The 55,818-nt window shown below is 67.3% G+C and carries 54 protein-coding genes and 1 tRNA gene (1 of these 55 only partly in view); 23 read left to right on the top strand and 32 right to left on the bottom strand.

Going from position 1 to position 55,818, the window contains the following annotated elements; all coding sequences use genetic code 11:
* Together dusB and CKJ85_RS09820 are read left to right on the top strand one after the other, a co-directional pair.
* Positions 1–598, top strand: partial view of a tRNA dihydrouridine synthase DusB gene (dusB, locus tag CKJ85_RS09825; protein WP_095554213.1) — the 3' portion only. It extends 575 nt beyond the left edge of the window; the window shows 598 of its 1,173 coding nt (coding positions 576–1,173); its start codon lies beyond the left edge, outside the window; the stop codon is at positions 596–598.
* Between the two features lie 121 nt (positions 599–719).
* Positions 720–1,442 (top strand): PhoU domain-containing protein, encoded by a 723-nt coding sequence (locus CKJ85_RS09820; RefSeq protein ID WP_095278734.1) that lies wholly within the window; start codon positions 720–722, stop codon positions 1,440–1,442.
* Positions 1,443–1,510: 68 nt separating this feature from the next.
* Here CKJ85_RS09820 and pstB read toward each other — a convergent pair whose 3' ends face one another.
* The 5 genes from pstB to mshD all read right to left on the bottom strand — a co-directional run bounded on the left by pstB (position 1,511) and on the right by mshD (position 6,809).
* Positions 1,511–2,284: a phosphate ABC transporter ATP-binding protein PstB gene (gene pstB, locus CKJ85_RS09815; protein ID WP_095278685.1), complete on the bottom strand. Its 774-nt coding sequence runs from the start codon at positions 2,282–2,284 to the stop codon at positions 1,511–1,513.
* A 36-nt stretch (positions 2,285–2,320) separates the two neighbouring features.
* Positions 2,321–3,160: a phosphate ABC transporter permease PstA gene (gene pstA / locus CKJ85_RS09810; RefSeq protein WP_233127033.1), complete on the bottom strand. Its 840-nt coding sequence runs from the start codon at positions 3,158–3,160 to the stop codon at positions 2,321–2,323.
* Positions 3,161–3,302: 142 nt separating this feature from the next.
* Entirely contained in the window at positions 3,303–4,376 is a 1,074-nt protein-coding gene (pstC, locus tag CKJ85_RS09805; protein WP_095554212.1) for a phosphate ABC transporter permease subunit PstC, read from the bottom strand.
* A gap of 160 nt (positions 4,377–4,536) precedes the next feature.
* Positions 4,537–5,667, bottom strand: coding sequence for a phosphate ABC transporter substrate-binding protein PstS (gene pstS / locus CKJ85_RS09800; protein ID WP_095554211.1), 1,131 nt, complete (start codon positions 5,665–5,667; stop codon positions 4,537–4,539).
* A gap of 272 nt (positions 5,668–5,939) precedes the next feature.
* Complete coding sequence (gene mshD / locus CKJ85_RS09795) at positions 5,940–6,809, bottom strand: mycothiol synthase (RefSeq protein ID WP_095554210.1); 870 nt, start codon at positions 6,807–6,809, stop codon at positions 5,940–5,942.
* 22 nt (positions 6,810–6,831) lie between these two features.
* On the opposite strand from mshD, the gene CKJ85_RS09790 reads away from it, so the two are divergent.
* Positions 6,832–7,635, top strand: a complete 804-nt coding sequence (locus CKJ85_RS09790; protein WP_158221638.1) for an LmeA family phospholipid-binding protein — start codon at positions 6,832–6,834, stop codon at positions 7,633–7,635.
* A 69-nt stretch (positions 7,636–7,704) separates the two neighbouring features.
* Positions 7,705–8,358, top strand: a complete 654-nt coding sequence (locus tag CKJ85_RS09785) for an FABP family protein (protein ID WP_095554208.1) — start codon at positions 7,705–7,707, stop codon at positions 8,356–8,358.
* Here the strand turns inward: CKJ85_RS09785 and CKJ85_RS09780 are convergent.
* Positions 8,355–9,266, bottom strand: a complete 912-nt coding sequence (locus CKJ85_RS09780; protein ID WP_369825039.1) for an aminodeoxychorismate lyase — start codon at positions 9,264–9,266, stop codon at positions 8,355–8,357. The two genes, CKJ85_RS09785 and CKJ85_RS09780, sit on opposite strands and share 4 nt — an antisense overlap.
* 41 nt (positions 9,267–9,307) lie before the next feature.
* On the opposite strand from CKJ85_RS09780, the gene CKJ85_RS09775 reads away from it, so the two are divergent.
* Both CKJ85_RS09775 and CKJ85_RS09770 read left to right on the top strand, forming a co-directional pair.
* Positions 9,308–10,354, top strand: coding sequence for a folate-binding protein YgfZ (locus CKJ85_RS09775; protein ID WP_095554206.1), 1,047 nt, complete (start codon positions 9,308–9,310; stop codon positions 10,352–10,354).
* A 128-nt stretch (positions 10,355–10,482) separates the two neighbouring features.
* Positions 10,483–10,686, top strand: a complete 204-nt coding sequence (locus CKJ85_RS09770; protein ID WP_095546739.1) for a DUF3073 domain-containing protein — start codon at positions 10,483–10,485, stop codon at positions 10,684–10,686.
* Between the two features lie 110 nt (positions 10,687–10,796).
* Here CKJ85_RS09770 and purM read toward each other — a convergent pair whose 3' ends face one another.
* Genes purM through CKJ85_RS09755 form a run of 3 tightly spaced genes read right to left on the bottom strand, consistent with a single transcriptional unit; the run spans position 10,797 to position 13,809 of the window.
* Complete coding sequence (gene purM / locus CKJ85_RS09765) at positions 10,797–11,870, bottom strand: phosphoribosylformylglycinamidine cyclo-ligase (protein ID WP_095554205.1); 1,074 nt, start codon at positions 11,868–11,870, stop codon at positions 10,797–10,799.
* A complete protein-coding gene (gene purF / locus CKJ85_RS09760) occupies positions 11,863–13,368 on the bottom strand; it encodes an amidophosphoribosyltransferase (protein WP_095278695.1) in 1,506 nt (501 codons plus the stop codon). Before purF ends, purM begins: the two co-directional genes overlap by 8 nt.
* A gap of 39 nt (positions 13,369–13,407) precedes the next feature.
* Entirely contained in the window at positions 13,408–13,809 is a 402-nt protein-coding gene (locus CKJ85_RS09755) for a sterol carrier family protein (protein ID WP_095554226.1), read from the bottom strand.
* A gap of 16 nt (positions 13,810–13,825) precedes the next feature.
* On the opposite strand from CKJ85_RS09755, the gene CKJ85_RS09750 reads away from it, so the two are divergent.
* Positions 13,826–14,833, top strand: coding sequence for an acyl-CoA thioesterase (locus CKJ85_RS09750; RefSeq protein ID WP_095554204.1), 1,008 nt, complete (start codon positions 13,826–13,828; stop codon positions 14,831–14,833).
* A 164-nt stretch (positions 14,834–14,997) separates the two neighbouring features.
* On the opposite strand, the gene CKJ85_RS09745 is transcribed toward CKJ85_RS09750, so the two are convergent.
* From CKJ85_RS09745 to purS, 4 genes are read right to left on the bottom strand one after another with little or no spacing between them, the layout of a single operon-like run.
* Positions 14,998–15,534 carry a hypothetical protein gene (locus CKJ85_RS09745; protein WP_095554203.1) on the bottom strand — a complete coding sequence of 179 codons (537 nt, stop codon included), beginning with the start codon at positions 15,532–15,534 and terminating at the stop codon, positions 14,998–15,000.
* Positions 15,535–15,552: 18 nt separating this feature from the next.
* Positions 15,553–17,835, bottom strand: coding sequence for a phosphoribosylformylglycinamidine synthase subunit PurL (purL, locus tag CKJ85_RS09740; protein WP_095554202.1), 2,283 nt, complete (start codon positions 17,833–17,835; stop codon positions 15,553–15,555).
* 6 nt (positions 17,836–17,841) lie between these two features.
* Entirely contained in the window at positions 17,842–18,522 is a 681-nt protein-coding gene (gene purQ, locus CKJ85_RS09735) for a phosphoribosylformylglycinamidine synthase subunit PurQ (protein WP_095278702.1), read from the bottom strand.
* Positions 18,519–18,749: a phosphoribosylformylglycinamidine synthase subunit PurS gene (gene purS, locus CKJ85_RS09730; RefSeq protein WP_095278703.1), complete on the bottom strand. Its 231-nt coding sequence runs from the start codon at positions 18,747–18,749 to the stop codon at positions 18,519–18,521. The genes purQ and purS overlap by 4 nt, the downstream gene beginning before the upstream one ends.
* Before the next feature lie 192 nt (positions 18,750–18,941).
* Here purS and CKJ85_RS09725 point away from each other — a divergent pair, with 192 nt between their 5' ends.
* Positions 18,942–22,913, top strand: a complete 3,972-nt coding sequence (locus CKJ85_RS09725; protein ID WP_095554201.1) for an ExeM/NucH family extracellular endonuclease — start codon at positions 18,942–18,944, stop codon at positions 22,911–22,913.
* Between the two features lie 36 nt (positions 22,914–22,949).
* Here the strand turns inward: CKJ85_RS09725 and CKJ85_RS09720 are convergent, their stop codons facing one another.
* The 3 genes from CKJ85_RS09720 to CKJ85_RS09710 are packed head-to-tail and all read right to left on the bottom strand — an operon-like array spanning position 22,950 to position 26,666.
* The gene (locus tag CKJ85_RS09720; RefSeq protein ID WP_095546731.1) at positions 22,950–23,633 is read right to left on the bottom strand and encodes a DUF2334 domain-containing protein; all 684 of its coding nucleotides are present in this window, start codon (positions 23,631–23,633) and stop codon (positions 22,950–22,952) included.
* Positions 23,634–23,638: 5 nt separating this feature from the next.
* Positions 23,639–25,744, bottom strand: a complete 2,106-nt coding sequence (locus CKJ85_RS09715) for a S9 family peptidase (RefSeq protein WP_095554200.1) — start codon at positions 25,742–25,744, stop codon at positions 23,639–23,641.
* 25 nt (positions 25,745–25,769) lie between these two features.
* Positions 25,770–26,666 (bottom strand): phosphoribosylaminoimidazolesuccinocarboxamide synthase, encoded by an 897-nt coding sequence (locus tag CKJ85_RS09710; protein ID WP_095278736.1) that lies wholly within the window; start codon positions 26,664–26,666, stop codon positions 25,770–25,772.
* 37 nt (positions 26,667–26,703) lie between these two features.
* On the opposite strand from CKJ85_RS09710, the gene CKJ85_RS09705 reads away from it, so the two are divergent.
* Positions 26,704–27,408 carry a hypothetical protein gene (locus tag CKJ85_RS09705; RefSeq protein ID WP_158221637.1) on the top strand — a complete coding sequence of 235 codons (705 nt, stop codon included), beginning with the start codon at positions 26,704–26,706 and terminating at the stop codon, positions 27,406–27,408.
* A gap of 173 nt (positions 27,409–27,581) precedes the next feature.
* Here the strand turns inward: CKJ85_RS09705 and purB are convergent, their stop codons facing one another.
* Both purB and purD read right to left on the bottom strand, forming a co-directional pair.
* Entirely contained in the window at positions 27,582–29,012 is a 1,431-nt protein-coding gene (gene purB, locus CKJ85_RS09700) for an adenylosuccinate lyase (RefSeq protein WP_095554198.1), read from the bottom strand.
* Between the two features lie 22 nt (positions 29,013–29,034).
* Positions 29,035–30,300 (bottom strand): phosphoribosylamine--glycine ligase, encoded by a 1,266-nt coding sequence (gene purD, locus CKJ85_RS09695; RefSeq protein ID WP_095554197.1) that lies wholly within the window; start codon positions 30,298–30,300, stop codon positions 29,035–29,037.
* A gap of 31 nt (positions 30,301–30,331) precedes the next feature.
* Here purD and CKJ85_RS09690 point away from each other — a divergent pair, with 31 nt between their 5' ends.
* A complete protein-coding gene (locus tag CKJ85_RS09690; RefSeq protein WP_095554196.1) occupies positions 30,332–30,733 on the top strand; it encodes an HIT family protein in 402 nt (133 codons plus the stop codon).
* Here CKJ85_RS09690 and CKJ85_RS09685 read toward each other — a convergent pair.
* From CKJ85_RS09685 to CKJ85_RS09675, 3 genes are all read right to left on the bottom strand, one after another.
* Entirely contained in the window at positions 30,730–32,217 is a 1,488-nt protein-coding gene (locus CKJ85_RS09685) for a cell wall metabolism sensor histidine kinase WalK (RefSeq protein ID WP_095554195.1), read from the bottom strand. The genes CKJ85_RS09690 and CKJ85_RS09685 overlap by 4 nt on opposite strands.
* 18 nt (positions 32,218–32,235) lie before the next feature.
* Positions 32,236–32,943: a response regulator transcription factor gene (locus tag CKJ85_RS09680; RefSeq protein ID WP_095278712.1), complete on the bottom strand. Its 708-nt coding sequence runs from the start codon at positions 32,941–32,943 to the stop codon at positions 32,236–32,238.
* Positions 32,944–33,146: 203 nt separating this feature from the next.
* Positions 33,147–33,222, bottom strand: a tRNA-Thr gene (locus tag CKJ85_RS09675).
* Between the two features lie 209 nt (positions 33,223–33,431).
* Between CKJ85_RS09675 and CKJ85_RS09670 the strand changes: the two genes are divergently transcribed.
* Genes CKJ85_RS09670 through CKJ85_RS09650 form a run of 5 tightly spaced genes read left to right on the top strand, consistent with a single transcriptional unit; the run spans position 33,432 to position 37,678 of the window.
* On the top strand, positions 33,432–34,769 hold the full coding sequence (locus CKJ85_RS09670; protein ID WP_095536344.1) for a threonine/serine exporter ThrE family protein: 1,338 nt from the start codon (positions 33,432–33,434) through the stop codon (positions 34,767–34,769).
* A 55-nt stretch (positions 34,770–34,824) separates the two neighbouring features.
* Positions 34,825–35,202 (top strand): hypothetical protein, encoded by a 378-nt coding sequence (locus CKJ85_RS12030; RefSeq protein ID WP_095546724.1) that lies wholly within the window; start codon positions 34,825–34,827, stop codon positions 35,200–35,202.
* Positions 35,203–36,474 carry a trehalose-6-phosphate synthase gene (locus tag CKJ85_RS09660; RefSeq protein WP_095554194.1) on the top strand — a complete coding sequence of 424 codons (1,272 nt, stop codon included), beginning with the start codon at positions 35,203–35,205 and terminating at the stop codon, positions 36,472–36,474.
* On the top strand, positions 36,471–36,926 hold the full coding sequence (locus tag CKJ85_RS09655; RefSeq protein WP_095554193.1) for a hypothetical protein: 456 nt from the start codon (positions 36,471–36,473) through the stop codon (positions 36,924–36,926). The genes CKJ85_RS09660 and CKJ85_RS09655 overlap by 4 nt, the downstream gene beginning before the upstream one ends.
* On the top strand, positions 36,926–37,678 hold the full coding sequence (locus CKJ85_RS09650; protein WP_095554192.1) for a trehalose-phosphatase: 753 nt from the start codon (positions 36,926–36,928) through the stop codon (positions 37,676–37,678). Before CKJ85_RS09655 ends, CKJ85_RS09650 begins: the two co-directional genes overlap by 1 nt.
* Here the strand turns inward: CKJ85_RS09650 and CKJ85_RS09645 are convergent.
* Positions 37,623–38,639: a LacI family DNA-binding transcriptional regulator gene (locus tag CKJ85_RS09645; protein WP_095554191.1), complete on the bottom strand. Its 1,017-nt coding sequence runs from the start codon at positions 38,637–38,639 to the stop codon at positions 37,623–37,625. The two genes, CKJ85_RS09650 and CKJ85_RS09645, sit on opposite strands and share 56 nt — an antisense overlap.
* A gap of 86 nt (positions 38,640–38,725) precedes the next feature.
* On the opposite strand from CKJ85_RS09645, the gene CKJ85_RS09640 reads away from it, so the two are divergent.
* Genes CKJ85_RS09640 through CKJ85_RS09630 form a run of 3 tightly spaced genes read left to right on the top strand, consistent with a single transcriptional unit; the run spans position 38,726 to position 41,065 of the window.
* Complete coding sequence (locus tag CKJ85_RS09640) at positions 38,726–39,601, top strand: metal ABC transporter solute-binding protein, Zn/Mn family (RefSeq protein ID WP_233127031.1); 876 nt, start codon at positions 38,726–38,728, stop codon at positions 39,599–39,601.
* Positions 39,585–40,235: a metal ABC transporter ATP-binding protein gene (locus tag CKJ85_RS09635; RefSeq protein ID WP_095554189.1), complete on the top strand. Its 651-nt coding sequence runs from the start codon at positions 39,585–39,587 to the stop codon at positions 40,233–40,235. Before CKJ85_RS09640 ends, CKJ85_RS09635 begins: the two co-directional genes overlap by 17 nt.
* Positions 40,235–41,065, top strand: coding sequence for a metal ABC transporter permease (locus tag CKJ85_RS09630; protein WP_095554188.1), 831 nt, complete (start codon positions 40,235–40,237; stop codon positions 41,063–41,065). Before CKJ85_RS09635 ends, CKJ85_RS09630 begins: the two co-directional genes overlap by 1 nt.
* A 191-nt stretch (positions 41,066–41,256) precedes the next feature.
* Here CKJ85_RS09630 and CKJ85_RS12300 read toward each other — a convergent pair whose 3' ends face one another.
* The 7 genes from CKJ85_RS12300 to CKJ85_RS09600 all read right to left on the bottom strand — a co-directional run bounded on the left by CKJ85_RS12300 (position 41,257) and on the right by CKJ85_RS09600 (position 46,331).
* Positions 41,257–41,538 (bottom strand): Abi family protein, encoded by a 282-nt coding sequence (locus tag CKJ85_RS12300; RefSeq protein WP_255396022.1) that lies wholly within the window; start codon positions 41,536–41,538, stop codon positions 41,257–41,259.
* The gene (locus CKJ85_RS09625; RefSeq protein ID WP_255396020.1) at positions 41,444–42,013 is read right to left on the bottom strand and encodes an Abi family protein; all 570 of its coding nucleotides are present in this window, start codon (positions 42,011–42,013) and stop codon (positions 41,444–41,446) included. The genes CKJ85_RS12300 and CKJ85_RS09625 overlap by 95 nt, the downstream gene beginning before the upstream one ends.
* Positions 42,014–42,173: 160 nt before the next feature.
* Positions 42,174–43,106: a 23S rRNA (guanosine(2251)-2'-O)-methyltransferase RlmB gene (gene rlmB / locus CKJ85_RS09620; protein WP_095536277.1), complete on the bottom strand. Its 933-nt coding sequence runs from the start codon at positions 43,104–43,106 to the stop codon at positions 42,174–42,176.
* A gap of 8 nt (positions 43,107–43,114) precedes the next feature.
* A complete protein-coding gene (gene cysS, locus CKJ85_RS09615) occupies positions 43,115–44,509 on the bottom strand; it encodes a cysteine--tRNA ligase (RefSeq protein ID WP_095554187.1) in 1,395 nt (464 codons plus the stop codon).
* Positions 44,510–44,514: 5 nt separating this feature from the next.
* Positions 44,515–45,000, bottom strand: coding sequence for a 2-C-methyl-D-erythritol 2,4-cyclodiphosphate synthase (ispF, locus tag CKJ85_RS09610; protein ID WP_095554186.1), 486 nt, complete (start codon positions 44,998–45,000; stop codon positions 44,515–44,517).
* 10 nt (positions 45,001–45,010) lie between these two features.
* Complete coding sequence (gene ispD / locus CKJ85_RS09605) at positions 45,011–45,742, bottom strand: 2-C-methyl-D-erythritol 4-phosphate cytidylyltransferase (RefSeq protein WP_198947164.1); 732 nt, start codon at positions 45,740–45,742, stop codon at positions 45,011–45,013.
* Between the two features lie 4 nt (positions 45,743–45,746).
* On the bottom strand, positions 45,747–46,331 hold the full coding sequence (locus tag CKJ85_RS09600; RefSeq protein WP_095278725.1) for a CarD family transcriptional regulator: 585 nt from the start codon (positions 46,329–46,331) through the stop codon (positions 45,747–45,749).
* 218 nt (positions 46,332–46,549) lie between these two features.
* On the opposite strand from CKJ85_RS09600, the gene CKJ85_RS09595 reads away from it, so the two are divergent.
* Positions 46,550–47,092 carry a hypothetical protein gene (locus CKJ85_RS09595; RefSeq protein ID WP_095554184.1) on the top strand — a complete coding sequence of 181 codons (543 nt, stop codon included), beginning with the start codon at positions 46,550–46,552 and terminating at the stop codon, positions 47,090–47,092.
* Positions 47,085–48,434, top strand: a complete 1,350-nt coding sequence (radA, locus tag CKJ85_RS09590; RefSeq protein WP_095554183.1) for a DNA repair protein RadA — start codon at positions 47,085–47,087, stop codon at positions 48,432–48,434. The genes CKJ85_RS09595 and radA overlap by 8 nt, the downstream gene beginning before the upstream one ends.
* Here radA and CKJ85_RS09585 read toward each other — a convergent pair.
* Both CKJ85_RS09585 and CKJ85_RS09580 read right to left on the bottom strand, forming a co-directional pair.
* Positions 48,427–49,170, bottom strand: a complete 744-nt coding sequence (locus CKJ85_RS09585) for a hypothetical protein (protein ID WP_198947163.1) — start codon at positions 49,168–49,170, stop codon at positions 48,427–48,429. The genes radA and CKJ85_RS09585 overlap by 8 nt on opposite strands.
* Positions 49,171–49,179: 9 nt before the next feature.
* On the bottom strand, positions 49,180–49,809 hold the full coding sequence (locus CKJ85_RS09580; RefSeq protein WP_095546712.1) for a carbonic anhydrase: 630 nt from the start codon (positions 49,807–49,809) through the stop codon (positions 49,180–49,182).
* A 21-nt stretch (positions 49,810–49,830) separates the two neighbouring features.
* Here CKJ85_RS09580 and CKJ85_RS09575 point away from each other — a divergent pair, with 21 nt between their 5' ends.
* From CKJ85_RS09575 to CKJ85_RS09565, 3 genes are read left to right on the top strand one after another with little or no spacing between them, the layout of a single operon-like run.
* A complete protein-coding gene (locus tag CKJ85_RS09575) occupies positions 49,831–50,670 on the top strand; it encodes an A/G-specific adenine glycosylase (RefSeq protein ID WP_233127030.1) in 840 nt (279 codons plus the stop codon).
* 15 nt (positions 50,671–50,685) lie between these two features.
* Entirely contained in the window at positions 50,686–51,438 is a 753-nt protein-coding gene (zupT, locus tag CKJ85_RS09570) for a zinc transporter ZupT (RefSeq protein WP_095546711.1), read from the top strand.
* 10 nt (positions 51,439–51,448) lie between these two features.
* Entirely contained in the window at positions 51,449–52,759 is a 1,311-nt protein-coding gene (locus CKJ85_RS09565; protein ID WP_133064817.1) for a lipase family protein, read from the top strand.
* A 6-nt stretch (positions 52,760–52,765) separates the two neighbouring features.
* Here the strand turns inward: CKJ85_RS09565 and CKJ85_RS09560 are convergent, their stop codons facing one another.
* Entirely contained in the window at positions 52,766–55,507 is a 2,742-nt protein-coding gene (locus CKJ85_RS09560; protein ID WP_095554181.1) for an ATP-dependent Clp protease ATP-binding subunit, read from the bottom strand.
* Positions 55,508–55,818: the final 311 nt, after the last annotated feature.

Genomic DNA, 55,818 nt, shown 5'->3' with positions numbered 1-55,818 from the left:
CCGCACCGCGGCGGAGCGCTACTCCGGCACCGCGCACTGGGACGAGATCGCCCGGCTGGTCGAGCACATGGACGGCACCGGGGTGCCCGTCATTGGTAACGGCGACATCTTTGCTGCCGGCGACGCGCAGCGGATGATGCAGGAGACCGGCTGCCACGGCGTCGAGGTCGGCCGCGGGTGCCTCGGAAGACCGTGGCTGTTCGCCCAACTCGGCGCGCAGCTGCGCGGCGAGGAAGTTCCGGAGGAGCCGACGCTGGGCAAGGTCGCCCGGATCCTCTACCGGCACGCCGAACTGCTCGCGGACCACGACGGCGAGGAGCACGCCTGCCGCGACATCCGCAAGCACACCGGCTGGTACCTGCGCGGATTCCCCGTGGGCGGTGAGTTCCGCAAGGAGCTCGCGCAGGTGACGTCACTCGGCCAGCTGTGGGACCGGCTGGCACCGATTGCAGATTCTGATGCGAAGGCGGAGCAAGCTGACAGCGCGCGCGGCCGCCAGGGCGGGTCCTCCAAAGTCGCGCTGCCAGAAGGATGGTTGGATGATCCCGAAGATGACGCGGTCCCACAGGGCGCGGAAATTGAAAACAACGGCGGGTAGCCCGGAGGCACCGAACGCACGCGAGCCCGAGGAGCCCTCGGAGCACGCCGCGCCTGCCCACGCAAGCGAGGCGGGTGACGGGGGTGACGGTGGCGTCGATAAGCATGACGGCCCGACGCAGCTGCGGACCGCGTACCGCGAGCACCTCGAGGCGTTCAACGCGGATTTGCTCGAAATGTGTGACCGGGTGCGGGCGGCGATGGCGCAGGCCTCCGAGGCCTTGCTGCGCCAGTCGCTCGAGGGCGCGGAAGACACGCTGTCGCAGGTCGACGCACTGCGCGAGCTCAAGACCCGGTGCGAGGAGCGCGGCATGAGCCTGCTTGCGCTCGAGAGCCCCGTGGCTTCTGACCTGCGGCAGGTGCTGTCGTCGATCTACATTGTGGAAAACCTGTCGCGCATGAGCTCCCTCGCCATGCACGTGGCCACGCTCACGCGCGCACGCCACCCGGATGCCGTAGTGCCCGGCCCGCTCGCCGGCTTCATGGAGGAGATGGCGCGGCTCTCCGACGCCATGGTGGCCCAGACCCGCGAGCTCCTCCTCCACCCCGACGCGGAGTGCGCGGCGCAGCTGCACACGATCGACGAGGACATGGACGACATGAAGGCGTACCTGCTCAACCTGGTCACCGCCCCGGAGTGGGAGTACAGCAACCGAGAGGCCGTGGATGTGGCCATGGTGGTGCGGTACTACGAGCGCTTCGCCGACCGATGCGTCAACGTGGGCAACCGCATTGTCTTCCTGGTCACGGGGCTGCAGCCGGAGCAGTACCGAGAGCAGCGCGACGGCGACTACGACTTGAAGGAAAAGTTCGCCACGATCGAGCGTCGCTTTACCCGCAAGTAGTACCGAGACATGCGACGGCGCCCCGGATTGCTCCGGGGCGCCGTACTTTGTGCGGGGACTGTCGGCCCTTAGCCGAAGCGGCCGGCGATGTAGTCCTCGGTCTCCTTCTTCTCCGGGTTTTCGAAGATGGTGGTCGTGTCGTTGAACTCGACCAGGTTACCCGGCTTGCCGGTTGCCTCGAGGGAGAAGAACGCGGTCTTGTCGGACACACGGGCTGCCTGCTGCATGTTGTGGGTCACGATGACGATTGTGTAGTCGGCCTTCAGCTCGTGGATGAGGTCCTCCACCGCGAGGGTGGAGATCGGGTCGAGCGCGGAGCAGGGCTCGTCCATGAGCAGGACCTCGGGGCGCACAGCGATCGCGCGGGCGATGCAGAGGCGCTGCTGCTGGCCGCCGGAGAGGCCGCCGCCCGGCTTGTCCAGGCGGTCCTTAACCTCGTCCCACAGGTTCGCGCCGCGGAGGGACTCCTCGGCGACCTCCTTGAGCTTCTTCTTGTTCTTCTCGCCGGAGAGCTTCAGGCCAGCGACAACGTTGTCCTCGATGGACATGGTCGGGAACGGGTTCGCCTTCTGGAACACCATGCCGATGGTGTTGCGGACGGACACCGGGTCCACGTTCTTGCCGTAGATGTTGTGGCCGTCGAGCAGGATCTCGCCCTTGACGCTGGCCTTGGGGATGACCTCGTGCATGCGGTTCAGAGTGCGCAGCACGGTGGACTTGCCGCAGCCGGACGGGCCGATGAAGGCGGTGACGGCCTGTGCGGGGATCTTCATGTTGACGTCGCGGACGGCGTGGAAGTCGTCGTAGTAGATGTTGACGTCGTTGAGTTCGAGCTTAGACATCGGGGATTCTCCTCAGATGATGGTTGTGCGGGGCGGTTACTTCTTCACGGAGTACTTCTTGGCAATCGCGCGTGCGAGCAGGTTGAGCACGACGACGATGACTACCAGGGTGAGGGCTGCGCCCCACAGGCGTTCTGCGGCAAAGCCGGTTGCACCGGACTTCCACATTTCGAGCATGAACAGCGGAAGCGAGGACTGCGGCTCGCCGAACAGGCCGAACCAGTTCAGTGCCGGGGTGGAGCCGACGAGGATCAGCACCGGAGCGGACTCGCCCATGACGCGGGCCACGGCGAGCATGATGCCGGTGACGATGCCGGACAGGGCGGTCGGCAGCACGATGCGCAGGATGGTCTTCCACTTCGGCACGCCGAGCGCGTACGATGCCTCGCGCAGGTCCATCGGGACGACACGGAGCATCTCCTCGGTGTTACGCACCACCAGCGGGACCATCAGCAGGATCAGGGAGAGCGACACGGCGAAGCCGGAGCGCTCCATGCCCAGGATGGTGATCCAGAGTGCGTAGATGAACAGCGCGGCGACGATGGACGGCACACCGGAGAGGATGTCCACCATGAAAGTGGTGAGCTTGCCCAGTTTGTTGCCGTTGGAGTATTCGACCAGGTAGACGGCGGTGAACACGCCGATCGGGATGGAGATCAGCGACGCGATGAGCGTCTGCATCAGGGTACCGGCGATTGCGTGGAGGGCGCCGCCGCCTTCCTTGGACATGCGGACGCCGACCATATCGTCGGTCCACCAGCCAAGGTCGAGCACCGCGGGGGCACCGCGGAGGATCACGGTGATCAGGAGCCAGAGCAGCGGCACGAGCGCGATGATCATGCACAGCCACATCAGGCCGCCCATGACGGAATTCATGGTCTTACGGCCCGAGGAGATGTCGGTGAAGGGGTTGTCTTTCGCGGAGCGAGTGCTTTCCGACGCCACGTTGGCCGTCGCGTTGCCCGCGCCCTGAGCACCGGCGTTGTTGGGAACTGCTGTAGACATTCGCTTGCCTGCCTTACTTCTTGTTGACGATCGCGCGGGCGATCGAGTTGACAACAAAGGTCAGCACGAACAGGACAAGGCCTGCCGCGATGTAGGCACCAGCAGAGATTGGGTTGTTGAACTCTGCGGATGCGTTCGCGATGGCGGTAGCGAAGGTGGTGCCACCGTCAAAGAGCGAACCACGGAAGTCATTGGCCGGCGCGACCACCATGTAGAGCGCCATCGTCTCACCAAGCGCGCGGCCGAGGCCGAGCATGGAGCCGGCGATGAAGCCGGAGAGGCCGAACGGGATGACGGTCATGCGGATGACTTCCCAGCGCGTTGCGCCGAGCGCCAGTGCGGACTCGATCTGCCCCGGAGGGGTCTGGACGAAGATCTCGCGGGCGGTGGCCGCGATGATCGGCAGGATCATGATGGCCAGGACGATGCCACCGGTGAGCATGTTGCGGGCCGTGGAGAACGGCGGGGAATTCTGGTAGGTGGCGAACAGGAAGAAGCCACCGCCCCAGGAGTTGATCCACTCGTAGAACTTGCCCAGGGCCGGGCCGAGCACCTGCGCGCCCCAGAGGCCGTACACGATGGAGGGGACCGCGGCGAGCATGTCCACGAGGGTGCCCAGTGGGCGCACCAGGTTCTTCGGCGCGTAGTTGGAGAGGAAGAGCGCGATGCCGAGTGCGACCGGCATGGCGAGGATCAGCGCGATGAGGGAGATCATCACGGTGGAGAAGAACAGGTTCGGGATACCGAACTGCATTGCGTCCAGGTTGGCAGTCTGCCAGTTGCCGCCGTAGGTGAAGAAGCCACCGACGCCGCCTTCGTTTCGACTCAGCGGCGGGATCGCCTGGATCACCAGGAACAGGCCGATCGCGATAATGATCACAGTGATCAGCGTTGCCGAGGCGGTCGAAAGGAATTCAAATACGCGGTCGCCCGGGCGCTTCACGCCCGCGCCGGAGGTCGTTTCCACCGGGGCCGCCTTGGTGGTTTGTACCGGCGTACCGGTAGCGGACTGGACCTCGGGCTGCGCAGGCGCAGCCGTCGACCCCACTCGGCGGTCGTCCGCCGGAGTCATTTCGTTGTCAGCCATGGTTACTGGTCCTTATACGGTTGAAAAGAGGGGGAGCCAAGCTCCGAATGTTCAATTTTTTGGTAACGGTTTGCACACTTGGTGTTAACCGTGCCCTCACATGGGCGTGCCCCCCGCAACGGCATTCGCCGCGTTGGGGGGCACCACACCGCCAAGTGGCTTACTGGATGGCGTTGACTGCCTCGCGCAGGCGCTCAGCGTGTGCGCCGGCGACCGGGATGAAGCCCTCAGCTGCGAGCTCGTCATCCTGGGAGTCCAGAGCAACGTTCAGGAAGTCCTTCACCATCTTGGAGGTGGACTCGTCGTAACCAGCGGAGCAGACGATCTCGTAGGTGGTCAGCACCAGCGGGTATGCGCCCTCTGCGTCGGTCTTGAACAGCTTGTCAGCGTCGACGACCATGTTGTGACCCTCGGTCTTGAACTCCAGGGTGTCCAGGGTCTTCTCAACGGACTCGTCGGTCAGCTCGACCGGGCCGGAGCCGAAGTCGATGTTGGCCTTCTTGTCAGCGAAGCCAGCCTCGACGTAGGTGATTGCGCCCGGGGTGTTGTTGACCTCGGTAGCAACGCCGGAGGAGCCGTTCGCACCGGTACCGACCTCGCCCGGGAAGGACTTGCCGGAGCCGGTCCACTTGCCGTCCGAAGCAGCAGCCAGGAACTTCTGGAAGTTGTCGGAGGTGCCGGACTCGTCAGAGCGGTAGAACGGCTTGATCTCCTGGTCCGGCAGTTCAGCGTCCGGGTTGGACTCGGCCAGAGCCGGGTCGTTCCAGTTGGTGATGTTGCCCTGGAAGATGTCGACGATGTTGTCGACGGTGAGGTTCAGCTCGTCAACGCCGTCCAGGTTGTACGCGATGGCAACCGGGCCGATGACGAACGGCAGGTGCCATGCCTCGTTGCCACCGCAACGCTCAGCGGCAGCCTCAACCTGGTCGTCCTTCAGCGGGGAGTCGGAGCCAGCGAACGCAGCCTGGTTAGCGATGAAGTTCTTCTGGCCGGAGCCGGAACCGGTGGCGTTGTATGCCAGGGTCGCGCCCGGAACTTCCTCGGCGTAGCGAGCTGCGAAGTAGTCCATTGCGTTCTGCTGAGAGGTAGCACCCTCGCCGACCAGCTGGCCCGTCTGGCCGGAGAGCTCTGCGCCGGCACCCTCGGATTCGGAGCCCTCAGCGGCGGAGGAAGCCTCGGAGGAGGTGTCGGTGGAGTCAGAGTCAGAGGAATCGCCACAAGCGACGAGGGCTGCGGAGGAGACTGCGACGGCGCCGATGATGGCGGCGGTGCGCTTAAAGTTGCGGTTCACGGGATACCTTTCCGGTGCTTAGTTAGTTACCACTCGAGCATCGGTGCCACTCTCGGCCGGTTTTGCCCACAGCGAGGTGGACGAAACTCTTTCCGATTACTCACGGTTACTCAACCTAGAAGTCAGCGGTTAACCCCGAGTGTCCAGTTTGGTAAACAATCGGTGAACTTCTACAACACGCCCGAAAAAGCCTGATAAAACACTGCGGATGCGATGAATGTCACACACTCAGGGGTTGACTCACACCCCCTTAGCCCCACTAGCAACAGCAGTTACGCGCTTTCCGACGCCCCGCCGTACACCACGTGCCGCTCCGCCACAGCAAAGCCGAGGCCCTCGTACCGCGCCACAGCCGGCGCGTTATCCGCCTCCACGTACAGGATGACGCGCTCCCTCCCCTCCCCCACCAAGTGGGAGAGTGCAAGCTGCATCAGCGGGGCGCCGAGCCCGCGGCCACGGTAATCATTGGCCAGGCCGACGACGTACAGCTCGCCCGTACCGTCCGGGTGCACCTTGGTCCAGCTGAAGCCCGCGAGCTCGTCCCCGCAGGAGAGGAACCAGACCCCCTCCGGGTCAAACCACTCCACCCGCATCGCGCGGTGGAGGCGTTCCAGGTCCCACCCGCCCTGCTCGGGGTGCCAGGAAAACGCCTCGTTGTTGACGCGCAGCCACTCGCGCTCGACCGCGTCCTGCTCGCCCGCCGTGTTCGCGCTAGCAAGGGTGCGCGCTTGGTAGCCATCCGGGAGCGTGAGCTGCGCTGCGTCCCGCAGATCGTCCCCCTCGCACGCCATGACCAGGAGCTCGCGCGTGGGCTCCAGCCCCAGCGACTCCGCCAGGGCGCGCGCCCCCGGCAGATTGCCGTGCGCCCACAAGCCAGCGTCGGGACGCTGCTCGAGCACCCGGCGCGCCAGCTCGGCACCGATTCCGCGACGGCGGGCCTCCGGGTGCACCACCAGCTCCGCGGAGCCGTCCGGGGCGATCGACGCCAGGCCCGCGAGCCCACCGGGGACGTCGGTGGAAGGGGTGGTGAGGAGGGAGTGGTTCAGGGTGGCGTCGCTAAGCGCCTGCTCGAACGCCTCGGAGAATGGGGCGACCCCGTCGGCGTCGGTGGCTGCGTGGAGGATGGTGCTGTAATCGTGCATGGACCCAGGCTACGGTACAAGTATGCAATTGAAGCGAAGTGCGGCTGTCGGGGTCGCGGCGATCGCGCTGCTGAGCTACCTCGCGGACACGGCGGCGGGGATGCGCGCCGAGCAGGCACTCTCCGCGCGCGCCGCTGAGCTGGGCGAGCTGTCCACCGCCCCCGCTGCGTATGTCGGCGGCCTGCCTTTCGGCCGCACCGTACCCCGCATCACCGTCGACGCCCTGGATGTGCCCGTTGCCGGCGTCGGCGTGGGCAACGTGGGCATCAAGCTTGTCGACGTCACCCTGCCCCACCCCCGCACCGCGCACCTCGTGGACGACCTGCCCGGCGCGAAGGCGAGCCTCGTGCGCCGCATCGTCCGGCTCGACGGCGTGGCCTTCGGGCAGCTGCTGGGCATGACGAACCTGGACATCGCGAGCCCCTACGACATCTCCCCGTCCGGCGGCGGCGCGAGCGAGGCGCGGCTGACCGGCACCATTCCTGGCACGGAGGACCCCGTGACGGTGGTGGTGACGCTGCGAATCGACGGCACGAAGTTTGTCATGCGCCCGAGTGAGCTCGTGGACGTCCCCCCGGAGCTCACCGACCGCGCCGTGCAGGCGTTCAGCCTGGAGCGCGACACCCGGGACCTGCCGCTCGGTGGCCCCGCCGACTGCGTGCAGCTCACCGGCGGATCGATCGAGTTTTCGCGGGACCGTATTAATACCGTCGTGGAGGAGACGGACCTTACCCCGCTCCTGCGGGACCCGTCGACGGACGAGGGCGCCCGGCAGGCGGAGGATTCGCCGCTGGCGTCGGACGCGGAGGAGGCGTCGGCAAGCTAGGCAGGCTAGGCAAGCTCGGCAAGCGAGGCAGAGTGCGGTCGCGGCACGCCAGCGACTACCCTGGCTGGCATGGCTGATACAGAGAACACCACTCCCGAGAACACCGGCTCGCTCAACGGCAACGACGCCGTCAACCTGGCCGCGGAGCAGTCGAAGAACACGGCGCACCGAAACATCCCGGCGCTGGGCTTTGAGGACTTCCCGCTGGAGGAGGACACGGCGAACCTGCGCCAGGGTCCGAGCCTGCACGACGGGCTGCTGGCGCTGTTGCCGCTGGTCGGCGTGTGGACCGGCACCGGCCAGGCCAACGACAACGGCGAGGAGTACGCCTTTGGCCAGCGCCTGGTGGTCTCTCATGACGGCGAGAACTACCTGCGCTTCGAGTCGCGCATCTGGCGCATCGACGAGGACGGCAACGCCACCGGCGCCGACCAGCGCGAGGTGGGCTTCTGGCGCATCTCCCTGAAGGACGAGATCGAGGTGACCCTCACCAACTCCCGCGGCCTCGTCGAGGTGATGTACGGCGAGCCGGTCAACGAGCGCGCCTGGCAGCTGCAGAGCGCCACCACCCTGGCCACCGAGTCCGGCCCGAAGCAGCACGGCGCGGGCAAGCGCCTCTACGGGCTCATGCCCAACAACAACCTGGGCTGGGTCGACGAGCGCGCCGTCGGCGGCGAGATGGTTCCCTACATGTCCGCCGAGCTCAAGCGCATCGCCGGCTAAGCCCTATCCAGCGCGGCGACGATCAGCTTTTGCACCTCCGCCGCGTTGTCCGGCGCCGGCAGCTTCTTCCCGTTCAGCTTGCGCACCCGCGCGTACATGCGCGTGGAGCTGACCAGCCAGACGGATTCCGCCTTCAGCAGCTCACTGAGGTACATGTCCTTCTGCTTACACTTCCACCCCTTCTTCTCCGCGTGCGCGAACAGCGCCGCTTGGGTGGTGCCGGGCAGGATCCCCGGCCCCGGCTTCGGGGTGCGCAGCCGCCCGCCCTTCTTCACAATCACCACCGTCGAGGTCGCGCCCTCCAGGACGCGGTCCGTCTCCGGGTCGATATAGATGACGTCGTCGTACCCCTCTCCGCGGGCCCACCGCAGCGCCGCCATGGACGCCGCGTAGTTCAGCGTCTTCGCGCCCACGCGCATCCACGGGACCTCCGCCTCCCCGCCTTCGCCGCGGTTGATGGTGTAGCCGCGCGGAGTGGTCACCACGCTCACTCCGTTCTTGCGCTCCTCCAAGACCGAGTCCGGGATCGGCCGGATGGTCAGCCACGCAGTGGGCACGCCGGTGGTCTCGCGCCCGCGCGACATGGTCCAGACGCACTTCGCGTCCACGTCCTGCGCAGCAAGCCCACGTTCACGCACGTAGTCGGCCACCGCCTCCCGGGTCGCCTTGATCCAGTGCTCCCTGCCGGGGTCGGGCAAGTCGAGGGTGGCGGCGGAGCGCCGGAACCGCTCCACGTGCTGCTCCAGGTTCGCGGGCTCGCCCTTGCGGATGAGGATCGTTTCAAAGATCCCGTCGCCGCGCGTCACAGCCGCGTCGTCCCAGAAGATGTGGGGCGTGTTCGCGTTTTGTCTGCGCACGGAGCCGCCGAAGGGCTCGACGAGGTAAATGACCGGAGCGGGTGGGAGCATTGATGCCATACTGTCCCATTATGCCCGTATGATCGGGGTCTATGTCGTATTCGTCCGATCTTTTACAACTGCCCGGCGCCACCCCCATCGAGTCCAACCCACTCGCCGAGGGAGTGGCCTGGCACTACGGCAATCCGCTCGCGGAACAGCAGGGCCTGCGCGTCATCGATCGCTCGCACCGCCGCGTCATCGCCGTCTCCGGCCCCGACGCCGCCGAGTTCCTGAACAACCTGCTTTCGCAGAAGCTTATCGACGCCACGCCGTCCCTCACCGCCGCCGCCCTCGACCTGGACATCCAGGGCCACATCCTGCACCACGCCGACCTCGCGCTGGTGGACGGCACGTTCTACCTCGACGTCCCGCCCGCGCAGTTCGACTCCTTCGTGGACTACCTGCGCAAGATGGTGTTCTGGTCCGACGTGACCGTGGAGGAGGCCGACTTGGCCATCTTCACCCTGCTTGCAGACGACGCCGAGTTCCCCGCCATCGACGAGGCCGTCTTCACCCGCCACGTCAGCGACTTTGCGCCCGCCCGTCTGGACGTGGCGGTGCCGCGGGGGGAGGCGCTTGGCGTGGCCAAGCGACTCCACGAGCACGGCGTGGCGTACGCCGGCATGATGGCGTTTACGGCCGCGCGGGTGCGCAACGTCGAACCCGAGCTGGGCGTGGACCTGGACGAAAAATCCATCCCGCACGAGGCGCCGCGCCTGATCAACCGCGGCGAGCACATCGGGGCCGTCCACCTGAACAAAGGCTGCTACCGCGGGCAGGAGACCGTCGCGCGCGTGGAAAACCTCGGCCGCTCCCCTCGCCTGCTGGTCATGCTGCAGCTCGACGGCTCCGCGCCGCACGACCCGCAGCCGGGCGAGACCATCACCTCCAACGGGCGCAAGGTAGGCCGACTGGGCACCGTCGTCCAGGACGCCGAATACGGCCCGGTCGCGCTCGGACTGGTCAAGCGCTCCGCCCTCACCGCCCCGCTGGACATCGAGGGGGTCGCTGCGAGCGTGGATCCGGACTCGCTGCCTACCGACGAAGGCGAGAAGCTTGGCCGTCTCGCGGTGGACAAACTGCGCCGCGGGCGTTAATCCCAGCTCAGGGGCCGGGTGAGCATTTTCGTGGCGTACAGGCTATTATGTCCCCCAGGACAATAACTATCGAAAGTATGAGGCCGCCTTCTTAGGCCGCCCTAGAACCACCTCAAGGGGGTCACGCCATGGGCCGCGGACGCGCCAAAGCAAAGCAGACCAAGGTTGCTCGCCAACTTAAGTACAACACGCCTGAAATGGACCTCGATTCTCTGCAGCGTGAGCTTGCAGGCAAGGCACCGCAGCGGCGTTGGGACGAGGACGACGACGAGGTGGATGAGCAGTACGCCGAGTACGCGGACTGGGACGATGATGACGAGGACCGGAAGTAAGTCCGCCCGGCCCCACAACGCCACCATTCACACCGTTTGAGCACAAGCACCCGGTAACACCGGGTGCTTTGTTTATGCGCGGGGTGCGCCGCGCCTAGTACTGCGGGCGCCTAGTACTGCGGGTGCTCGCCCACCAGCACTGCACGCTGGGTCTCGCCGTTGTCCGCAGCGCGGACCTCGCCGAGGACCCAGGAGTCCACGTGGCGGGCGGCCAGGATCGCCAGCGCGCGGTCCCGGTCCTCCGGCGCGACGACGGCGACCATGCCGACACCCATGTTGAAGGTCTTCTCCATCTCCTCGTCCGGCACCTGGCCGACCGACTTGATGGTGCGGAAGATCTGCCCCGGCGTCCAGGTGGCGCGGCGCATCTCCGCAACCAGGCCCTCCGGGATGATGCGGACCATGTTGCCCGCCAGGCCACCACCGGTGACGTGGCAGAAGGTGCGGACCTCGCACTCGGAGGCCAGCTCGAGGCAGTCGCGGGCGTAGATGCGGGTCGGCTCCAGGAGCTCCTCGCCGAGGGTGCGGTCGAACTCCTCAATGTGGCCGTCAAGCGGCAGACCCGCCTTCTCCAGCAGGACGTGGCGCGCCAGCGAGTAGCCGTTGGAGTGCAGACCGGACGAGGCCATGGCGATAATCGTGTCGCCCTCGCGCACGCGGTCCGGGCCGAGCAGCTCATCCGCCTCCACGACGCCGACAGCGGTGGCGGAGACGTCGTAGTCGTCGGCCTCCATCACACCGGGGTGCTCCGCGGTCTCGCCGCCGAGGAGCGCGCAGCCGGCCTGGACGCAGCCTTCGGCAATACCGCCGACGATGTCCGCGATCTTCTCCGGCACGACCTTGCCGGTGGCGATGTAGTCCTGCAGGAACAGCGGCTCGGCGCCGCAGACGACCAAGTCGTCGACGCACATGGCGACCAGGTCGATGCCAATGGTGTCGTGCTTGTCCATCGCCTGGGCGACGGCCAGCTTGGTGCCCACGCCGTCGGAGCCGGCCGCGAGCAACGGCTCGCGGTACTTGCCCAGGGCGAACAGGCCGGCGAACCCGCCGATGCCGCCCTTGACCTCCGGGCGGGACGCACGCTTGGCGTGGTCCTTGAGCAGCTCGACGGCGCGGTCGCCGGCCTCGATGTCAACGCCCGCGGCGGCGTAGGAGACGGAAGGGTCGGAGTTCTGGTTAGTCATGTCGGGTGTCACCTTTCTGGATGCGCCGGACAAGGTCGGCGTTCGGGTTGCCGTCGGGAAGCCCGAGCGGGTAGTTGCCGTCGAAGCAGGCCGCGCAGAGGTTTTCTGCGGGGTGGTTTGTGGCGGCGATCATGTCGTCGATAGGCACGAAGGCCAAAGAGTCGGCGCCGATCATGGTGCGGATGGACTCGGCGACCTCCGCATCGGTGCCGCCGCGGCCGTGGTTGGCAATGAGCTCGCCGGGGCTGGCGAAGTCGATGCCGTAGAAGCACGGCCACTTCACCGGCGGCGACGCGATGCGCACGTGTACCTCGGCGGCGCCCGCCTCGTGCAGCATGCGGATCAGCTTGCGCTGGGTGTTGCCGCGCACGATCGAGTCGTCCACCACCACGAGCCGCTTGCCCTCGATGACGGCGCGCACCGGGTTCAGCTTCAGCCGCAGCCCGAGCTGCCGCAGCGTATCGGACGGCTGGATAAACGTACGACCCACGTACGCGTTCTTCATCAACCCCTGCTTGAAGGGGATCCCGGACTCCTCGGCGTAGCCGATCGCCGCGGGGGTGCCCGACTCAGGCACCGGCATGACCAGGTCGGCCTCCACCGGGGCGACTCGCGCTAATCGACGCCCAATCTCAACGCGGCTGGCATTCACCGTCTGGCCGTCCAGCACCGAATCCGGGCGCGCCACGTAGACGTACTCGAACACGCAGCGGGCCTGGCGCGGCGCCTCGGCGAACCGCTCGGAGCGGATACCGGTGGCGTCGATGGCCACGAGCTCCCCCGGCTCGATGTCGCGCACGAAGGAGGCGCCGACGATGTCCAGGGCGCACGTCTCGGAGGCGACAACCCAGCCGCGCTCCAACCGGCCCAGGGAGAGCGGGCGCACGCCGTGCGGGTCGCGGGCGGCGTAGAGGGTGTCGCCGTCGGTGACCATGAAGCAGAAGGCGCCCTTGAGGCGTGGGAGGAGGTCGAGGGCGGCGTCGATAAGCGTGTGCTCCCCGCGGATCCGGTCGGCGAGCAGCGCGGAAACGACCGCGGTATCGGAGGACGAGCCCTGGCCCTGCACGCCGTCGGCCGGGATGAGCTTGCGCTCGATCGCCTCGGCCTGCAGCTCCTGGTAATTGGTCAGGTTGCCGTTGTGCGCGAGCGCGACGTCCGTGCCGCTTGGCGAGGTACGGAACATCGGCTGCACGTTATCCCAGGAATTGCCGCCCGCCGTGGAGTAGCGCGTGTGGCCGATCGCCACGTCACCCTGGAGCGCGTCGAGGACGGACTCATCGAAGACCTGGCTGACCAGGCCCGTGTCCTTAAACACGACGATGTTGGAGTGATCGCCCACCGCAATGCCCGCGCCCTCCTGGCCACGGTGCTGGAGGGCGAACAAGCCGAAATAGGACAGTTTGGAGACGTCTTCACCAGGCGCCCACACGCCGAACACGCCGCACTCATCGCGCGGTGCGTCGTCGAGCTGCGCCCGGGAGTCCCCGTCATTTTCCATGCTCACGGTATGCACGGCCCTTACTTTAACGGACCGCGCCTACGAAAGGGCAATTACGGGCAACCCCCGCGCGATCTCGCCCGCCCGGGAGCCGGAGGCGTCGATCCTGCCCGCGGCCACCTCATCCTCAAACGTGCTGCGACCGGTGGCGATGCGCAGCCAGGTCTCCGGAGCCATCTCCACCACGTTCGGCGGGGTGCCGCGGGTGTGCCGCGGGCCCTCAACGCACTGCACCGCCACGAACGGGGGCACGCGCAGCTCCACCGACTTGCCCGGGAGTTCTTCGGCGAGGGTGCGGGCGGTGCGGCGGGTGGCGTCGGCAAGCAATGCCCTGCCGGGTGTCCCCCCTTGACCATCGAGCCACGCGGCAACCGCCGCCACCGCCTCGCGCGTTGCCGCCGGGTCCTGCTTCGAGCTTCTGCTGGGTGCCATAGCCCCCATACTAAGATGCCTAGCCATGACGAACACAGCAGTCCCCATGAACAGGTCGGCGTCCATCACGCTGCGGTTCATGGCATCGCCTACCGACGTCCTCATCGCCGGCGCCCAGGGCGTCTCGGGCGGCCGCGTCCTCGAATGGATTGATAAGGCCGCCTACGCCTGCGCCGCGCAATGGTCCGCCACCTACTGCGTGACCGCCTACGTGGGGCACATCCACTTCACCCGGCCAATCCCGTCCGGCCACATCGTGGAGGTGCGCTCCACGATCGCCATGACCGGGCGCAGCTCAATGCACATTGTCAACGAGGTGCTCTCCGCCGACCCCCGCGAAGGCAAGTTCACCCGTGCCTGCGACTGTCTCGTCATCTTCGTGGCCAAGGACCCGGAGACCGGCAAGTCCATGCCCGTGCCGACGTTCGTGCCGATTACCGACGAGCAGCGCCGCGTCGAGAAGGCCGCGAAGTCGCGCGTGGACCTGCGCAAGGCCATCGAGGCGTCCATGGAAGAGCAGACCTACACCGACGACGGCACCGCGCCGCGCCTGACCCACCGGTTCATGGCCAAGCCCACCGACGTGAACTGGGGCGGCAACGTCCACGGCGGCACCGCGATGGAATGGATCGACGAGGCCGGCCTCGCCTGCTCCATGGAATGGTCCGGCGAGCGCACCGTCGCCGTCTACGCCGGCGGCATCCGCTTCTACAAACCGATCCACATCGGCGACCTCATCGAGGTGGAGGCGCGCATCACGCGCACCGACTCCCGTTCCATCCACGTCTCCACCTTCGTCCGGGCCGGCGACCCGCGCGGCGGGCGCGACCAGCTCAGCAACGCCATCCACGCCTCGTTTACCTACATCGGCATCGACGTCGACGGCAACCCGCTGCCCGCGCGCCAGTTCGTGCCGGTAACTGACGAGGACAAGCGCCTCTGGGAGCACACCCAGACGCTCAAGGACCTGCGCGGCCAGTACGAGCCGGAGCCGCTGGTCGAGCGGCCGGGTCCCACGCAGCGGGTGGACTAGGGGCTGGGTTGTTGGCTGGGTAGCTGGGGTTGTTGGGGGTGCGCCGCTGGGTTTTTCGCTGCATAACCCCGTCGTCTAAATGGAGCTAGCTCCGTTTAGGGCTCACGGATCCGCACGACCTGGCGTTTCCCCGGCCGGGCAGGTCCAAATGGAGCTAGCTCCGTTTACGCCGTCCACCTGCAGCCGCCCTCCTGCAGTCGCGTCAGCACCCGAAACTGCAGCAAGACCGGATAGAGGTGCCCGAGTATCCCAACCACCAGCAAAACAACTGCGGCCACCCACCCGCCAGCCAACGCCGCCCACACCACAGCGACCATATGGAGCACCACCGCCCACGCATGCCCGGCAGCTGCCGCCTGCATATGCCGCGGATTCCTGCGGTCAGCAGCGCGAGACGCAGCAGTGCCAGATTCAGCAGCACCAAACCCGCGCATAGCAACAATCTGCCGGTTCCACCCAACCCGGGTGAGAAACGCGTTGAAGTGGTCCACACCCAGGCCCCGAGCAGTACTGGCGGAGAGAGAAAACCTGCCCCACACCGAGCATGGCAGCAGTCGATGCAAAGAGTCGCCGACGAAGGGCGCCAGCCCGAACCCCAGCAACGTCGCAGAAATGACAAAGCCCGCCGCGCCGGCACCTGTGGCACCGGCGACGACGGACATGCCGAAGATAGCGGCGAGCGTCAGCAGTAGCGCAACCACGTGACGCCCGCCTAGGCGCTACACGGCCGCGTTGGGCGCGTGCGCTGCAGCAAAGTGTGACGGAAGGGTGTCGGCCCAGGCGTCGCGAAGCTGCGCAATGGACAGCTGCTCGCCGCCGAAGTGCAGTTCGCCGTCCGCACGCGTGCTGCCGATCACCGCGGCCGGGACGCCCGCAGCACCGGCGCGCTCCACCAGCGCGTCCGCGCGGTCGGCGGTCACGGCGACCAGGACGCGGGACGCGGACTCCGAGAACAGCGCGGTGAACGCGTCCTCATGCACGGCAGCGAGGTCCAGGTCGGCGCCCTTGCCGGAGGCCTGGAGCATCTCGAACACGGCCTGCGACAGGCCGCCCTCGGACAGGTCGTGGGCAGCGGTCACGCCGCCGTGGTCGGCGATGTCGGCGAAGAACTGCGCCAAGCGCTCTTCGTTGGCCAGGTCCACCTTCGGCGGCACGCCGCCCAAGCCGGCGCCGGAGATGTCCTGCCACACGGAGCCGCCGAACTCGTCGGAGGTCTCACCGAGCAGGACCAGGGAGAACTCCTCCTCCGTCGAAGGCACGGCGTGCGGGTTCGCCTTCGCCACGTCGTCGATGACGCCGAGCACGCCGACGACCGGGGTCGGCAGGATCGGGGTCTCGCCGGTCTGGTTGTAGAAAGACACGTTGCCGCCGGAGACAGGAATGTTCAGCTCGGCGGCGCCGTCGGCAAGCCCGTGCACTGCTTCGCGGAACTGCCACATCACGTCGGGGTTCTCGGGCGAGCCGAAGTTCAGGCAGTTGGTCACCGCGACCGGGGTCGCGCCGGTAACCGCGACGTTACGGTAGGCCTCGGCCAGCGCCAAGCGCGCGCCCTGGTTCGGGTCGAGGTAGGTGTAGCGGCCGGAGGCGTCGGTAGCGATGGCGACGCCTCGGTTGGTCTCCTCGTTAATGCGCAGCACGCCGGAGTCTGCGCCGTGGGCCTGCACGGTGTTGCCGCGTACGTAGCGGTCGTACTGCTGCACGATGTAGTCGCGCGAGCACAGCGCAGGCGAGGCCACCATCTTCAGCCATGCGGCGGACGGCGCCTCCTGCTTGTTCACTTCGCCGCGTTCAGCGACCTCGTCAATCCAGTCAGGGCGGGCGTAGGGCCGCTCGTACACCGGGCCTTCGTCGATCGACGACGGCGGCGCGTCCAGCACGACCTCGCCACCGTGGGTGACCACGTAGCGGTCCTTCTCGTCGGTGACCTCGCCGATGACGGCGGCGCCCACCTCCCACTTCGCGCAGATCTCCATGAAGCGATCCACGTTCTCCGGGGTGACCACGGCGCACATGCGCTCCTGGGATTCGGAGGCGAGGATCTCGGCGGCCGACATGTTCTCGGCGCGCAGCGGGACGTTGTCCAGGTTGACGCGCATGCCGCCGTCGCCAGCCGCTGCCAGCTCGGAGGTGGCGCAGGCCAGGCCGCCGCCACCGAGGTCCTGGATGCCCACGACCACGCCGGCGTGGTAGAGCTCCAGGCAGCACTCGATGAGCACCTTCTCCGCAAACGGGTCGCCAACCTGCACGGCCGGCAGCTTGCGCTCCTCGCCTTCCTCGAAGGTGGCGGAGCCCAGCACGGAGACGCCGCCGATGCCGTCGAGGCCGGTGCGCGAGCCGAAGAGCACCACCTTGTTGCCGGTGCCGGAGGCGAAGGCGAGCTTCAGGTCCTCTACCTTCAGCGTGCCCACGCACAGGGCGTTGACCAGCGGGTTGCCGGCATACGCGGCGTCGAAGACAGTCTCGCCGCCGATGTTCGGCAGGCCGAGCGAGTTGCCGTAGCCACCAATGCCGTGGACCACGCCGGGCAGGACGCGCTTGGTGTCCTCGGCATCCGCCGGGCCGAAGCGCAGCTGGTCCATGACGGCGATCGGGCGCGCGCCCATGGCCATGATGTCGCGGACGATGCCGCCCACGCCGGTTGCGGCGCCCTGGTATGGCTCCACGAAGGATGGGTGGTTGTGGCTCTCCACGCGGAAGGTCACCGCGTCGCCGTCGCCGATGTCCACCACACCGGCGTTCTCGCCGATGCCGGCGAGGATCTTAGAGGCCATCTCCTCGGTCATCGTCTCGCCGAAGTAGCGCAGGTGCACCTTGGAGGACTTGTACGAGCAGTGCTCGGACCACATCACGGAGTACACGGTCAGCTCCGCGTCCGTGGGGCGGCGGCCAAGGATGGACTTGATCTTGTCGTATTCCTCGTCGCGCAGGCCCAGCTCCGCGTACGGCTGGTCCAGGTCAGGGGTTGCTTGCGCGTTCTCGACGGTGTCGTCGTGCACGGTCATAGTCGTTTACGCTCCGATCTTCGAGATAGCGTCGATGGCGGATTCGAACAAGCCCAGACCATCAGTGGACGGGCCGGTGAGCAGCTCAATCGCGTGCTCCGGGTGCGGCATGAGGCCGACGACGCGGCCCGACTCATTGGTCACGCCCGCGATCGAGTTGGCGGAGCCGTTGAAGTTGTCGGTGTAGCGGAAGACCACGCGGCCCTCCTGCTCCAGCTGGTGCACCGTCTCCTGCGATGCCTGGAAGCGCCCCTCGCCGTGCTTCGCTGGCACCAGGATCTTCTGGCCAGCCTCGAAGCGGGACGTCCACGCGGTGTCCGCGTTGGCGATCTCCAGGTAGGTGTCCACGCAGTGGAAATCCAGGTGCTGGTTGCGGGTGAGCGCGCCCGGCAGCAGGCCGGCCTCGGTGAGGATCTGGAAGCCGTTGCAAATGCCCAGCACCGGCATGCCCTTCTTCGCGGCTTCTACCACAGCGCCCATCATCGGTGCCTGCGCGGCGATCGCGCCGGAGCGCAGGTAGTCGCCGTAGGAGAACCCGCCCGGGACGACGACGGCGTCCACGCCGGTCAGGTCGTCGTCGGCGTGCCACAACTGCTTCGGCTCGGCTCCTGCGAGGCGGACGGCGCGGAGGGCGTCGACGTCGTCAAGCGTGCCTGGGAACGTGATAACCCCGATGGTTGCCGTCATCGAACAACCTCGAAATCCTCGATCACGGTGTTGGACAGGAGGGTCTCCGCGACGCGAGCGAGCTCCTCATCCGTGACGGAGTCATCCACCTCGATCTCGAAGCGCTTGCCCTGGCGGACATCCTGGACCCCGTTCACCCCGATTCGCCCAAGTGCGCGCTGGACAGCCTGGCCCTGCGGATCCAGGATTTCAGCCTTCGGCATGACATTTACCACGACACGTGCCATGAGATTCCTTCATTAGTCAGAGGTCAGCAGACGTGGGCAAGTATATCCGACGCCACCGGGGAACCAATAGCGGTCCAACAGATGAACAAATCCTGAACTTTAAGTTTTTACTGAGTTTATACCCAGCGCAGCCTAGCGACCGGCGTTATTTTAACTGGGAAATCACTCCATCCTCTCAGCAAAGGGTTCCACATGCGTTTCAACCACCGCCACGGGTTCTCCGCAGCGTTCATCGTCGCGCTCGCCGCCGGCACCATCACCGTCCCATCCGCGCACGCCGAGACCGACGGCTCCAACGTGGTCATCAACGAGGTCTACGGAGGCGGCGGCAACTCCGGCTCCACCATCTCCAACGACTTTGTCGAGCTGTACAACCCCACCGACCAGGACATCGACATCACCGGATGGGTCCTCGACCAGCAATCCGCCAAGGGCAACACGGGCAACACGACCAAGCTTTCCGGATCCGTGCCTGCCGGCGGCTACTTCCTGATCAAGGGCGCCGCGGGCAACGACACGTCTAACCCGCTCGAAAATGCCGACTACGAGAGCTCCTTCGACTTCAACGGCAAGAAAGCGAGCGCAGTGCTTACCGACGCCTCCGGCACCCAAGTCGACCTCGTCGGCTGGGGCGGAGCGGCCAACTTTGAGGGCAAAGCCGCCGAGGGGACGTCGAACTCCACCTCCATCCAGCGCAAAGAGGTGGGCGTAGACACCGACGACAACGCCGCTGACTTCCACGCTGCCGCGCCGACCCCGCAGCGCTCGGGCAACGACCCGGTCGTGCCGGCAGAGCCTTCCGACCCCGCTGACCCGTCCGATCCCGCGCAGCCCGCCCCGGAGCCCGGCGCGATCACCCCGATCGCTGAGATCCAGGGCACCGGCGCCGCCTCCCCGCTCGAGGGCAAGACCGTGACCACCGAGGGCGTGGTCACCGCCGTGTACGACGAGGGCGGCAAGAACGGCTTCTTCCTGCAGACCGCGGGCACCGGCGGCGCAGAGAAGAAGGCCGGCGACGCATCCGACGGCATCTTCGTCTACATGGGTGGGAACAACGACTTCCCACAGCGCGGCGACTCCCTCCAGGTGACTGGCAAGGTCTCGGAGTACTACAACCAAACCCAGATCACTGCTTCGTCCAAGACCAATCTCGACGAGGCGCTCGAGGCACCGACCGCGATCGCCCTCGAGTCCCTACCGGCTGGCGACGACGCCCGCGAGCCCTACGAGGGCATGCTGGTCCGACCGGGCACCTACACCGTGACCGACAACTACAACCTGAATAACACGGGCGACCTCGGCCTGGTGGCGGGCACCGAGCCGATCTACAACTTCACCGACAAGAACAAACCGAGCGTGGACGGCTACAGCAAGTACGAGGCCGAGCAGTCCGCCCGCGAGGTGTACCTGGATGACGGCCGCACCACGAACTATTTCCGCACGGACAAGCAGACCCCGCTGCCGTACCTGGTCACCTCGGATAAGGGCGTGAAGTCCATCCGCACCACCGACCAGGTGGAGTTCCAGACCGACGTGGTTGTGGACTACTCCTTCGACCAATGGCGCTTCCAGCCGCTGCAACCGATCACCGGCAAGAACGCCGCCGACGAGCTGCCGATCATGTGGGAGGACTCCCGCGAGAAGTCCATCGACGTGCCGGGCACCGTGAAGGGCGACTTCTCCCTCGGCTTCTTCAACGTCCTCAACTACTTCAACTCCCTGGGCGAGGATGAGGCCAACTGCAAGTCATACAAGGACATGAACGGCACCCCTGTCGGGTCCAACCGCTGCAAGGTCCGCGGCGCGTACACCGAGGATGCGTTCAAGGACCAGCAGGCCAAGATCGTCACCGCGATTAACACGCTGGACGTCGACGTGCTCGGCCTCTCTGAGATTGAGAACACTGCGACCGTCACCGGTGACGTGGCCAAGCGCGACGAGACCCTGCAGAACCTGGTGGACGCGCTCAACGCCCGGGCCGGCGAGGAGAAGTGGGACCTGGTGAAGTCCCCGACCCAGCTGGGCACCGACGAGGACTACATCCGCGTCGCGTTCATTTACCAAAAGGACAAGGTCCGCCCGGTCGGCGAGTCCAAGATCTTCGACGACCCGGCCTTCACCGGCACCGCCCGCCAGCCGCTGGCCCAGGAGTTTGAGCCGGCCGAGGGCGGCGACAACTTCGTTGCCGTGGTCAACCACTTCAAGTCCAAGGGTTCCGTTGCTAACAACGACAAGGATTCCGGCGACGGCCAGGGCAACAACCCCGCCGTTCGTAAGGCCCAGGCACAGGCGCTCATTGATCACCTGAGCAAGGAAGACAAATGGACCGACCTGCCGACCTTCATTCTCGGTGACCTGAACTCCTACACCAAGGAGGAAGCCATCACCGCCATCGAGGGTGGCGGCTTCTCCCTGGTCCACCACGAGAAGAACTTTGACCAGGCTTCCTACCAGTTCGGCGGCCGACTCGGCACCCTCGACCACGTGCTGGCCAACGTGTCCGCAAAAGACCTGGTCCAGGACTCCGCAGTGTGGAACATCAACGGCGACGAGTCGGTCGCGTTCGAGTACTCCCGCCGCAACTACAACGCGCAGGACTTCTTTGGCAGCGGCGACGACAAGCTCTACGGCTACGGCAACCCGTTCCGCTCCTCCGACCACGACCCGGTCAAGGTCGGCTTCAACATCAAGGTCGATCCGAAGCTGCTTGACGACGACTCCGCCACCGAAGAACCCACCCCCGCCGAAGAACCCACCGCCGGCCGCTCCATTATCAAGGCCGAGGTGCGTGACGACGGCCACCTCTGGGTGACCTACTCCGACGACAAGGACAACCCGGTCGACCTGGGCAAGGTCACCGGCGAGGACGGCGCCGCAGGCAAAGACGGCCAAGACGGCAAGGACGGCCAGGATGGCAAGGACGGCGAGCCGGGCGCCGCTGGTAAGGACGGCGTTGACGGCGCTAACGGTAAGGACGGCGCCAAGGGCGAGAAGGGCGACAAGGGTGACCCCGGCGAGCCTGGCAAGGACGGTACCGACGGCGTTGACGGCGCTAACGGTAAGGACGGCGCCAAGGGCGAGAAGGGCGACAAGGGTGACCCCGGCGCCGCAGGCAAAGACGGTGCCGACGGCGTTGACGGCGCTAACGGTAAGGACGGCGCCAAGGGCGAGAAGGGCGACAAGGGTGACCCCGGCGAGCCTGGCAAGGACGGTACCGACGGCGTTGACGGCGCTAACGGTAAGGACGGCGCCAAGGGCGAGAAGGGCGACAAGGGTGACCCCGGCGCCGCAGGCAAAGACGGTGCCGACGGCGTTGACGGCGCTAACGGTAAGGACGGCGCCAAGGGCGAGCAAGGCGAAAAGGGCGACAAGGGCGACAAGGGCGAAACCGGCGAGCCGGGCGCCGCAGGCAAGGACGGTGCCAACGGTGCCAACGGCAGCGATGGCAAGGACGGACAGGACGGCAACGACGGCCGTGGCATCGAGTCCGTTGCCATCAATGAGGATGGCGAGCTGATCGTCCACTACAACGATGGCCACGCCGAGAACGCTGGCAAGGTCAACGGCACCAGCGGCGAGGATGGCGCCGACGGTAAGGACGGCGCAGACGGTAAGGACGGCGCAGACGGTAAGGACGGGGCTGCTGGTAAAGACGGCCAGGACGGTGAGAAGGGCGACAAGGGCGAGACCGGCGCTGCCGGCCGCGGCGTTGCTGGCTTCGAGGTCGTCGACGGCGAGCTCGAGGTGACCTACACCGATGGCACCAGCCAGAAGGTCGGCCCGATCGCTGGCCAGGACGGCGCCACCGGCACCGACGGCCAGGATGGCAAGGACGGCGCCAACGGTACCGACGGCAAGGACGGCGCCGATGGCCGCGGCGTTGAGAAGGTCGAGGTTGACGGCGAGGGCAACCTGGTCATCACCTTCACCGACGGCACCACCCAGAAGGCCGGCAAGGTGCAGCCGGACGCACCGAAGCAGCCGCAGAAGCCGATCCAGGACGGCGGCGACCAGGGCACGTCCGCGGACGGCAGCTCCACCTTCGGCACGATCCTCGGCATCATCGCTGCGCTTATCGCGGGGCTCGGCCTCGCGGGCGCGGCTGCGTACCACTTCATGCCGCAGCAGGTGAACGATCTGCTCAACCAGCTGGGTCTGCGCTAAAGACCTCGCTGAGCAAGCCGCGAGGAAACCCGCCGACTACAGGAACGCCCTGTAGTCGGCGGGCTCTGCGCCGTTGGCCTGGGCGCACAGGATGGCCGCGGTGAAATCGCGGCGGACCTTCTTCTTGTGCAGCTCGCGGGCGGAGATGGACAGGCGGAGCGTGTTGCCCTTCTCCGCACCGCGGACGGCGGCAGCGATGATGTTGCGTCGCCACCACTTGGCCGTGCCGTAGCCCTCGCCGACGGAGAGGTTGCGGCAGCGGGTGAAGGGGGTGGCGGTGGCGTCGGTAAGCGAATAGATGCCCTTCGTTGACACGGCGAGGCGGAACCCGAAGTCCGGGAGCACGCCGAGTGTGCCTGGGGACATGCGCCAGCGCGGCGGGGCGAACATGTCGAGGTGGAAACCGAGCGCCTCCATCTGGCGGGTCGCGCCGGTGAGGCGCAGGCGCGCTTCGTGCTCGCCGAGCGACGCGAACTCGGAGCGGCGGCCCTGAACCGCCTGGTCGAAACCGTTGAGGAGCAGGGCGCGGTGCTCGGCCTGCTCGAGGAGCCAGCCGCGCGTGCGCGAGTCCTTGGCCAGGTGCCACTTCTTGTCGATGTGCGGCGCGACCAGCAACGACACCGGCACGCGTTTGCGGTCCAGGCCCTCGACGAGCCGGACCACGTCATCGAGCGTGTCATCAAAAATGGACGAAATTGAGACGAGAACGCGACCAGACATACCCGCTATTCTCCCACAGCGGCCACGGCTTTGCTCTTCACCAACGTCCACGCGTACTCGAACGCCGTCTGCTTCCACTTGGCGTAGCGGCCCGACACCCCGCCGTGGCCCGCGGACATCTCGGTCTTGAGCAGAATCTCGCCTCCGGTGGCGTGCTCGCGTAGCTTGGCCACCCACTTCGCGGGCTCAACGTAGAGCACGCGCGTGTCGTTCAGGCTGGTCACGGCCAGGATGTCCGGGTAGCCCTGCGCGGTGATGTTCTCGTAGGGCGCGTAACCGGCCATGTAGTCGTAGACCTCGGGGTCGTGGTACGGGTCGCCCCACTCTTCCCACTCGCCGACGGTGAGCGGCAGCTCGGGCTTGAGAATGGAGGTCAGCGGGTCGACAAATGGCACGATCGCCTGGATGCCCGCGAACTTCTCCGGCGTCATGTTCGCCACCGCGCCCATGAGCAGCCCGCCCGCAGAGCCGCCCTCGGCGACGAGGTGCTCCGGATCGGTCATGCCCAGTTGGATGAGCGTGTCAGCGCAGGCGATGAAGTCCGTGAACGTGTTCTTCTTGTGCAGCATCTTGCCCTGGTCGTACCAGCTGCGGCCCATCTCGCCGCCGCCGCGCACGTGCGCGCACGCCCACACCATCCCGCGGTCTAGCAGCGAGAGTCGCGCGATGGAGAACCCCGGGTCCATCGACGCCTCGTATGAGCCGTAGCCGTACAGCAAGGTGGGCGAAGCGTTCGGGGCAGTCGCTTTTCGACGCACCACCGACACCGGAATCTCCACCCCGTCCTCAGCCTTCGCCCAGATCCGCTCGGCGACGTACTCGTCCGGGTTGTAACCGCCCTCAACCTCCTGCTCCTTGAGCAGGGTGAACGAGCCGTCCTCGACCCGGTAATCCAACAGCTGCGACGGCTGCGTGTACGAGGTGTAGCCCACCCGCACCACGGGCGCGTCCCACTCCGGGTTGCCTGCCAGGCTCGCGGTGTAGAGCTCCTCGGAGAACTCCAGCTCCTCGAAGGGGGCGAAGTCCTCGCCCGTGAGCGGCGCAACGGCCAGGCGCGGGATCCCGCCGCGGCGGTACGACATGAACACGAAGTCGCGGTAGACGTCCAGCCCCTCGATGCGGGTCGTATCCGAGTGCGGGACGATGACGGCCAGGTCGCGCAGGTCCGGTAGCTCGGCGGCGAGTGCGACCGCGCTCACCGCGAAGTTCGGCCCCGCGGCGTTGTGCGTGACCAGCCAGTACTCGCGGTCCCCCAGCGCGGCGTAGTCCGGGTGGTACTCCACACCCTCCTCGCGCGGCCACATCACCTGGAATTCGGCGGTGGGATCCTCGAGCGGGGCGACGCGGTACTCGGTAGTCAGGGACGACGAGGACAGGATGTAGAGGAAGCGCTCCGCGCGGTCACCGCCCACGCCCACGCCGAACTTCTCGTCCTTCTCCTCGAAGACCAGGAAGTCCTCGGACGCGTCCGTGCCCACCTTGTGGCGCCAGATCTGGTGGGGCCGCCAGGCGTCGTCGCAGCGGACGTAGAACAGGTAGTCATCGCCGGCCCAGGTCGCGCCGTAGAAGACGCCCTCGATGACGTCCGGGAGCAGCTCGCCGGTCTCCAGGTCCTTGATGCGCAGGTCGAAGCGCTCGTCGCCGGTGGTGTCCACCGAGTAGGCCAGGAGGCGGCCGGAGGTGGTGACCGAGGAGGCGCCGATGGAGAAAAATTCGTGGCCGTCGGCGAGCTCGTTGGCGTCGATAAGCACCTGCTCCCCGGGCATCTCCTCCGAGACCTCGGGTGGGGTCCAGCGGTCGTCGGCGGCGGGGACGCGGCACGAGAGGGCGTAGTTCTTGCCCTCGATGGTGCGGCCGTAGTACCACCAGTCGCCCGCGCGCTGCGGCACGGACATATCCGTTTCCTTCACGCGCGACTTGATCTCGCCGTAGATCGTGTCGGTCAGATCGCTCAGGTGCGCGGTGGCCTGCTCCGTGGCGGCGTTTTCCGCCTCCAGGTACGCGATCGTCTCCGGGCTGTCTTTGTCGCGCAGCCACTCGTAGTTGTCCACGAAGTCGCGGCCGTGGAACGAGCGGGTGATCGGGTGCTTCGGTGCCTTCGGGAAATCCATAGGCACCCAGCCTAGGGCACCGCGCTTACGCGTTGGCGCCCGGCCAGTCGCCGAACTTCTCGCCGCTCAGGCGCTCGTACGCCTCGATGTAGCGGTCGCGCGTGGCCTCCACCACGGAACCCGGCAGCTCCGGCGGCTGCGTGCCTTCCGAGGGGCGCCAGCCCGACTTCGGGCCGGTGAGCCAGTTGCGCACGTACTGCTTGTCAAAGCTGGGCTGCTTCTGGCCCTCCTTGTAGGAATCGGCGGGCCAGTAGCGGGAGGAATCCGGGGTCAGGACTTCGTCGGCAAGCACGAGCTCCCCGTTGCTATCCAGGCCGAACTCGAACTTGGTGTCCGCCAGAATGATGCCCTTGGTCTCCGCGTACTCCGCGGCGCGCGAGTAGACCTCGAGGGTGCGATCGCGCAGGCGCTCCGCCAGCTCGGTGCCGATCTTGCCCGCCATGTACTTGAACGTCACGTTCTCGTCGTGATCGCCCTGCGCGGCCTTCGTCGCCGGGGTGAAAATCGGCTCCGGCAGCTTCGACGCCTCAACGAGGCCCTCGGGCAGCTTCACGCCGCAGACCATGCCGCGCTCGTCGTACTCCTTCTTGCCCGAACCGGTGAGGTAGCCGCGGGCGACGCACTCGAACTCGACCATGTCCAGCTTCTTCACCACCATCGCGCGGCCCAGCACCTCCTCCGGGATCCGCGGATCATCGATCGGCCCCGCGAGGTGGTTCGGAATCCCGTCCAGCAGGTCGAAGAAGAACATCGACGTTGCGGTGAGAATCCGCCCCTTGTCCGGGATCTCGGGCTCGAGCGAGAAGTCGAACGCGGAGATGCGATCCGAGGCCACCATGAGCAAGGTGTCCCCATCTACCTGGTAAATCTCGCGGACTTTGCCGCCGGAAAGGTGAGTGTAGTCAGAAAGCTCTGGACGCATGGCACCAAGCATATACCGCGCCACTACCATGTTCCGCATGGTCTCTCGCCTCCCAGTGTTGCTCGCGCTGCCGCTCGCCGCCGCACTCGCCGCGTGCTCGCCGCAACCCGCCAGCACGGACGCCGCCGACATGCCCGACTTCGCCCCCACCCGCGACAACGCCGTCCTCAGCTTCGGCGACACCGCGCGCGTCGCCACCGAGGACCCCGCAACCGGCACCCAGGTGCAGTGGGAGGTCACCGTCGAGCGCCCGCGCCGCATCACCGGCACCCAAGCCGCCAACAACCTCCGCTCGCCCGACCCGCAGCGGTTCGCCGCGTTCACCTGCTTCCCGGTCACGCTCACGCCCGTCGCCATCGGCAGCAACCCCACCGGCCCCACGGTGCCCGTGCCGGAGCTTTCGCTTATCGACGCCACCCCCGCCCCCTCCACAACCCTCACCGCCAACTCCGTCCCATCCCAGCCGGGCAGCGGCACGGGCCTGGGGGCGGGGTCGGGTTCTGGGTCGCGGGCTGGTGTTGGGGCTGGGTCTGGCGCTGGTGCTGTGCCTGGGGCCGCTTCGCCGTCCGCGGCGGAGGCGTACTGCGACATGGGCAGCGGCGCCCCCTCCGGCTACACCGCTGAACTGGAGGAAGGCCGCGCCTACACCACCGCGCTCGCATCCTGGGAGCGCCGCGTGGACCCCGGCGTCCCCGCCACTGGCGTGCGCCTCGACGCCACCGGCGTCCGCTGGGCGGAGTAGACCCGCACCAGGTCGGCGGTCGGCGCTGCTCCTTCCAAACGGAGCTAGCTCCATCTACGCGCAACCCACCAACAAAACCCCAGGTCGCCGTTCAACACCAACCCCAAACGGAGCTAGCTCCTTTTAGACGCAGACAGCACCGACTACGCCCGCCGCCCCCCGGCCGCGGCGAGCTACAGGATCTCGCCCGGGCGGTAGTTGGCGGCGTCGGGGTACTTGTGTACGAGGGCGTCGATACGCGTGAGCACGCGGTCGACCTGCGACTCTGCCGCGCCGATAAACGCGTGCCGGTCCGCGAGAGCCTCCTCAAGCTGGCCGAGGTCCAGCGGCAGGCGATCGTCGTCGGCAAGACGCTCGACCAGGTTCTGCTCGGCGCCGTTCTCGCGCATGTCCAGGGCCATGGCGACGGCGTTTTCCTTGATCACCTCGTGTGCGGTCTCGCGGCCCACCCCGGCACGCACGGACGCCATGAGGATGCGCGTGGTGGCCAAAAACGGCAGGTAGCGGTCCAGTTCGCGGGTGATCATGGCGGGGAACGCGCCGAACTCGTCGAGGACGGTGAGGAAGGTCTCCAGCTGCCCGTCGATGGCAAAGAACGCATCCGGCAGCGCGACGCGGCGCACGACGGAGCAGAACACGTCGCCCTCGTTCCACTGCTGACCGGCCAGGTCAGCGGCCATGGTGAGGTAGCCGCGCAGGATAACCTGGAAGCCGCCCACGCGCTCGCAGGAGCGCGCGTTCATCTTGTGCGGCATGGCGGAGGAGCCGACCTGGCCCTCCTTGAAGCCCTCGGTCACCGTCTCGTTGCCGGCCATGAGGCGGATCGTGGTGGCCAGCGAGGATGGCCCGGCGCCGAGCTGGACCAGCGCGGAGATCGCCTCGAAGTCCAGGGAGCGCGGGTAGACCTGGCCGACGGAGTCGAACACGGTGTCAAAGCCCAGGTGGCCGGCCACCTTGGATTCCAGCTCGGCGAGCTTCGCCTCGTCTCCGCCCATGAGGTCGAGCATGTCCTGCGCCGTCCCCATCGGGCCCTTGATGCCGCGCAGCGGGTAGCCGTCAAGCAACGACTCGATGCGGTCGACCGCGACCAGGATCTCGTCGGCTGCGGACGCGAAGCGCTTGCCCAGCGTGGTCGCCTGCGCCGCCACGTTGTGGGAGCGGCCTGCCATCACCAGCGACTTGTACTCGGACGCCCGGTTGCCCACGGCCTTGAGCAGCGCGACCGCCTTGCCGCGGACCAGTTCGAGCGCGCGCACTATCTGCAGCTGCTCGACGTTCTCGGTCAGGTCGCGGCTGGTCATCCCCTTATGGATGTGCTCGTAGCCGGCGAGCGCGTTGAACTCCTCGATGCGCGCCTTCACGTCGTGGCGCGTGACGCGCTCCCGCTCCGCGATGGAGCTCAGGTCGACGCGGTCGATGACGGACTCGTAGGCGTCGATAGCCTCTTGCGGGATCTCCACGCCGAGCTCACGCTGCGCGCGCATGACGGCGATCCACAGCTGCCGCTCGAGGATGATCTTGTGCTCGGCGCTCCACAGCCTCGCCATCTCCGGCGAGGCGTAGCGGTTGGACAGGACGTTGGGGTTTGCAGGCTTCTCAGTCACGCGCCAATTATCGCACAGGGGGCTAGTGCTTATCGACGCTCACCTCACCCGCCACCGCACGCCGCCCAATATCCTTCCTGTAGAAGGACCCGCGCATCTCGATCCCCCCGATGACGCGGTAGGCGTCGGCGATCGCGTCCTCCAGCGTCGCGCCGTGGCCGAGCACGTTGAGCACTCGCCCGCCCGCGGAGACGTAACCATCGTCCCCGCGCGTTGTGCCCGCGTGCAGCACCTTGTCCGGGTTGTCCAGCTCCGGCCCCGTGATCGCGTCGCCCTTGGCGGGGCTGGCCGGGTAGTTCTCTGCGGCGAGCACGACCGTGGCGGCGTAACCGTCCTTCCACTGCAGCGGCGGCAGGTCCGCGAGCGTGCCGGTGGCTACGGCGTACAGCGGCTCGGCGAGCGGGGTCTCCAGCATGGACAGCACGGCCTGGGTCTCCGGGTCGCCGAATCGGGCGTTGAACTCCACCACGGCCGGGCCCTCCGGGCCCCACGCCGCGCCGACGTAAAGCAGGCCCTGGTAGGGGGTGCCGCGGTTGACCATCTCGCGCGCGACGGGGGCGGCGACCTCGTCGACGATGCGCTGCACGCCATCCGCCGGCAGCCACGGCAGCGGGGTGTAGGCGCCCATGCCGCCGGTGTTCGGGCCCTCGTCGTTGTCGTAGGCGCGCTTGTGATCTTGCGCGGGCAGCAGCGGGACCACGGTTTCGCCGTCGACGAGGCAGAACAGGGAGACCTCGGGGCCTTCGAGGAAGGACTCGAACAGGACCGGGTTGCCCGCCTCGAGCACCGCCTGCGCGTGGGCTGCGGCCTCGGCGCGGTCCGTGGTGACCACGACGCCCTTGCCGCCGGCCAGGCCGTCGTCCTTGACCACGTAGTTGGGGCCGAACTGCTCCAGGGCCTTTTCGACGCCCGCCGCGCCCTCCTCCGGCGCAACGCGCAGCGCGCGGGCCGTGCGCACGCCGGCGGCGGCCATGACGTCCTTGGCGAATGCCTTCGAGCCCTCCAGCTGGGCCGCGGCCTTGGTGGGGCCGAAGACGGGGATACCCGCCTCGCGCAGGGCGTCGGCGGCGCCGGTGACCAGCGGGGCCTCCGGGCCGATCACCACGAGCTCCGCCTGCTCGTCGCGGGCGAGGGTGACGATGGCTTGGGGCGACGTGGCGTCGATAGGCAATTGCTTGGCCAGCGTCGACATACCCGCGTTGCCGGGTGCGACGACGAGCTCGTTGCCAGACAGACCTTTGAGCAGGGCGTGTTCGCGGCCGCCCGAACCGATAACAAGGATGCGCATGGCCTCAAACTTACAGGTACGGTTTGAGTGTATGAGCACAGTCTTTACAAAGATCATTGACGGCGAGATCCCCGGACGCTTCGTTTACAAGGACGAGGACGTCGCCGCCTTCCTCACCATCGAGCCAATCGCGTACGGCCACACGCTGGTCGTGCCGGTCAAAGAGGTGGACAAGTGGACCGACCTCGAGCCCGAACTGTGGGCCAAGATGAATGCGGTGGCGCAGCGCATCGGCGCCGCCATTGTCAGCGAGTTCGAGTGCGAGCGCGCCGGCTACCTCATCGCCGGGTTCGAGGTGCCGCACGCGCACATCCACGTCTTCCCCGCCAACGACATGTCCGGCTACAACCTGGCCAGCGTCATGCGCGCCGACGAGACCGACCCGGCGAAGATGGACGCGGCCGCGGAGACGCTCCGCGCGGCGCTGAACTAGTCCTTTTCCGGCGTCTTGGCGTCCTTGGCTGGCTGCGCAGCCTTTGTCGCCTTCGTTGCCTTTGTCGTTGTCGCGCCATTGACCTCGCGCAGCAGCGGCAGCGAGATCTTGAACGTCGCGCCCTCGCCCGGCGCGGTGTCGACGGTGATGGTGCCCTCGTGCTGCTCGATGAGCGACTTGGTGATTGCCAGGCCCAGGCCGGAGCCGCCGCCGCCCGCGCGGTGGCGCGACGCGTCCGCGCGGTAGAAGCGGTCGAAGATGCGCGCCGCGTCCTCCTCCGCCATGCCGCGGCCGTTGTCCGCGACCTCGATGACGATGCGGTCCAGGTTTTCGCGCAGCGTGATGGTCACATCCACGTCGGAGCCGCCGTGCTTGAACGCGTTGTTGATCAGGTTCATGAGCACCTGGTGGAGGCGGTCCGGGTCGCCGTTGACCATCGGCGGCCGGGCGCACTGGTTGTCAACCTCGATGGAGCGCTCCGGGTAGGCGGCCCGGGCCGAGGAGACCGCGGAGTCCACGACCTTTTGCATGTCCACGGTTTTGCGGTCCAGGCGGGTGCCCTCCGCGCGGGTGAGCGCGAGCAGGTCCTCCACCAGCAGCTGCATGCGGCCGGATTCTTCCTCGATCTTGTCAATGACCATGTCCGCGTCGGGGGCCATACCCTTGCGGTAGAGCTCGGCGTAGCCGCGCAGGCTGGTCAGCGGAGTGCGCAGCTCGTGGGAGGCGTCGCCGACGAAGCGCCGCATCTGCTCCTCTTTCCCCTGCGCGTCATTGACCGAGTCCTGCAGCTGGCTCACCATCGTGTTGACGGCGTAGGACAGCTTGCCCACCTCGGTGTCGCGCGACCAGGCGGGGACGCGGCGGTCCACATCGCCGTCCGCGATCGCCAGCGCCGTGTCTTCCACTTCGCGCAGCGGCGTCAGCGACCTTCTCACCAGCGTCTTCGCTGCGATGGCGATCGCCAGGATCGCAATCGCGCCAAGGCTCGTCTCCACCACCGCGAGCCAGCGCAGAATGCGGTTTTCTGACTCCAGCCGCTTCGCCACCAGCGTGATGGTGCCGTCATCGCTTTTCGACGCCACCGCCCTCCACTGCGTCAGCGACGCCGAACTATCCACGTTCTTCGACCCGATGGTGCGCGCCTGGTCCAGGACCGTCAGCTGCTCCCAGTCGGGCGGGTTGCCCCGCGGGGTGTAGCGCGAGAACGGGTACGGGTAGCCGGGGAACCAGGTCGCCTGGGCAAACTCGCTGGGCACGCCGATCGACGGGATCCAGGTGCCCTGCCCCGCCCAGCTGTCCAGGCCCTCCTGCAGCTGGTCGTCCACGCGCTGCATGAGGATGCCGCGCATAAGGAAGAAGACCGTGGCAAAACTCAGCACGATGCCCAGGGTGGCCACCACGACCACCAGGGACACCAGCTGCTTTTGCAACGGCCGCGCGGCCTGGTTGTACGACCAGGCCGCGAGCTTCTGCTTCGCCTTCATGGACCGCTACGCCGCAGGTTACTGGCGCGGGGTGCGCAGCACGTAGCCGACGCCGCGCACGGTCTGGATCAGCGGCACGTCGCCGGTGTCAATCTTGCGACGCAGGTAGGAGATGTAGGACTCGACGACGTTGCCGTCGCCGCCGAAGTCGTAATGCCACACGTTGTCCAGGATCTTCGCCTTGGACAGCACGACCTCCGCGTTGAGCATGAGGTAGCGCAGCAGGTTGAACTCGGTCGGGGAGAGATCGATGATCTCGCCGGCCTTGGTCACCTCGTGGGTTTCGTCGTTCAGCGTCAGGTCCGCGTAGCGGATGGTGGTGTCGTGGTCGGCGTCATCGGTCACGTTGCCGCGACGCAGGATGACGCGCAGGCGGGTGATGACTTCCTCCAGGGAGAACGGCTTGGTCACGTAGTCGTCCGCGCCGATGGTCAGGCCGTGGATGCGGTCTTCCACCGCGTCCTTGGCGGTGAGGAAGAGCACCGGGCCGTCAAGGCCGTCCTGGCGCAGCTTGCCCAGCAGCTCGAAGCCGTCCATCCCCGGCATCATGACGTCCAAAATGTAGGCATCCGGGCGGTACTCGCGCGCCATGGTCAGCGCCTCCTGCCCGGAGTTTGCGCTTTCTACCTCGAATCCCTGGAACTTCAGGGAGACGGTCAGCAGCTCGACGATATTGGGCTCGTCATCAACGACGAGCACCTTGATGCCCTTCGGGTTCTCAGCCATGAAATGCACTCCTTTGTATGGGTAATTAACCAGATAGCATTTAACTCCCCTCCACTGTACGTTTGCTGTACGTCGTCTTGGGGCTGTCGAGCAAAAGTGGGGGTATATCCAGAGAGCGAAGGTTTAGCCAAATCAAGGCCTTTAAACGCTGACCGCACAGCGCGCGCGAGGACCGCCGCCCCTCCCCCTCGGCGGCAAAAAATTGGAGCTGGAGACGAGACTTGAACTCGCAACCTACGCATTACAAGTGCGTTGCGCTACCGATTGCGCCACTCCAGCAATGCCCATGAATCTTACACATCGACCGGTGAGTGCGCGAAACACGTCGGCGCGATAGTGTTTCGCGTGTGGCATCACTAGAGCAGTATTGGCAGCGGCTGCGTGGCTCGCGCGACCACGTGGCCACGATTGACGAGTCCCGCACCTCCCCGCCCCCGTCCGTCCTCGCGCCCGTCGATCTGACGGACCCCGCGCAGGTGGCCGCGGTCATGAACATCGCCGCGCGGATCGGCGAGATCCTCATCGCCAACGGCACGACGTCCTCGGACGCGATCGCCCAGATCCGCACGGTCACCTCGTCGTACGGCTTGCACTACTGTCACGTGGACATCACGGTGAACACCATCACCATGAACGCCAACGTGGGCGTCCAGCGCCGCACGCCGGTGAACGTGTTCCGCGTGGTCACGATGATGAGCGAGAACTACCACAAGCTGCAGGAAGCCGACCGCCTTATCCGCTCGATCCGCGCGGGCGCCACCCGGCCGGAGATGGCGGAGAAGATCCTCGACGACATCGACAACGAGCCCATCCCCTACCGCAACACCCGCAACCTGGCCGGGTGGGCGGTCATGGGCGCGTCCGTGTCCATCCTGCTCGGCGGCGATCTCCTCATGGCGCTCGTCGGCGGGCTCACCGCTTTCCTCATCATGGGCTTTAACAAGGTCCTGTCTCACAACTCGCTGCCGTACTTCTACCACTGCGTCATTGGCGGCTTTATCGCCACCATTCCGGCCGCCATCTTCTACGACTTCTCCACCTCGATCGGCCATACGATCGTGCCCAGCCAGGTCATCGCCACCGGCATCATCGTGCTCTTGGCCGGCCTGACGCTGGTGCAGTCGCTTTTCGACGGCATCACGGGCTCCCCCGTCACCGCGGCCTCCCGCTTCTTCCAGACCATGTTGTCGTCCGGCGGCATCGTCGCGGGCGTGGCCATCGGCCTGTACGTGGCGGAGCTGTTAGGAGTGCCCCTGCCGCCGCTGGAAACCATGTTAGGTAAGCCGTCGTTAAGCAGCGCCGGCTGGCGCATCATCGGCGGGGCGCTGGCCGCCGCCTCGTTTGCCGTGACCTGCTTTGCGGAGCGCCTGGCCATCATTGTTTCTGGGCTCACTGCCGCCGCGGGCTCCGCGATGTTCTACATCTTCCTCATCCCCTTCGGCACCGATAAGTTCATCGCCACCGCGGCCTGCTCCATCGTGGTTGGCCTGGCCGGCGGTCTCATCTCCCGCCGCTACTTGGTCAACCCCGTGATCACCGCGGTGGCGGGCGTGACGCCGTTCCTCCCCGGCTCAGGCATCTACCGCGGCCTCTACGCGGTGCTCAACGAGCAGATTGTGGTGGGGATGAGCAACATCTTCAACGCCATCGCCGTGTGCATGGCGCTGGCCGGCGGCGTGATCTTCGGCGAGTGGGTGGCGCGCCGCATCCGCGCGCCGCAGCTGTACATCCCGTACCGGGCGTTCAAGCGGGCGGGGCGCGTGACGTTCCAGCAGATTCGGCGCGCGGAGCAAGCCGCCCTCCGCCCGAGGCGCCGGAAGCACTAGCTTTGGCGTAGAATCGCCGTTTGAGATTTGCGTTTCGTACAAGGAGGAACCTGTAGTGCCACCGAAGATCACCGACTCCCGCCCCTCTCCCGAGGCCATCAATGAGATGGAGGAGCAGACCGCTTCCGGCGCCCGGCGAATCGTGGCAACGTACGCCGAAGATTTCTTCGACGGAGTAACCCTGATGTCCATGCTCGGCGTGGAACCGAAGGGCTTCAACTACAAGAAGTACGCCGAGGAGGTCCTGGGCGACCCGGAGGAAGAGGAAGACTCCAAGTCCGCCAAGAAGGCGACGAAGAAGAAGTCGTCCAAGAAGGCCTCGAAGAAGAAAGCCTCGAAGAAGAAGGCGTCGAAGAAGAAGGCCACCAAGAAAAAGGCGACCAAGAAGAAGGCGTCGAAGAAGAAGTCCACAAAGAAAGCAAAGAAGTCCTAGGTGAACGACTTCGTCGTAGTAGCCAACCGCCTGCCCGTGGACCGGGTGGGCGACTCCTGGCAGGCCTCCCCGGGCGGCCTGGTCGCCGCGCTCGCGCCGGTGCTGCGCGCTCGCTCGGGCTGCTGGGTCGGCTGGCCCGGCGAGACGGACACCCACCTCGAGCCGTTCCACGCCGACGGCATCGACCTGGTCCCCGTGGCGCTGGACGCGCAGGACTACACCGACTTCTACGAGGGGTTTTCCAACTCCACCCTGTGGCCGCTCTACCACGACCTCATCGTCGCGCCGCAGTACAACGAGCAGTGGTGGGACCGCTACGTAGCGGTCAACGAGCGCTTTGCGGCCGCGGTCTCCGCAGTCGCCGCCAAGGGCGCCACCGTGTGGGTGCAGGACTACCAGCTGCAGCTCGTCCCCGGCCTGCTCAAGCGGGAGCGCCCGGACCTGCGCATCGGATTCTTCCTCCACATCCCGTTCCCCTCCCCCGACTTGTTCCGTCAGCTGCCGTGGCGCGAGCCCATCCTGCGCGCGCTGTCTGCCTGCGACCTCATCGGCTTCCAGCGGGCCGCCGACGAGTCGAACTTCCGGGGGCTCCTCGAGCTTATCGACGCCACCGCGGTGCGCACCGGGACGTTCCCGATCAGTATTGATGCGTCGATAGTCGCCCCCGGCGACCCCGCGCCCGTCCGCGAGCTGGTGGGAAACCCGACGCTGCTCATGCTCGGCGTGGACCGGATGGACTACACCAAGGGGATCCTGCAGCGGCTCCTGGCGTTCGAGCAATTCCTGGAGCGCGGCGGCGAGGCAACCCTGATCCAGCTGGCCACGCCGTCGCGCGAGCGCATCGACCACTACCGGCGCACCCGCCGCGAGGTGGAAGAGGCCGTGGGGCGCATCAACGGGCGCTTCGGCCGCATCGGCCGGCCGGTGATCCACTACGTGCACCACGGCGTGCCCAAAGACCAGCTCGGCGCGTACTACGCCGCCGCCGACATGATGCTGGTCACCCCGTTCAAGGACGGGATGAACCTGGTGGCCAAGGAGTACGTGGCCTGCCACCCGGACGGCAGCGGCGCGCTCGTCCTGTCCGAGTTCGCCGGCGCCGCCGTGGAGCTCCACCAGGCGTACCTGTGCAACCCGTTCGACGTGCCCTCCATCGTCCGCGCGATGGAGGACGCCGCCCAGCCCGACCCGCAGCGGATGCGCGCGATGCACGACTGGGTGACCACCCACGACGTCGCCGCCTGGGCCGCATCCTTCCTGGAGGCGCTATGAACCGCTTACTCACACTCGGCCTGACCGCCGCGCTCGGCCTCCCGCTGGCGGCGTGCGGCGGTGAGCAGACCTGGCAGGTCGTCGCCGTACACACCGATCCGGCGGAGCCCGGGGCGCTGCTTGCCGACGCCGCGGGGCTGGCCAACTTCACCATCACCGATTCCTCCCTCACCGGCACCACGGCGTGCGCGGACCTGGACGCGGCCATCACCACGGAAGATGACGCGGAGGACGACGCGTTCACCGTGGACAGCGTCGAGATGGGCGACGCCACCGACTGCGAGGGCGGGGCGCGCCACGTCCACGAGCAACTGACCAGCATCATCGTGCCCGGCGCGCGCTTCCGCGTGGATCACCTCACCGATTCCGAGATGGTGTTCACCGCGACGAGTGACGGCCCCGAGGGCGAGCCTGTGGTGGACCCGCCGAGCATCCGACTGATGGCACTGTGATGGCCACGCTGACCGCCGCTACCGAACGGGCGGCGCACGCGGAGTCGCTGCTGGTCTGCCTGGATTTCGACGGCACACTCGCCGAGTTCAACGCGGACCCCTACGCGGTGGCCCCGCACCCGGCCGCGGTGGACGCCCTCCGCACCCTCGCCGCGCTGCCGCACACGCAGGTTGCCATCCTCTCCGGCCGTCACCTCGACGGCCTGCGCCGGGTGCTGCCGGAGATTGCGGGCAACGTCGTCCTCGCCGGGTCCCACGGCGCGGAGCCCGGCCCTGAGCTTTCCAGCGACGACGCCGCCTACCTCGACCGCATCGGGGCGGCGCTCGAGCGCATCGCCGCCGCCCCCGCGTACGTGGAGGTTAAGCCGTACCAGCGGGTGCTGCACGTCGCGCCGATCGCGGGCACCCCTGACGCGGAGCGTATGCTCGCCGCCGCGCGCTCCCTGGACACGGGCGGGCGCCCCGTGACGCCGGGGCACAACGTGGTCGAGTTCTCCGCGGTGGAGATCACCAAGGGCACCTGGCTTTCCCAGCACAAGCGCGAGTTTGCCGCGACGCTCTTTGCCGGCGACGACACCACGGACGAGACCGCGCTGCGCGTCCTGGATCCCCGCCGCGACGTGGGGATCAAAGTCGGCGACCAACCGAGCGTGGCCGCGCACCGGGTCGCCGACGTGCCCGCGATGGCGCAGGTGCTCAGCGAGCTGGCTCGCGCACGGTCCGCCCGGGCAGGTACTGCGTCGGCAGAATGATGCGCTCCTGGCGCTGCGGCCGCCCGTTCATCGCGGCGCGCAGCAGCATCGCCGCCGTCTCCCCCTTGCGCTGCGTGGGCTGCGCGACGGTGGACAGGCCGTCCACGCCGATGCCGTCGAAGCCGGTCACAGACAGCTCCTCCGGTACGCGCCGCCGCCCGCGGCAGTACTCGAGCACCCCGAGCGCCATCGAGTCGGTGGTGCACAGGATCGCGGTGAGGTCCGGGTGGGCCTCGAGGAGCTCGCGCGCGCCGTCGGCGGCGGAATCCACGTCGTTGAGGTCGCGCGCGACCAACGGCACGTCCGCGATCCCCGCCGCCGCGAACACGTCCAGCGCCCCGCGCACCCGGGCGCGCTGCACGTGCAGGTCTGCCGCCTCCAGCTCCCCCGGCGTCACCGGCCCGTTCTTCGGCGCGCTGAACAGGCGCTTGGTCAGGATCCCCACGCGCGTGTGCCCGGCGCGCACCAGGTCCTCGGCGGCCGGGGCGATCGCGGCGGCGTCGTCGATGCCCACGTACGGCACGCCGGGGACGTCGACGGGCTGATCGCAGATGATGAGGGGGAGGTCGCGCGAGTGGGCGTCGATAAGCATCTGCGCCTGGGCCGGAACCGAGTAGATGATGTAGCCGTCCACGATGGCATCGTGCACGCTCACGCCGGTCGGGATGAGGGTGAGCGAGTAATCGCTCCGCTTAGCGACGCCCGCGAGGAAGTCCACCGACGCCCGGTCCTCAAAGGCGAACGAGAGCTGCTCGGTGAGCACGACCCCGATTGTGGCGGTGCGGCTGGTGCGCAGCGAGCGCGCGTGCGGGTTGGGGCCGACGTATCCCTTTGCCTTGGCGTGGGCGAGGATGCGGCGGCGCAGCGCTGGCGAGAGCTGGTCGGGGTGGTTGTACGCGTTGGACACGGTGGTGCGCGAGACGCCGAGGTCGGCGGCGATGGAGGCGAGCGTCGCTGGCATACCGATATGCTACCTGCACCTTTTGCGCAATCTCAGGCCGCATTTCTTTGAAAAGCTTTTTCATTACTGGTTGGATGAGTGCCCTGATGAAACGACTCGCCGCAACCGCGTTTGCGCTCACACTCACCCTCACCGCCTGCGGCACGCAGGGCTCCGAAAGCTCCGGGGACGCCACCACGGGCGCCTCCGACGAAGGCGCCGACGCAGCCGCCATGGTGGCCACCACCCAGGTGTGGGCCGACGTGGCCTCCGCCGTAACTGGTGACGAGGTGCCGGCGATCATCGACAACCCGTCGACCGACCCCCACGACTACGAGCCGACCGCCGCCGACCTGGCGGAGATCGCGCAGGCCAAGACCGTCGTGGCTAACGGCGGCGCCTACGACGCGGCCCTTTACAACGCCGCGAAGGGCAACCTCATCACCGCGCTCGAGCCGACCGAGGCGCACGACCACGGGCATGAGCACGAGCATGAGCACGGCGAGGAAGGCCACGACCACGAGCACGGCGAGGAGAATGAGCACATCTGGTACTCCACCGAGGCCATCCGCGACGTGGCGGAACAGATCGGCGGCAACCCGATCGACGACAAGCTGTCCGGCATCGACGAGTCGCTCGCCGCGCTGCCCGAGGCGCACGTCATCCAGACCCACCCGATCGCCGACGCCATCGTGGAGGAGTCCGCGCTGGTGGACGACACCCCCGAGTCCTACCGCCACGCCACGCTCAACCACTCCGAGCCGTCCGCGGCCGCCGTGGCCGAGGCGCTCGAGGCGATCAAGGACGCTGACATCCTGATCAACAACTCCCAGTCCCCCAACGCCGTCTCCGAGCGCCTCGTCGCAGCGGCGAAGGAGGCCGGCGTGCCGGTCGTGGACATCACCGAGACCCCGCAGGACGGCAAGAACTTCTTCGACTACTTCCAGGAAGTCCTTGACCAGCTCAATGCTGCAGCTGCGTAGCGCCACCGTCGCGCCGCTGTGGCGCGACATCACGTGTGACCTCGCCGCCGGCGAATTCCTCGCCATCCTCGGCCCGAACGGCTCGGGCAAGTCGACGCTCCTGCGCGCCGCGCTCGGCACGCAGCGTCTCGACGCCGGCTCGATCGAGCTCGGCGGCCGCGTCGGCTACATCCCGCAGCAGCAGATGTTCCCCGCTCACCTCCCGGCGCGCGTGCGCGACCTCGTCTCGCTCGCCGGAGGCAACCCCGAGCAGTTGCTCGCCCACGTCGGCGCCCCCTCGCTTATCGACGCCCACGTCGGCCGCCTCTCAGGCGGCCAGCAACAACTCGTCCGCCAGGCCCAGGCCTTCGCACAGGACCCCGAGATCATCCTCGCCGACGAGCCCTTTCTGTCCCTGGACGTGGCGCGCCAGCGCCAGACCATCGGCCGCTTCCAGGAATCGGGCGCCGCGGTCGCCATGGTCACGCACTCCATCGACCCGGTCATCGACGTCGTAGACAAGGTCCTCTACATTGGCCCCAACGGCCACGTCCTCGGCACCGCCGACGAGGTCCTCCAATCCGACGTCCTCTCCGAGCTCTACGGCGCGCCCGTCCAAGTCGTCCGCGCCGGAGGAAAGACAGTGATCATCTGATGTGGGACACCACCACGTACCTGCTCTCGCAGGACTTCGTCATCACCGCCCTGGTGGCGTGCGCCTTCCTCGGCGTGCTCTCCGGGGTGCTCGCCCCCTTGATCGTGATGCGGCAGATGTCGTTTGCTGTGCACGCCACCTCCGAGCTCGCGCTCATGGGCGCCGCCGCAGCCCTGGTCCTCGGCTTCAACCTGTCGCTCGGGGCCGTGCTCGGCTCCATCGCCGCCGCCATCGCGCTCGCGCTGCTCGGCTTCAAGGGTGGCAACGACTCCGCCGTCGGCGTGGTCATGAGCTTTGGCATGGGCATCTCCGTGCTGTGCATCTACCTCTACCCAGGTAACTCCAGCATCGCGATGTCCCTGCTCACCGGCCAGGTGGTTGGCGTGGCGCAGACGAGCGTCTGGGCACTGGCCATCACCACCGTCATCGTGGTGGCTGCGGTGGTGGCGTTGTGGCGCCCGCTGCTGTTCTCCTCGATCGACCCGGTTATGGCCGCCGCGACCGGCGTGCGCGTGCGCACCATGGCCACCGTCTTTGCCATCCTGGTAGGGCTGGCCGCGGCGAACAGCGTGCAGATCGTCGGCGTACTGCTCGTCATGGCGCTGCTCATCACGCCCGGCGCGAGCGCCGTCGCGGTCACCGCGAACCCGAAGCTAGCGGTCCTGCTCTCGGTCGTGTTCGCCGAGGTGTCCGCCGTCGGCGGCTTCATCCTCTCGCTCGCGCCAGGCCTGCCGGTCAGCGTGCTCGTCGCGTTCGTGTCCTTTGGCATTTACGTGGTCTGCCGAGGGATCGGAGCGGTGCAGGCGCGGCGGATTCAGGTTCGCAATTAGCACTTGTCGCGCTTTTACAAATCTGCGCAGTCCCATCCTTCGGGTATCCCGAGGCTGAATCGCTTGACCATGGGGTTATCCAGGAAGGAGTCCTCGAGAAGTGTTGCTACCTTGTCCGGCCACGTAGTCCCTGGACATACTGTTCGCAGGACATGAGACATCATCACTAAAGCACCAAAGATACGTTCGCTCTATCCCGGCGGCAGTGCCGCGAATGCAGCATCAGTCCGGACGGCTGTAGTGGACGCTGGCGTAAAGGATTTGTTCCATAGCCGTCCGTGATGGGCGCATGTGTTCCTTATGACAGTCAGCTGCTCTAACCAGCTTGCCCAAGGATGACGCCGCAACACACTTCTCTGCTGATTGCGGCTCAGTTGATCATACTGGATTGCGATTCCCATTCGTTCTGCGATTTTGAACTGCTCCTCGGATTTGAGCCCACTGAACAGTTGTGACACGTCTCGAAAGTCCATCGACTCCGCCACAACCCATAAAGGAAACTTTTTCCCGTATTTTCTCGGAATAGTGCTTGAGCGGTTCACTTCGGCCATACTCGCGGTTCAATCGCCTGTAGATGGTGGATAGCCACGCAACATGATGAAACGACGGGCGAAATCTATCAGCGTCGAGATAAGCGCGAGGATCGTTGAGGGGTTCGAGACATATTGTGTCTGTAACAAGAGCCCTCACCGCGATTTCGATGCGTTCCATCCCGTCGTGAACGAGCGTTCTCAATTTTCGATCAGCCTCATAGAGGTGCACTGCGTCGGAAAACTTGGTACCTGGCAAGAAATTGTCAGTGCGCGATTGCCCATCACCAGCAATTTCGCGAGCAGGGTACCAATACGCGCTCAACCGGTAGTATCCAACGAACTGCAACCACTGACTTGCAAGTTCCTCGTCCACCAACATGTTTCTGGCTTTGAGGATGGCAATTTGCTGCTCCACTGTGGCAGCCGGCTTCAATGATCTAGTGCTCAACGCTCCCCCCAATACGTTGATAAAGATCCAGCCCACACTTAAGAATAACTCTTAAGGCGGGCTGAACGATTGCGCGTAATGCTAGTGCTCTTACGGCGTCACGTCAACTGGAGGTTAAAGTGCACCCCTACTTCGCCGCGCGGCGCTGGCGGGCAAACTCGCTGAGCACTACCGACGCCGCGACCGAGGCGTTGAGCGATTCCACCCAGTCCGCGGTGGGGATGGACATGATCACGTCGCAGTTCTCGCGCACCAGGCGGGAGATCCCCTTGCCCTCGGAACCGACGACGATGACCACCGGGTCGCAGGCGCCGTCGAAGGTGTCCAGCGTGTGCTCGCCGCCGGCGTCCAGGCCGACGACCATGTAGCCGTTGTCCTTGAACTCCTTGATGGTGCGGGTGAGGTTGGTCGCCTTCGCCACCGGCAGGCGCGCCGCGGTGCCGGCGGAGGTGCGCCAGGCCACGCCCGTGACCTGGGCGGAGCGGCGCTCCGGGATGATCACGCCGTCGCCGCCGAACGCCGCCACGGAGCGGATCACCGCGCCAAGGTTGCGCGGGTCCGTGATGTTGTCCAGCACCACGAACATGCCGTTGCCCTGCACCTGGCCCATCAGGTCGAAGACGTCGGCGTACTTGTACGGCTGGATCTTCAGGCCGATGCCCTGGTGCATACCGTTGCCGGTCATCTCGTCCAGGGTGCGCTTCGGCACCTCGGCGACCGGGATCCCGCGCGACTGCGACAGTGCCACCGCCTCGCTCAGCCGGTTGTCGTGGCCAGTGCCCTGCGCCACGTAGAGCGCCTCGGCCGGCACCTTGGCGTGCAGGCACTCGATGACCGGGTTGCGCCCCACCACCATGTCCGCCACCTCGCGCTCGTGGCGCCCCTGGTTGCGGCGCTGCTGCGCCTGCTTGCGCTTGTGGGCCGCGTGGTAGACGCGGTCCTCCGCCTTCGGCGTCGCGCCCTTGCCGCGCAGACCGCGGCGGCGCTGGCCACCCGAGCCCTTCGTGGCGCCCTTCTTGCTCGTCTTCTGCTTATCCGGACGCTGGTACGGCTTTGCCATCTCGTCTCCTACTCCTTGATCTGCCAGGTGGGGCCGTCGGCGGTGTCGGTGACCTCGATGCCCGCGGCGGCGAGGCGGTCGCGCACCTCGTCTGCAACCGCCCAGTTCTTCGCGGCGCGCGCCTCCGTCCGACGCTGAAGCTCCGCCTGCACAAGCGTGTCCAGGGCCTCGAGCGTCCGGTCGGTGTCGCCGCCTGCGTTTCCGCCAGCATTGTCCCACGCCACCGGGTCAACGCCCAACACGGCGGCCATCGCGCGCACCTGCGCCGCCAGCGCGGACGCCTGCTCGGCGTCGCCGGACGCGAGCGCGCTGTTGCCAGCCCGGACCGTGTTGTGGATTTCGGCGAGTGCTTTGGGGACGGAGAAATCGTCGTTAAGCGCCTGCTCGAACGCGGCGGTCCAGGCCGACGGTTCGGGCGAGCCCGCGCGGTGCACGAAGTCCTCGATGCGGCGGTACCCGGCCGCGGCTTCCTGCAGGGCCTCCGGCGAGTACTCGAGCACGCTGCGGTAGTGCGCGCTACCGAGGTAGTAGCGTAGCTCGACCGGGCGGACCGACTCGAGCATGTTGTCGATGGAGAGCACGTTGCCCAGCGATTTCGACATCTTCTCGCCGGCCATGGTCACCCAGTGGTTGTGCATCCAGAACTGCGCGAAGCCATCGCCCGCGGCGTGGGACTGCGCCTGCTCGTTCTCGTGGTGCGGGAACTGCAGGTCAAGCCCGCCACCGTGGATGTCAAACTCGGCGCCCAGGTACCAGGTGGACATCGCCGAGCACTCCAGGTGCCAGCCCGGGCGGCCGTCGCCCCACGGGGTCGGCCAGCTCGGCTCGCCCGGCTTCGCCGCCTTCCACAGCGCGAAATCGAGCGGGCCGCGCTTACCGGCGCCGGTCTCGCTGCGCGCCATGTCCTCCGGCCGGTTTCCGGACAGCGAGCCGTAATCGGAGCCGTCGGCGGCGACCCAGGCGTCCACGTCGAAGTACACGGACCCGTCGGAGGCGTAGGCGAAGCCGCGGTCAATGAGCCGCTGCATGTACTCCACCATCTGGGTCACGTGGCCCGTGGCGCGCGGCTCCACCGACGGCGGCAAAACGCCAAGCGTGTTGTAGGCGCGGGTGAACTCGCGCTCGTAGGTGGACACCCACTCCCACCAGGGGCGGTCGTGTTCGGCGGCCTTGTTCAGGATCTTGTCATCAATATCGGTGACGTTGCGCGCGAACGCCACGTCCATGCCCTTCGCCGCAAACCAGCGCCGCACGATGTCAAATGCCACACCGGAGCGCAAGTGCCCGATGTGCGGCGCGGACTGCGGAGTCGCGCCACACAGGTAGATCGAGACGTGCCCTTCGCGGAGGGGCGTGAAGTCTTGCAGCGTGCGGGTTTTGGTATCGAAGATGCGTTGAGTCACGCCAGCTAGCTTAGTTCAACCAGCGCCGTCGCAATCGCCGCCCTCCCCTGGCCCGAGCCGGTAAAGCCCATGTGGTCCGTCGTCGTCGCCGACACGGTTACGGGCGCGCCGAGCGCCTCGCTCAGCACCCGCTCGGCCTGCTCGCGCACCGGGCCCATCTTCGGGCTCTGCCCGATGAGCTGGGCAGAAGCATTAACGACGCTCACCCCTTCCCGCCCCAGCAACTCGCGCAACTCCGTGAGCAGCTCGGTGCCCTTCACGCCGTCGTACTCCGGGCGCCCCACGCCCACGAAGGAACCCAAGTCCCCCAGGCCCGCGGCCGAGAGCACCGCGTCCACGATCGCGTGCGCGACCACGTCGCCGTCGGAGTGCCCTTCGCAGCCGTCGACCCCCTCGTGCAGGATTCCCGCGATCCAGCACGGCTTGCCCTCTTGGATCTGGTGGGCGTCGAACGCGTTGCCCACGCGCAGCTTGGTCATCTGGTGTGTCATGCCCGCCACCTTACCGGGGCGACGGCGAGTCGCCCGGAATCTCAAAGACGGTGGGCTCGGCCTCGTCGGTGATGCTCGTGGCCAGGCGCAGATCGATCGGGGTGGTGATCTTGAACGCCATCGGGTCGCCCTGCACGGTGACGACGTCCGCGCCGAACCATTCCATCAGCGAGGCGTCGTCAGTAGCCACAAAGGACTGGGTGCCGCCGAAGTAGGCCTCGTTGGCCGCGCGGAGTACGCGCAGGTCAAAGCCCTGCGGCGTCTGCACGGCGCGCAGCCGCGAACGGTCCGGGGTGGCGACCACGGCGCCGGCGGCGTCGACCTCCTTGATCGTGTCCGCGACCGGGAGGACCGGGACGACCGCGTCCGCGCCGTCCAGCACGCGGCGCGCCACGCGCGCGATCATCCCCGGCGGGGTGAGGGCGCGGGCGGCGTCGTGGACGAGCACGCAGGCGTCGTCAAGCGGAATGGCCCGCAGCGCAGCGAAGATGGAGTCGGCGCGCTCTGCGCCGCCGTGGACAAAGCGCACCTCGTGGCCGCGCAGCGCGCGCCTGGCCACGTCCTCCATCGACGGGCTGACCACAACGTAGATTGCGTCGACGATCTCGGCGGTCTCCAGCGCGGTGACGGAGCGCTCGAGCAGGCTGCGGCCGCGCAGCGGCACGTACGCTTTCGGCACCGCCGCCCCCAGGCGCGTGCCCTGACCCGCGGCCGCGACGACCGCGACGACCCGGCGCGACACGGCGCTACTTCTCGTCGTCGAAGGACAGGTCCCCGTAATCCAGGTCGTCCTCCTCGGCATCCTCCGGCTCCGGGGCGAAGGAGATGCCGGCCTTGACCTGCTCGTCAATGATCTTCTGGATGCCCTGCTCCAGCTCCGCGACCTTCTTCTCATCCACCGGCTCAGCCAGCGCGAGCTCGCCGACCAGGATGTGGCGCGCCTTGCCCAGCATGCGCTTTTCGCCCGCGGACAAGCCCTTGCCCTGGTCACGACGCCAAAGGTCGCGCACAACCTCCGCCACCTTATTAATGTCGCCCGAGGCGAGGCGCTCCTGGTTCGCCTTGTAGCGGCGGGACCAGTTGCCGGCCTCCTCCACGTCCTCCTCGCGCAGGACGGAGAAGACCTTCTGCAGGCCTTCCTCGTTGACCACGTCGCGCACACCGACCAGCTCGGTGTTCTTCACGGGCACGCGGACCTCCAGGTCGGATTGGAGGATTTGCAGCACGAGGTAATCCAGCTTCTCCCCGCCGATCTCGCGCTGTTCAATATCGGCGATCTTCGCCGCGCCGTGGTGCGGGTAGACCACAACTTCTCCGACCTTGAATTCCATGGCAGCTCCTTCAGACATCGTTGACCAACCCTACCACCGTAGCTTTCGGGTGTTTTGCTTCGCGGAGGGGGCGCGGAGCGTAGTCAAGCAAGCGCCCGTGAAAGGATCCGAAAGTTTACCCCCGGATGCCCCAGCTCCCCTGGGGCAGCCCGGGAAACTGGGAAAACTAGGACAGCTGGGACTAAGGTAAGGCGGAGAAATCTACGCGCACTATTACGATGGAGGACACCCACGTGAAGTCCCTGAAGCCGGTTGCCGCTCTGGTGGCCGCGTCCGCATTGGCACTGTCCGGCTGCTCCGCCGGTCAGATCACCCAGACCTCCGACCAGGTCGCCGCCGTCGACGGCGCTACCGCCTTCACCGACAACCGGGAGGTTTCCGTCCAGGACGCCACCGTCATCCTGCAGGAAAACGGCCAGGCCGCGGTGAAGTTCACCGCCACCAACCAGGACACCGCGATGAAGGACCACACCCTGCGGTCCGTGAAGGTCAACGGCACGCCGGCGAACGTCCAGGGCGCGGAGCCGATCGGGTACAACTGCGTGCTCGTCGCTGACGCCGCCGAGAGCCTGGCCAACGTGCCGCAGTCCGACGACGCGTGCATCCAGTACGTGCCCACCACCGTGGCCAACGACGACTTCGCGTACGGCGGCACCGTGCCGGTCGAGTTCGACTTTGACAGCGGCTCCGTGACCGTGGACGCGACCGTGTCCGCGCCGCTGCTGGAGTCCGGCCAGGTGGAGCGCGAGGCAGATCGCTAAAAAACCGCGCAGCGTCCACACCTGCACCGAGTGTGGATACACTGCACCGAAGTGGCTCGGGCGCTGCCCCGAGTGCGGGTCGTGGGGGACCCTGCAGGAACAAACACCCGTCGCCACCAGCTCCGCGCTGACGCCCACGTCTTCAGCGGAGCCCATCACGCTTATCGACGCCACGTCGACCCACACCATCGCCTCCGGCATCACCGAGCTCGACCGGGTGCTGGGCAGCGGCGTCGTCCCCGGCTCCGTGGTCCTCATGGCCGGCGAGCCGGGCGTGGGCAAATCCACGCTCCTGCTGGAGGTCGCGTCGCGCTGGGCCGCCCAGGGGCGCAACACGCTGTACGTCACCGCCGAGGAATCGGCCGGCCAGGTGCGGGGGCGCGCCGAGCGCACCGGGGCCCTGCACGACAGCCTCTACCTAGCGGCGGAATCCAACCTGGACGTAGTGTTCGGGCACGTCGAGCAGGTGAAGCCGTCGCTGCTCATCGTCGACTCCGTGCAAACCATGCAGGCCAGCGGCGTCGAAGGCGTCGCGGGCGGGGTGGCGCAGTCGCGCGCGGTGACGGCCGCGCTGACCAGCCTGGCAAAGCGGACCAACCTGCCCGTGCTGCTGGTGGGGCACGTGACCAAGGACGGCAACGTCGCCGGCCCGCGCGTGCTGGAGCACCTGGTGGACGTGGTGCTGAACTTTGAGGGCGACCGCCACTCCACGCTGCGCATGCTGCGCGGCATCAAGAACCGGTTCGGGGCAACCGATGAGGTCGGCTGCTTCGAGCAGACCGCCGACGGCATCCGGGAGGTGCCGGACCCGTCCGGCTTGTTCCTCTCGCACCGGGGGAAGACGCCCGACGGATCCGCGGTGACGGTGGCGATGGACGGCGTGCGCCCCATGCTCGCCGAGGTCCAAGCGCTGACCGTCGACCCCGTGAACAAGAACCCGCGGCGCGTCGTCACCGGCCTGGACTTCAACCGGGTGCCCATGGTGCTCGCGGTCCTGCAGGCGCGCTGCGGGCAGCGCACGAACGACAAGGACGCCTACGTGGCCACCGTCGGCGGTGTGCGCATCACCGAGACCGCCACCGACCTGGCCGTGGCGCTGGCCACCTGGTCGAGCCTGCACGAGACTCCCCTGCCACCGAAGACGGTGGTGATCGGCGAGGTCGGGCTCGCCGGCGAGCTGCGCCGCGTCCCCAGCCTGCAGCGGCGCCTGCAGGAGGCGGCGCGGCTGGGCTACGAGCACGCTATCGTGCCCGCCGGCGGCGACGCGGACGCGCCCGGCATGGACATCACGCGGGTGTCCACGCTCGGCGAGGCGATCGCCGCCGTCTCACCCGCTAAGTGATGTTAAACGGCGCCGGGTCGGAGGCGTTATCGCCGATCACGGCGTGCAGGAAGTAGGACCCGGCCGGCACCGGCTGGCGGTTCTCGCACGCCTCCGGCGCGGACCCGGTGGCGGACCAGCGCGCCTCGAACCCGCGGGTCGCGCCCGGAGCGAACGTCTGCATCCCGCCGACGGCGGGCTCGTAGCAATCCGTGTCCGCCCAGACGCGCTCGTTGGTGCCCATCGCGTACACCTCGAAGCGCAGCTTCGCCTCGTCGAGGTTGATGTTGCAGTCCACGTCGGTGGGGTTGCGCACCTCCATGTACAGCACCGGCTCCGTACCCGCCGGGTAGGACGGCTGGTTCGTCGTCGCCGTGATCTGCAAGTCCTTCAGCGAGCACTCGCCCGGGTTCGCGGGCGCGGCTGCGACGCTCGGCTCGGAAGACGCTGTCTCGCTGGCAGAGCTGGCAGCGCTCGTGCCGGATTCTTCACCGACGACGGTCTCGGTCGGCTCCGCCTTCGGCTTCTCCTCGCTGGGGCTCGGGCTGGCGGTCGCCTCGACCGAGCTGCTCGCCGTGTCGGCGCCATCGCCGCCGGAGCGCGCCACCGCGGACAGGCCCCACACGATCAGCCCGACGAGGACCAGGAGCGCCACGAGGACGACCACGCGGCGTCGCATGTAGATCTCGGGCGGAAGCGGACGCTTCGGCGGGCGCTGGGCTGGTCGGCGCTGGTCGGTGGGGCGCTGGTAAGTCATGCCTTTACCTTAGCCACCGAAGTTCTCGTACACGGTCTCGACGCGGCCATCCTCCAGGCGGTAGCGCGCGCCGACCAGGCCCACGGTGCCGTCGTCAATGCCCTTGCGCAGCGACGGGATCCGGTCGAGGAGGTGCGTTGCGGTGACGCGCGCGTGGGTACGCTCGATTTCCGACGAATCCACGGGGCCGTCCGCCTGCGCCGTCAACACGGAGGGAGCGATCTTCTCCACGAACACGCGGGTCAGGCCGGTGGGTAGCTTCGCACTGTTCACGCCCTGGATCGCGGCGCCGACCGCGCCGCAGCGCTCGTGCGACAGGAACAGGACCAGCGAGACGCCGAGGTCCTGCACCGCGAAGTCAACGGAGCCGGCGACGGAGGAGTCGATGCAACCGCCCGCGTTGCGGATGACAAAGACGTCGCCGAAGCCGGCGTCGAGCAGCAGCTCGACCGGCACGCGCGAGTCGGAGCAGGCGATGACGGCCGCGACCGGGTTCTGGCCCGCGGTGAGCGACTGGCGGCGGGCCGTGTCGCGGTTCGGCGCCAGCGTCTCGTCGGTGGCGAAGCGCTCGTTGCCCTCCTTGAGCGCGGCCCAGACGTCGGTCGGAGTGGATGGGGTGGCTGTCGTTTGTTGAGTCATGTGCCTATTCTGTCACTCATCGTGGATGAATCGAAGCAATATGAACATTTAATCGCCTGGTACGAGGCCAACGCGCGCAACCTGCCGTGGCGCGCCCCCGGAACCACCGCCTGGGGCGTGCTGCTTTCCGAGGTCATGAGCCACCAGACCCAGGTCGACCGCGTCGCCCCGATCTGGCAGGAGTGGATCGCGCGCTGGCCCACCCCGCACGCCTTCGCGCAGGCGGGGGCGGACGAGGTGCTGCGCGCCTGGGGCAACCTGGGGTACCCGCGGCGGGCGCTGCGGTTGCTGGAGTGCGCGCGGGTGATCGTCGATAAGCATGGCGGCGACGTGCCGGCGGACGTAGACGCGCTGCTCGCGCTGCCCGGCATCGGCGACTACACCGCGGGCGCCGTGGCCAACTTCGCGTACGGGCGCGACGTGCCGGTGGTGGACACGAACGTGCGGCGCGTGCACGCCCGGGCGGTGCGCGGCGAGGCGACCGCGAAGCCATCGAAGCGCGAGCTCACCGAGATCCCGCACGGGCCGCGGCTGTCGGTCGCGCTCATGGAGCTCGGGGCGCTCGTGTGCACCGCCCGTGACCCGCGCTGCGGCGAATGCCCCGTCGTCGATTGCGCGTGGCTCGCCGCCGGGAAGCCGCCGGCCGCGGAGAAGCCGCGCTCGCAGAAGTTCGCGGGCACCGACCGCCAGGTGCGCGGCAAAATCATGCGCCTGCTGCGCGAATCGACCGAGCCCGTGGAGCAGTCGCTTATCGACGCCACGTGGCACCACCCCGCACAAACCCACCGCGCCCTCTTCTCGCTGCTCGACGACGGGCTCGCGGTGCAGGACGAGGACGGTCGCTTCCGCCTGCCGCGGTAGCGCTATATTCGAGCCATGTTCGCAACCGCCTTCGCCATCTCGATGCTCGCCGGCCTGTCCACGGGCCTCGGCGGCGTCATCGTCGCGCTGAAAGGAAACATCGGCGACCGCTTCCTCGCGGGCTCGCTCGGGTTCTCCGCAGGCGTCATGGTCTACATCTCGCTCGTGGAGCTGCTGCCGGAGGCGATGGACTCGCTGCGCAGCGGCTGGACCGCGATCGCGGCGTTCTTCGCGGGCGTGGCCCTCATCGCGGTGATCGACCGGCTCGTGCCCGACGACATCAACCCGCACGAGCCGGAGACGTCGGGCGCGACCGGCGCGCTGCGCCGCGCGGGCGTGCTCACCGCCATCGCCATCGCGCTGCACAACTTCCCCGAGGGCTTCGCCACCTTCATGGCCGCCTACACCGACCCCGTTCTCGCCGTCCCGATCGCCATCGCCATCGCGCTGCACAACATCCCGGAGGGCGTCGCCGTTGCCGTGCCCCTGTCGCGCGGGACCGGCAACCGGTGGCGCGCCGCCGGCTGGGCCACCCTGTCCGGCCTGGCGGAGCCGCTCGGCGCGCTCGTCGGCTTCGCGCTCATCGCCCCGTTCATGGGCCCGCAGACGATGGGGCTGTCGTACGCCGCCGTGGCGGGGATCATGGTGTTTATTAGCATCGACAAGCTGATGCCCAGCGCGATCCAGACCGGCCACCACCACACGTCCGTCTACTGGATGATGGGCGGAATGGGGTTAATGGCTGCCAGCCTGCTCATGTTGGCCTAGCATCAGCCTGGTGAAGACCACTACATTCATCGTTCCGGCCGCGGCGGTGGCGCTGGTGTGCGCGGGGAGTCCGGTGGCGGGGGCGTCGATAAGCGAACCGCCCGGAACACTCCTGAGCACCGCCGACGTGCCGGCCAGCGACGGCCAGCGCATCCGCTACACCACCCAGAACGAGGCCGGCGAGACCGTCGAAGTCTCCGGCGCGCTCTACGACACACCCAACGCGCGCGGCCTCATCGCCGTCGCCCCCGGCACGCGCGGCATGGCGGATCACTGCGCGCCGTCGGCGGGCGAGGCGATGCTCTCGTCCATCAAGGACGGCTCGATCGGCATCAACTACGAGGCGCCCATCGTGGGCACGCTCATCGACGCCGGCTACCGCGTCGTGGTCACCGACTACATCGGCCTCGGCACCCCCGGCACCCACACGTACCTCAACCGGATCGAGCAGGGCCACGCGCTTATCGACGCCGCCCGCGCCACCGCCCACGACGACGAAGCCATCGCGTTTTGGGGCTACTCCCAGGGCGGGGGCGCCTCCGCCGCGGCCGCCGAGCTGGTCGCCGACTACGCGCCCGAGCTCGACGTGCGCGCCACCTTCGCCGGCGCACCGCCCGCCGACCCGCTGGCCGTGATGGAGCAGGGCAGCACCGGGATGCTCGAAACCGTCGTGGGCTACTCCACGATCAGCTACGCGTCGACCTACCCCGACTTCCGCGAGGCGCTCGAGGAGCACCTCACCGACGAGGGCCGCCGCTGGTTCGCCGCGCTGGAGAAGTCCTGCATCACCGACCCGCCGATCCCCCACGGCGACCTGTTCGAGGGCGGCGAGACGCTCACCGAGCTCGTGCTCACCGACGAGCGCTTCATCCGCACTCTCAACCACAACAAACTCGGCACCGTCCCCGTCAGCGCGCCGATCATGGTGATGACCAACCCGGACGACGACCTCGTTGCCGAGCAGCAAGCCACGCAGCTGGCGCGCGACTACGAGGCGCTCGGCTCCGACGTGGAGTACCGCCTCCTGTCGGTCCCGGGCACGAAGACGGCGCCGCTGTCCTCCGGCAGCTCGCTCGCGCCTTTCGACGACGCCGACGCCCTCACCCGATTGAGCTCCTACCCCATCTCCAACATTCCGGTCGCGGGCCACGCCGCCCCGATCGTGCTCAACGCCGGCGACGCCCTGGCGTGGCTCGCCGACTACATGCCGCCGAAAAAAATCGACGCCACCCGCGTTGCGGTGACGTCGATTTTGGCGGTACTCGCGGTCCTTGCAGGCGTCGGCTCCGTGCTGGCGCCGAGCCTGCGCGGACTGGCTTAGCCCGGCTTAGACCGGCTCGGGGCCGCGGCCGTCGGAGCTGCCGTCGGTTCCTTCGGTGCCGTCAGTGCCGTCAGTGCCGTCAGTGCCGTGCTCGCCCGACTCATCGGGGAAGCGCGACGCCTCAGACTCCGGCTGCTCGCGGGACGGGTCAATCTCGCGAACCTCATCGGCGGGCTCGTCCTCGGCAGTCTCGGTGGTCTCGGCGCCGTCGAAGGTCTCCGCCGGCAGCGGGCGCGGGCACGGCGTGAAGGTGAACTTCGCGTTCTTCTCGTCCCCCTCGACATCGCCGTCGACGTCGACGGTGATGATCTCGCCGGCACCGATCTCGCCGAACAGGATCTTCTCGGACAGCACGTCCTCGACCTCGCGCTGAATGGTGCGGCGCAGCGGACGGGCGCCCAGGACGGGGTCGAAACCGCGCTTGGCCAGGAGGTTCTTCGCAGCGTCGGTAAGCTCGATGCCCATGTCCTGCGCAGCGAGGTTGAGGTCGACGCGGCTGATGAGCAGGTCGACCATCTGCACGATCTCATCCTGCGAGAGCTGGCGGAAGACCACGATCTCGTCGATGCGGTTGAGGAACTCGGGGCGGAAGTGCTTCTTCAGCTCGTCGTTGACCTTGTGCTTCATGCGGTCGTACTGCGCGTCGGCGTCGGTGGCGGTGTTGCCGGTGAAGCCGAGGCCGACCGGCTTCGAAATGTCGCCGGTACCAAGGTTGGACGTGAAGATGAGCACGGTGTTCTTGAAGTCCACGACGCGGCCCTGGCCGTCGGTGACGTGGCCCTCCTCGAGCACCTGCAGGAGCGTGTTGTAGATCTCCTTGTGCGCCTTCTCGATCTCGTCGAACAGCACGACGCTAAACGGCTTGCGACGCACCTTCTCCGTAAGCTGGCCGCCCTCCTCGTAACCGACGTATCCCGGAGGCGCACCGAACAGGCGCGACGCGGTGAAGCGGTCGTGGAACTCGCCCATGTCCACCTGGATCAGCGAATCGTCGTCGCCGAAGAGAAACTCGGCCAGCGCCTTCGACAGCTCCGTCTTACCCACACCGGACGGGCCGGCGAAGATGAACGAACCGGACGGGCGCTTCGGGTCCTTCAGGCCCGCGCGGGTGCGGCGGATGGAGCGCGAGACGGCCTTGACCGCCTCGTCCTGGCCGATGATGCGCTTGTGCAGCTCGGCCTCCATGTGCAGCAGGCGCGAGGACTCAGACTCGGTGAGCTTGAACACGGGGATGCCGGTCCAGTGCGCGAGCACGTCCGCGATCTGGTCCTCGCCCACCTCGGCGATGTCCTCGAGGTCGTCGGAGCGCCACTTCTTTTCCTTCTCCGCGCGCTCCTCGCCCAGCTTGCGCTCCGTGTCGCGCAGGCCGGCAGCCTTCTCAAAGTCCTGGGCGTCGATCGCCGCTTCCTTTTGCTTGCGGACCTCCGCGATGCGGTCGTCCACCTCGCGCAGCTCCTCGGGCGCGGTCATGCGCTTGATGCGCATGCGGGCGCCGGCCTCGTCAAGCAGGTCGACGGCCTTGTCCGGCAGGAAGCGGTCGTTGATGTAGCGATCCGACAGGTTCGCAGCAGCCTTGAGCGCGTCGTCGGTGTAGGACACGCGGTGGTGCGCCTCGTAGCGGTCGCGCAGGCCCTTGAGGATCTTCACGGTGTCCTCGAGGCTCGGCTCGTCCACCTGCACCGGCTGGAAGCGGCGCTCCAGCGCGGCGTCCTTCTCGATGTGTTTGCGGTACTCATCCAGCGTGGTCGCGCCGATGGTCTGCAGCTCGCCGCGCGCCAGCTTCGGCTTGAGCAGCGACGCCGCGTCGATCGCGCCCTCGGCGGCACCGGCGCCGACGAGCGTGTGGATCTCGTCGATGAACAGGATGATGTCACCGCGCTGGTTGATCTCTTTGAGCACCTTCTTCAGGCGCTCCTCGAAGTCACCGCGGTAGCGCGAACCCGCCACCAGCGAGCCGAGGTCGAGCGAGTAGACCTGCTTGTCCTTCAGCGTCTCCGGGACCTTGCCGTTAGCAATGTCCAGCGCCAGACCCTCCACCACGGCCGTCTTACCCACGCCGGGCTCGCCGATGAGCACCGGGTTGTTCTTCGTACGGCGGGAGAGCACCTGCATGATGCGCTCGATCTCCTTGTCGCGGCCAACCACCGGGTCCAACTTGCCTTCCTTGGCGGCCGCGGTGAGGTTGCGGCCAAACTGGTCCAGCACCAGCGAGTTGGAGCGCTCGCCCTGCTGGTTGCCGCCGCGCGGGCCGGGACCGGATGCGACCGGGCCGGGGCCCGCCTGCGGCATCTCGGGGTTCTGGTTGTCGCCCTCGTAGCCGGAGAGCAGCTGGATGACGGTTTGGCGCACCGTCGGCAAGTCTGCCCCGAGCTTGGTCAAGACCTGCGCGGCGACGCCATCGCCCTCGCGGATCAAGCCGAGCAGCAGGAACTCGGTGCCGATGTACTTGTGGCCCATCTGGAGGCCCTCGCGCAGCGACAGCTCGAGTACCTTCTTGGCGCGCGGCGTAAACGGGATGTGCCCGGAGACGGGCTGCGAGCCGTGGCCGATAATCTCGATGACCTCGCGGCGCACGTCGTCGAGATTGATGCCCATTTGCTCGAGCGCCTTCGCGGCGACGCCCTCGCCTTCCTTAATCAGGCCGAGCAGGATGTGCTCCGTGCCCATGTAATTGTGGTTGAGCTCGCGCGCTTCTTCCTGCGCCAGCACGATCACGCGCCGTGCTCGGTCCGTAAACCTCTCGAACATGGTGTGCCCCTTCTTGTCGTGAGTTTTCACCTACTCTAACGCGCCACAGCCCCAATCCATCCCGTGTTCGCCACTGGCGAACACGCAAACCCCCAACCCTATTTAGACGCACCAAACCGGCCCGCGGTTCCCCCCGGGCCGAAAATGGGTGAATCCTCACAACCCATTGTTTCCCCAGCTCAGAGCCGGTAACGTGGCTGCCATGAACGCACTGGCAGACCTCGTATCCATCGACCGCCGCGGCATGCAACTTGTCGCGGCGGCCGCTGGCATGACCCTCGAGGACCTCACCGGACTCGGCCTGCCACGCG

This window comes from Corynebacterium sp. NML 150383 (assembly GCF_002285085.1).
GTDB classification, from domain to species: domain Bacteria; phylum Actinomycetota; class Actinomycetes; order Mycobacteriales; family Mycobacteriaceae; genus Corynebacterium; species Corynebacterium gottingense.
This window is presented reverse-complemented; position numbering and strand designations above follow the sequence as displayed.

Bases quoted from the DNA above. Each gene is read 5' to 3' on its own strand.
- CKJ85_RS09690 (WP_095554196.1), top strand. From the start codon at position 30,332: ATGAGCACAGTCTTTACAAAGATCATTGACGGCGAGATCCCCGGACGC.
- mshD (WP_095554210.1), bottom strand. From the start codon at position 6,809: ATGCACGATTACAGCACCATCCTCCACGCAGCCACCGACGCCGACGGG.
- CKJ85_RS12300 (WP_255396022.1), bottom strand. From the start codon at position 41,538: ATGGACTTTCGAGACGTGTCACAACTGTTCAGTGGGCTCAAATCCGAG.
- CKJ85_RS09595 (WP_095554184.1), top strand. From the start codon at position 46,550: ATGGAGGACACCCACGTGAAGTCCCTGAAGCCGGTTGCCGCTCTGGTG.
- CKJ85_RS09670 (WP_095536344.1), top strand. From the start codon at position 33,432: ATGAACATCGCCGCGCGGATCGGCGAGATCCTCATCGCCAACGGCACG.
- CKJ85_RS09650 (WP_095554192.1), top strand. From the start codon at position 36,926: ATGGCCACGCTGACCGCCGCTACCGAACGGGCGGCGCACGCGGAGTCG.
- CKJ85_RS09705 (WP_158221637.1), top strand. From the start codon at position 26,704: ATGGTCTCTCGCCTCCCAGTGTTGCTCGCGCTGCCGCTCGCCGCCGCA.
- CKJ85_RS09710 (WP_095278736.1), bottom strand. From the start codon at position 26,666: ATGCGTCCAGAGCTTTCTGACTACACTCACCTTTCCGGCGGCAAAGTC.
- CKJ85_RS09585 (WP_198947163.1), bottom strand. From the start codon at position 49,170: ATGACTTACCAGCGCCCCACCGACCAGCGCCGACCAGCCCAGCGCCCG.
- CKJ85_RS09715 (WP_095554200.1), bottom strand. From the start codon at position 25,744: ATGGATTTCCCGAAGGCACCGAAGCACCCGATCACCCGCTCGTTCCAC.
- CKJ85_RS09640 (WP_233127031.1), top strand. From the start codon at position 38,726: ATGAAACGACTCGCCGCAACCGCGTTTGCGCTCACACTCACCCTCACC.
- CKJ85_RS09785 (WP_095554208.1), top strand. From the start codon at position 7,705: ATGGCTGATACAGAGAACACCACTCCCGAGAACACCGGCTCGCTCAAC.
- CKJ85_RS09560 (WP_095554181.1), bottom strand. From the start codon at position 55,507: ATGTTCGAGAGGTTTACGGACCGAGCACGGCGCGTGATCGTGCTGGCG.
- CKJ85_RS09655 (WP_095554193.1), top strand. From the start codon at position 36,471: ATGAACCGCTTACTCACACTCGGCCTGACCGCCGCGCTCGGCCTCCCG.
- pstC (WP_095554212.1), bottom strand. From the start codon at position 4,376: ATGGCTGACAACGAAATGACTCCGGCGGACGACCGCCGAGTGGGGTCG.
- CKJ85_RS09630 (WP_095554188.1), top strand. From the start codon at position 40,235: ATGTGGGACACCACCACGTACCTGCTCTCGCAGGACTTCGTCATCACC.
- pstA (WP_233127033.1), bottom strand. From the start codon at position 3,160: ATGAATTCCGTCATGGGCGGCCTGATGTGGCTGTGCATGATCATCGCG.
- CKJ85_RS09720 (WP_095546731.1), bottom strand. From the start codon at position 23,633: ATGTCTGGTCGCGTTCTCGTCTCAATTTCGTCCATTTTTGATGACACG.
- CKJ85_RS09770 (WP_095546739.1), top strand. From the start codon at position 10,483: ATGGGCCGCGGACGCGCCAAAGCAAAGCAGACCAAGGTTGCTCGCCAA.
- purF (WP_095278695.1), bottom strand. From the start codon at position 13,368: ATGGAAAATGACGGGGACTCCCGGGCGCAGCTCGACGACGCACCGCGC.
- CKJ85_RS09755 (WP_095554226.1), bottom strand. From the start codon at position 13,809: ATGGGGGCTATGGCACCCAGCAGAAGCTCGAAGCAGGACCCGGCGGCA.
- zupT (WP_095546711.1), top strand. From the start codon at position 50,686: ATGTTCGCAACCGCCTTCGCCATCTCGATGCTCGCCGGCCTGTCCACG.
- rlmB (WP_095536277.1), bottom strand. From the start codon at position 43,106: ATGGCAAAGCCGTACCAGCGTCCGGATAAGCAGAAGACGAGCAAGAAG.
- ispF (WP_095554186.1), bottom strand. From the start codon at position 45,000: ATGACACACCAGATGACCAAGCTGCGCGTGGGCAACGCGTTCGACGCC.
- CKJ85_RS09600 (WP_095278725.1), bottom strand. From the start codon at position 46,331: ATGGAATTCAAGGTCGGAGAAGTTGTGGTCTACCCGCACCACGGCGCG.
- CKJ85_RS09750 (WP_095554204.1), top strand. From the start codon at position 13,826: ATGACGAACACAGCAGTCCCCATGAACAGGTCGGCGTCCATCACGCTG.
- purQ (WP_095278702.1), bottom strand. From the start codon at position 18,522: ATGACGGCAACCATCGGGGTTATCACGTTCCCAGGCACGCTTGACGAC.
- purM (WP_095554205.1), bottom strand. From the start codon at position 11,870: ATGACTAACCAGAACTCCGACCCTTCCGTCTCCTACGCCGCCGCGGGC.
- purD (WP_095554197.1), bottom strand. From the start codon at position 30,300: ATGCGCATCCTTGTTATCGGTTCGGGCGGCCGCGAACACGCCCTGCTC.
- purL (WP_095554202.1), bottom strand. From the start codon at position 17,835: ATGACCGTGCACGACGACACCGTCGAGAACGCGCAAGCAACCCCTGAC.
- pstB (WP_095278685.1), bottom strand. From the start codon at position 2,284: ATGTCTAAGCTCGAACTCAACGACGTCAACATCTACTACGACGACTTC.
- CKJ85_RS09680 (WP_095278712.1), bottom strand. From the start codon at position 32,943: ATGGCTGAGAACCCGAAGGGCATCAAGGTGCTCGTCGTTGATGACGAG.
- CKJ85_RS09685 (WP_095554195.1), bottom strand. From the start codon at position 32,217: ATGAAGGCGAAGCAGAAGCTCGCGGCCTGGTCGTACAACCAGGCCGCG.
- CKJ85_RS09790 (WP_158221638.1), top strand. From the start codon at position 6,832: ATGCAATTGAAGCGAAGTGCGGCTGTCGGGGTCGCGGCGATCGCGCTG.
- CKJ85_RS09635 (WP_095554189.1), top strand. From the start codon at position 39,585: ATGCTGCAGCTGCGTAGCGCCACCGTCGCGCCGCTGTGGCGCGACATC.
- CKJ85_RS09580 (WP_095546712.1), bottom strand. From the start codon at position 49,809: ATGACTCAACAAACGACAGCCACCCCATCCACTCCGACCGACGTCTGG.
- CKJ85_RS09645 (WP_095554191.1), bottom strand. From the start codon at position 38,639: ATGCCAGCGACGCTCGCCTCCATCGCCGCCGACCTCGGCGTCTCGCGC.
- CKJ85_RS09780 (WP_369825039.1), bottom strand. From the start codon at position 9,266: ATGCTCCCACCCGCTCCGGTCATTTACCTCGTCGAGCCCTTCGGCGGC.
- CKJ85_RS09775 (WP_095554206.1), top strand. From the start codon at position 9,308: ATGTCGTATTCGTCCGATCTTTTACAACTGCCCGGCGCCACCCCCATC.
- CKJ85_RS09725 (WP_095554201.1), top strand. From the start codon at position 18,942: ATGCGTTTCAACCACCGCCACGGGTTCTCCGCAGCGTTCATCGTCGCG.
- purS (WP_095278703.1), bottom strand. From the start codon at position 18,749: ATGGCACGTGTCGTGGTAAATGTCATGCCGAAGGCTGAAATCCTGGAT.